At 56.0% G+C, this 57,671-nt stretch carries 46 protein-coding genes and 3 pseudogenes (2 of these 49 only partly in view); 26 read left to right on the top strand and 23 right to left on the bottom strand.

What is annotated here, in order from left to right; genetic code table 11:
• The 4 genes in view from RHM69_RS03790 to RHM69_RS03775 are tightly spaced (at most 45 nt apart) and all read left to right on the top strand, a layout consistent with a single transcriptional unit that may run on beyond the window.
• A protein-coding gene (locus tag RHM69_RS03790; RefSeq protein ID WP_212549536.1) for a glycosyltransferase crosses the window boundary here: on the top strand, positions 1–1,198 show its 3' portion. 1,022 nt of this gene lie to the left of the window's left edge; 1,198 of the gene's 2,220 nt are visible here — the last part of the coding sequence; the start codon falls outside the window, past its left edge; the stop codon is at positions 1,196–1,198.
• Between the two features lie 42 nt (positions 1,199–1,240).
• Positions 1,241–2,404, top strand: coding sequence for a nucleotide sugar dehydrogenase (locus tag RHM69_RS03785; RefSeq protein ID WP_212549537.1), 1,164 nt, complete (start codon positions 1,241–1,243; stop codon positions 2,402–2,404).
• 45 nt (positions 2,405–2,449) lie between these two features.
• A complete protein-coding gene (locus tag RHM69_RS03780; protein WP_212549538.1) occupies positions 2,450–3,397 on the top strand; it encodes a hypothetical protein in 948 nt (315 codons plus the stop codon).
• Positions 3,390–6,623: a glycosyltransferase gene (locus RHM69_RS03775; RefSeq protein ID WP_212549539.1), complete on the top strand. Its 3,234-nt coding sequence runs from the start codon at positions 3,390–3,392 to the stop codon at positions 6,621–6,623. The genes RHM69_RS03780 and RHM69_RS03775 overlap by 8 nt, the downstream gene beginning before the upstream one ends.
• Positions 6,624–6,690: 67 nt before the next feature.
• Here the strand turns inward: RHM69_RS03775 and RHM69_RS03770 are convergent, their stop codons facing one another.
• From RHM69_RS03770 to RHM69_RS03755, 4 genes are all read right to left on the bottom strand, one after another.
• The gene (locus RHM69_RS03770; RefSeq protein WP_212549540.1) at positions 6,691–7,512 is read right to left on the bottom strand and encodes a glycosyltransferase; all 822 of its coding nucleotides are present in this window, start codon (positions 7,510–7,512) and stop codon (positions 6,691–6,693) included.
• Between the two features lie 535 nt (positions 7,513–8,047).
• A complete protein-coding gene (gene tnpC, locus RHM69_RS03765; protein ID WP_282376567.1) occupies positions 8,048–9,571 on the bottom strand; it encodes an IS66 family transposase in 1,524 nt (507 codons plus the stop codon).
• 18 nt (positions 9,572–9,589) lie between these two features.
• On the bottom strand, positions 9,590–9,949 hold the full coding sequence (gene tnpB, locus RHM69_RS03760; protein WP_249342589.1) for an IS66 family insertion sequence element accessory protein TnpB: 360 nt from the start codon (positions 9,947–9,949) through the stop codon (positions 9,590–9,592).
• Between the two features lie 484 nt (positions 9,950–10,433).
• Positions 10,434–11,339: a WcbI family polysaccharide biosynthesis putative acetyltransferase gene (locus RHM69_RS03755; RefSeq protein ID WP_249342593.1), complete on the bottom strand. Its 906-nt coding sequence runs from the start codon at positions 11,337–11,339 to the stop codon at positions 10,434–10,436.
• 289 nt (positions 11,340–11,628) lie between these two features.
• On the opposite strand from RHM69_RS03755, the gene rfbA reads away from it, so the two are divergent.
• Positions 11,629–12,510, top strand: a complete 882-nt coding sequence (gene rfbA / locus RHM69_RS03750; RefSeq protein WP_212551069.1) for a glucose-1-phosphate thymidylyltransferase RfbA — start codon at positions 11,629–11,631, stop codon at positions 12,508–12,510.
• On the top strand, positions 12,510–13,058 hold the full coding sequence (rfbC, locus tag RHM69_RS03745) for a dTDP-4-dehydrorhamnose 3,5-epimerase (RefSeq protein ID WP_212551068.1): 549 nt from the start codon (positions 12,510–12,512) through the stop codon (positions 13,056–13,058). Before rfbA ends, rfbC begins: the two co-directional genes overlap by 1 nt.
• A 40-nt stretch (positions 13,059–13,098) precedes the next feature.
• Here the strand turns inward: rfbC and RHM69_RS03740 are convergent, their stop codons facing one another.
• Complete coding sequence (locus RHM69_RS03740) at positions 13,099–14,166, bottom strand: replication initiator protein A (protein ID WP_212551067.1); 1,068 nt, start codon at positions 14,164–14,166, stop codon at positions 13,099–13,101.
• 1,701 nt (positions 14,167–15,867) lie between these two features.
• Here RHM69_RS03740 and RHM69_RS03735 point away from each other — a divergent pair.
• From RHM69_RS03735 to RHM69_RS03725, 3 genes and pseudogenes are all read left to right on the top strand, one after another.
• The gene (locus RHM69_RS03735; RefSeq protein ID WP_212551066.1) at positions 15,868–16,050 is read left to right on the top strand and encodes a hypothetical protein; all 183 of its coding nucleotides are present in this window, start codon (positions 15,868–15,870) and stop codon (positions 16,048–16,050) included.
• A 95-nt stretch (positions 16,051–16,145) separates the two neighbouring features.
• Entirely contained in the window at positions 16,146–16,607 is a 462-nt protein-coding gene (locus RHM69_RS03730) for a hypothetical protein (protein ID WP_212551065.1), read from the top strand.
• Between the two features lie 42 nt (positions 16,608–16,649).
• Positions 16,650–17,010: pseudogene (locus tag RHM69_RS03725) on the top strand (RNA helicase); the annotation flags it as partial.
• 85 nt (positions 17,011–17,095) lie between these two features.
• Here the strand turns inward: RHM69_RS03725 and RHM69_RS03720 are convergent.
• The 8 genes from RHM69_RS03720 to RHM69_RS03685 all read right to left on the bottom strand — a co-directional run bounded on the left by RHM69_RS03720 (position 17,096) and on the right by RHM69_RS03685 (position 27,746).
• The gene (locus RHM69_RS03720; RefSeq protein ID WP_249342588.1) at positions 17,096–18,193 is read right to left on the bottom strand and encodes an acyltransferase family protein; all 1,098 of its coding nucleotides are present in this window, start codon (positions 18,191–18,193) and stop codon (positions 17,096–17,098) included.
• A gap of 96 nt (positions 18,194–18,289) precedes the next feature.
• Positions 18,290–20,356 carry an ArnT family glycosyltransferase gene (locus tag RHM69_RS03715; protein WP_212551063.1) on the bottom strand — a complete coding sequence of 689 codons (2,067 nt, stop codon included), beginning with the start codon at positions 20,354–20,356 and terminating at the stop codon, positions 18,290–18,292.
• A gap of 52 nt (positions 20,357–20,408) precedes the next feature.
• The gene (locus RHM69_RS03710; protein ID WP_212551062.1) at positions 20,409–20,747 is read right to left on the bottom strand and encodes a 4-amino-4-deoxy-L-arabinose-phospho-UDP flippase; all 339 of its coding nucleotides are present in this window, start codon (positions 20,745–20,747) and stop codon (positions 20,409–20,411) included.
• Positions 20,747–21,790: a glycosyltransferase family 2 protein gene (locus tag RHM69_RS03705; RefSeq protein ID WP_212551082.1), complete on the bottom strand. Its 1,044-nt coding sequence runs from the start codon at positions 21,788–21,790 to the stop codon at positions 20,747–20,749. Before RHM69_RS03705 ends, RHM69_RS03710 begins: the two co-directional genes overlap by 1 nt.
• A 43-nt stretch (positions 21,791–21,833) precedes the next feature.
• A complete protein-coding gene (locus tag RHM69_RS03700) occupies positions 21,834–24,320 on the bottom strand; it encodes a glycosyltransferase family 4 protein (RefSeq protein WP_212551061.1) in 2,487 nt (828 codons plus the stop codon).
• Positions 24,320–25,741, bottom strand: coding sequence for a class I SAM-dependent methyltransferase (locus RHM69_RS03695; RefSeq protein ID WP_212551060.1), 1,422 nt, complete (start codon positions 25,739–25,741; stop codon positions 24,320–24,322). Before RHM69_RS03695 ends, RHM69_RS03700 begins: the two co-directional genes overlap by 1 nt.
• A complete protein-coding gene (locus RHM69_RS03690) occupies positions 25,738–26,955 on the bottom strand; it encodes an ABC transporter ATP-binding protein (protein ID WP_212551059.1) in 1,218 nt (405 codons plus the stop codon). The genes RHM69_RS03695 and RHM69_RS03690 overlap by 4 nt, the downstream gene beginning before the upstream one ends.
• Positions 26,952–27,746 carry an ABC transporter permease gene (locus RHM69_RS03685; RefSeq protein WP_212551058.1) on the bottom strand — a complete coding sequence of 265 codons (795 nt, stop codon included), beginning with the start codon at positions 27,744–27,746 and terminating at the stop codon, positions 26,952–26,954. Before RHM69_RS03685 ends, RHM69_RS03690 begins: the two co-directional genes overlap by 4 nt.
• Before the next feature lie 489 nt (positions 27,747–28,235).
• Here RHM69_RS03685 and gmd point away from each other — a divergent pair, with 489 nt between their 5' ends.
• The 3 genes from gmd to RHM69_RS03670 all read left to right on the top strand — a co-directional run bounded on the left by gmd (position 28,236) and on the right by RHM69_RS03670 (position 31,406).
• Positions 28,236–29,267, top strand: a complete 1,032-nt coding sequence (gmd, locus tag RHM69_RS03680; RefSeq protein WP_212551057.1) for a GDP-mannose 4,6-dehydratase — start codon at positions 28,236–28,238, stop codon at positions 29,265–29,267.
• Positions 29,267–30,163, top strand: coding sequence for a GDP-mannose 4,6-dehydratase (locus RHM69_RS03675; protein ID WP_212551056.1), 897 nt, complete (start codon positions 29,267–29,269; stop codon positions 30,161–30,163). The genes gmd and RHM69_RS03675 overlap by 1 nt, the downstream gene beginning before the upstream one ends.
• A 136-nt stretch (positions 30,164–30,299) precedes the next feature.
• Positions 30,300–31,406, top strand: coding sequence for a glycosyltransferase family 4 protein (locus RHM69_RS03670; protein WP_212551055.1), 1,107 nt, complete (start codon positions 30,300–30,302; stop codon positions 31,404–31,406).
• Positions 31,407–31,448: 42 nt separating this feature from the next.
• On the opposite strand, the gene RHM69_RS03665 is transcribed toward RHM69_RS03670, so the two are convergent.
• Entirely contained in the window at positions 31,449–32,195 is a 747-nt protein-coding gene (locus RHM69_RS03665; protein ID WP_212551054.1) for a class I SAM-dependent methyltransferase, read from the bottom strand.
• Between the two features lie 488 nt (positions 32,196–32,683).
• Between RHM69_RS03665 and RHM69_RS03660 the strand changes: the two genes are divergently transcribed.
• The 5 genes and pseudogenes from RHM69_RS03660 (at position 32,684) to RHM69_RS03640 (ending at position 42,805) form a co-directional block, all read left to right on the top strand.
• Entirely contained in the window at positions 32,684–39,241 is a 6,558-nt protein-coding gene (locus tag RHM69_RS03660; protein ID WP_322255477.1) for a hypothetical protein, read from the top strand.
• Between the two features lie 81 nt (positions 39,242–39,322).
• The gene (locus RHM69_RS03655; RefSeq protein ID WP_212551052.1) at positions 39,323–41,149 is read left to right on the top strand and encodes a tetratricopeptide repeat protein; all 1,827 of its coding nucleotides are present in this window, start codon (positions 39,323–39,325) and stop codon (positions 41,147–41,149) included.
• A gap of 578 nt (positions 41,150–41,727) precedes the next feature.
• Positions 41,728–42,105: an IS110 family transposase gene (locus RHM69_RS03650; protein ID WP_282377477.1), complete on the top strand. Its 378-nt coding sequence runs from the start codon at positions 41,728–41,730 to the stop codon at positions 42,103–42,105.
• 172 nt (positions 42,106–42,277) lie between these two features.
• Positions 42,278–42,394: pseudogene (locus RHM69_RS03645) on the top strand (type II toxin-antitoxin system RelE/ParE family toxin); the annotation flags it as partial.
• Between the two features lie 195 nt (positions 42,395–42,589).
• Entirely contained in the window at positions 42,590–42,805 is a 216-nt protein-coding gene (locus RHM69_RS03640; RefSeq protein WP_017849619.1) for a co-regulatory protein PtrA N-terminal domain-containing protein, read from the top strand.
• Between the two features lie 162 nt (positions 42,806–42,967).
• Here RHM69_RS03640 and merR read toward each other — a convergent pair whose 3' ends face one another.
• Complete coding sequence (gene merR / locus RHM69_RS03635; RefSeq protein WP_003131870.1) at positions 42,968–43,408, bottom strand: Hg(II)-responsive transcriptional regulator; 441 nt, start codon at positions 43,406–43,408, stop codon at positions 42,968–42,970.
• A 71-nt stretch (positions 43,409–43,479) separates the two neighbouring features.
• Here merR and merT point away from each other — a divergent pair, with 71 nt between their 5' ends.
• From merT to RHM69_RS03595, 8 genes are all read left to right on the top strand, one after another.
• Positions 43,480–43,830, top strand: a complete 351-nt coding sequence (gene merT, locus RHM69_RS03630) for a mercuric ion transporter MerT (protein WP_017849617.1) — start codon at positions 43,480–43,482, stop codon at positions 43,828–43,830.
• Positions 43,831–43,843: 13 nt separating this feature from the next.
• Entirely contained in the window at positions 43,844–44,122 is a 279-nt protein-coding gene (gene merP, locus RHM69_RS03625; RefSeq protein ID WP_003131880.1) for a mercury resistance system periplasmic binding protein MerP, read from the top strand.
• Between the two features lie 12 nt (positions 44,123–44,134).
• The gene (gene merC / locus RHM69_RS03620) at positions 44,135–44,569 is read left to right on the top strand and encodes an organomercurial transporter MerC (protein WP_003131881.1); all 435 of its coding nucleotides are present in this window, start codon (positions 44,135–44,137) and stop codon (positions 44,567–44,569) included.
• 32 nt (positions 44,570–44,601) lie between these two features.
• Positions 44,602–46,281 (top strand): mercury(II) reductase, encoded by a 1,680-nt coding sequence (gene merA, locus RHM69_RS03615; protein ID WP_031633059.1) that lies wholly within the window; start codon positions 44,602–44,604, stop codon positions 46,279–46,281.
• Between the two features lie 20 nt (positions 46,282–46,301).
• Positions 46,302–46,721, top strand: a complete 420-nt coding sequence (locus tag RHM69_RS03610; RefSeq protein WP_017849615.1) for a hypothetical protein — start codon at positions 46,302–46,304, stop codon at positions 46,719–46,721.
• Positions 46,718–47,080, top strand: coding sequence for a mercuric resistance transcriptional repressor MerD (merD, locus tag RHM69_RS03605; RefSeq protein WP_017849614.1), 363 nt, complete (start codon positions 46,718–46,720; stop codon positions 47,078–47,080). Before RHM69_RS03610 ends, merD begins: the two co-directional genes overlap by 4 nt.
• A complete protein-coding gene (merE, locus tag RHM69_RS03600; RefSeq protein ID WP_017849613.1) occupies positions 47,073–47,309 on the top strand; it encodes a broad-spectrum mercury transporter MerE in 237 nt (78 codons plus the stop codon). Before merD ends, merE begins: the two co-directional genes overlap by 8 nt.
• Positions 47,310–47,470: 161 nt before the next feature.
• Positions 47,471–47,683 carry a DUF3330 domain-containing protein gene (locus tag RHM69_RS03595; RefSeq protein ID WP_032805095.1) on the top strand — a complete coding sequence of 71 codons (213 nt, stop codon included), beginning with the start codon at positions 47,471–47,473 and terminating at the stop codon, positions 47,681–47,683.
• 293 nt (positions 47,684–47,976) lie between these two features.
• On the opposite strand, the gene tnpC (RHM69_RS03590) is transcribed toward RHM69_RS03595, so the two are convergent.
• The 5 genes and pseudogenes from tnpC (RHM69_RS03590) to RHM69_RS03570 all read right to left on the bottom strand — a co-directional run bounded on the left by tnpC (RHM69_RS03590) (position 47,977) and on the right by RHM69_RS03570 (position 53,615).
• Positions 47,977–48,339 carry a Tn3 family transposase post-transcriptional regulator TnpC gene (gene tnpC, locus RHM69_RS03590; protein WP_017849612.1) on the bottom strand — a complete coding sequence of 121 codons (363 nt, stop codon included), beginning with the start codon at positions 48,337–48,339 and terminating at the stop codon, positions 47,977–47,979.
• On the bottom strand, positions 48,339–51,356 hold the full coding sequence (locus RHM69_RS03585) for a Tn3 family transposase (RefSeq protein ID WP_026140367.1): 3,018 nt from the start codon (positions 51,354–51,356) through the stop codon (positions 48,339–48,341). Before RHM69_RS03585 ends, tnpC (RHM69_RS03590) begins: the two co-directional genes overlap by 1 nt.
• 118 nt (positions 51,357–51,474) lie before the next feature.
• Positions 51,475–51,690 (bottom strand): annotated as a pseudogene (locus RHM69_RS03580) (GlxA family transcriptional regulator); the annotation flags it as partial.
• A gap of 755 nt (positions 51,691–52,445) precedes the next feature.
• Complete coding sequence (locus tag RHM69_RS03575; RefSeq protein WP_168223863.1) at positions 52,446–53,054, bottom strand: LysE family translocator; 609 nt, start codon at positions 53,052–53,054, stop codon at positions 52,446–52,448.
• A 111-nt stretch (positions 53,055–53,165) separates the two neighbouring features.
• Positions 53,166–53,615, bottom strand: coding sequence for a winged helix-turn-helix transcriptional regulator (locus RHM69_RS03570; protein ID WP_019817122.1), 450 nt, complete (start codon positions 53,613–53,615; stop codon positions 53,166–53,168).
• A gap of 96 nt (positions 53,616–53,711) precedes the next feature.
• Here RHM69_RS03570 and RHM69_RS03565 point away from each other — a divergent pair, with 96 nt between their 5' ends.
• A complete protein-coding gene (locus RHM69_RS03565; protein WP_014718585.1) occupies positions 53,712–54,653 on the top strand; it encodes an aromatic alcohol reductase in 942 nt (313 codons plus the stop codon).
• 50 nt (positions 54,654–54,703) lie between these two features.
• Here RHM69_RS03565 and RHM69_RS03560 read toward each other — a convergent pair whose 3' ends face one another.
• The 3 genes from RHM69_RS03560 to RHM69_RS03550 form a co-directional block, all read right to left on the bottom strand.
• A complete protein-coding gene (locus RHM69_RS03560; RefSeq protein ID WP_014718586.1) occupies positions 54,704–54,871 on the bottom strand; it encodes a hypothetical protein in 168 nt (55 codons plus the stop codon).
• A 244-nt stretch (positions 54,872–55,115) separates the two neighbouring features.
• A complete protein-coding gene (gene ltrA, locus RHM69_RS03555) occupies positions 55,116–56,537 on the bottom strand; it encodes a group II intron reverse transcriptase/maturase (protein ID WP_011805433.1) in 1,422 nt (473 codons plus the stop codon).
• Positions 56,538–57,009: 472 nt separating this feature from the next.
• Positions 57,010–57,671 carry the 3' portion of an META and DUF4377 domain-containing protein gene (locus RHM69_RS03550; RefSeq protein WP_234452053.1) on the bottom strand. 58 nt of this gene lie beyond the right edge of the window, so only the last 662 of its 720 coding nucleotides appear in the window; its start codon lies off the right edge, out of view; the stop codon is at positions 57,010–57,012.

Below are 57,671 nucleotides of genomic sequence, written 5' to 3'. Positions count from 1 at the left end.
GACAAATACGTTAAGTCAGAGCGTCCTAGACATTGCACATAAGCTAGAATATACCTCGCAAATCGAAAGTTTGCAAAATAGCATTAATGGACTTAATGTTATCTCAGGTGATTTATCGACCGATGAAAAATCAGGGAACATTCTTTTTGGGCCCGACTGGTCAAGTAGCAATCCCTATCAGAAACTTTTATATAAAAGCCTACGCAACACCTATAAGATATATGCGACAGGTTTTTCTCCGAGACAACTTACTAAAGAGTATCTCAACGTTAAGAGAGCCACCAGTAGTATTTTGCACTTACATTGGCTACATCCTTTTTATGATGCTTCCTCAATAGAGTCTGCAGAAAATCTTATCGGTATAATAAGACATGCAAAACGCCTGGGCTATACCATCGTATGGACAGCGCACAATATAATGCCTCATGAGATGGATACGACTACAGAATCAAACCATTTGCTAGTGCGCGAGGCCGTGATTGACGCGTGTGATGTAATCATTGTCCACGATCAACGTGCACAAGAAGCCTTAAGCAAAAAGTTTAGCAATGCAGCAGACAAAATTTCTATTGCACCTCATGGTTTATATGAAAAAACACAGTATAAAACCCCCAGTCTGAAAAAAAGTATAAAAAGCGAGTTAGGCATTGAGAATGAGCGATTCACCGTTCTTCTAGCCGGTAGAATTCGTGGCTACAAAGGGATTGAGAGAGCGATTGATATATTCACTAACGGCTCATTGAAACTTTCGGAAACCTGTACTCTTATAATTGCAGGCTATCCGGATGATGAGAATATCGACAATCAGATAAAAATAGCTGTTTCTGATTTTGAACATATAAAATATGTAAGAGGTTCTATATCCGATGCAGATTTAGAAACCTTATTCATTGCCTCAGATGTGTGTTTGCTTCCTTACGAGAAAAGTGCAACGAGTGGATTGGCATTTCTATCGATTAGTTACAACACGCCTATGATCACTTCCAAACTTCCTGCATTTGAGCAGTTTGTATCTAATGGAATGGCTCTGTGCGGTAGCAGCAACGAGGAAATAGAAAGTGCTATTTATTTTACATCCAAAGCATTTTACTCCCAACAGCTTGATCATATATTTCATGCTGTAAGCCACGGAGATATGAGCGAACTGGAGTGGGACTCGATCGTCAAGAGACCCGCCTTTAGCCAGTTATTTGTTTAATAACTATCCTCATTGATCCACAATCAAGCTTTTGGTGATTATATGAAAATTACAGTTGTTGGTACTGGTTACGTAGGTCTTTCTAACGCCGTATTGTTGGCACAGCGTCATACCGTCGTTGCATTGGACGTAATCCAAGCCAAGGTAGACCTGATCAATGATCGCCAGTCGCCCATCGTAGATCCGGAAATAGCCGAATATCTTAAAAATAAAAAGCTCGACCTGCTCGCAACTACGGATAAAGCGCTTGCCTACTCAGATACTGAATATGTCATCGTAGCGACACCCACAGACTATGATCCAAAGACGAATTACTTTAATACTCGCTCTGTTGAGTCTGTCATTGCAGACGTATGTTTATTCAACCCTCGCGCAATCGTTGTCATAAAATCGACCGTGCCTGTTGGTTTTACTGAGCGAATGAATCAAGAACATGCCTGCATTATTTTATTTTCCCCTGAGTTTCTCCGGGAAGGTAGGGCACTTTACGACAATCTTTATCCATCAAGAATTATTGTTGGCGGTAGTACAAAAGAGGCATCTCTGTTTGCTGATATTTTAACCGAAAACTCGCTGAAAAATAATGTAGACACTCTGATTACAGAGTCAACTGAGGCGGAGGCCATCAAGCTATTCTCAAATACCTTCCTGGCTATGCGCATCGCCTATTTTAATGAATTGGATACATATGCTGAAGTACACGGTCTGAACTCCAGGCAAATAATTGAGGGAGTTGGGCTTGATCCTCGTATTGGTAGCCATTATCACAACCCATCCTTTGGGTATGGTGGATACTGCCTACCAAAAGATACAAAGCAATTGCTTGCCAATTATGGAAATGTGCCAAACAATATGATTAAGGCAATTGTGGATGCCAATACCACACGCAAAGATTTTATTGCAGATTCCATTATTTCTAAAAATCCTAAAACAGTTGGCATTTATCGCTTAATCATGAAAGCCGGATCTGACAATTTCAGAACCTCTTCAATTCAAGGCATCATGAAGCGAATTAAAGCTAAGGGTATAACCGTGGTTGTCTACGAACCAGTGTTACAAGATGAAGTCTTTTATAATTCAGTTGTGATAAAAGATTTAGCTGAATTTAAAAAAATATCTGATGTGATCGTAGCCAATCGCTGGGAAGATGAAATCAGAGACGCTGCAGAGAAAGTGTATACTCGTGATCTTTTCGGAAAAGACTGATCTCATTATCTTATGCCACATTGTCATTAGTTTGGATGGTACCTCATGAAAATTTTGTTTTCCGGTCTTGAAGCATCGATTTTTGAAGGGTGGTGGTCTGCTACTGAAAACACGATAGATCATGTGTCTATTGTCCCCTCTAGCGTTTTTTTCGATTTATTACAAAATAACAGTCTTCCTAATAATGCGACTCGCTTGGTTTGGCTTTACCGTTCTCCTTGGGAAACCATTAACCAGACTGACGACATTCAAATTAGCGTGGCCCTGAAAAACTGGCAGTCTCTGCAGAAGATTTTCCTTGAACTGAGCAGGACAAACAATACCTCTGTTATAGCTGTTAATATTGATAGCACGTCTAGCTCTAATTTAAAGGGTATTTATGGCGCTCCCGTCAGTAATGCTATCCTTAGTGAAGCCCGCTTACCAAACCCATTAAATTTTTTACCCGAGTTGTTTGACGCGTTCGCTCCGCACTACTGGGACATTCTTGAATCTCTTGAGTCTGTTAGCTGGACTCCACGTGGTACATCTCTCTTTAGAAGCAATGTGGATTCGCTAAAAGAAGACGATTTTTTCAAGCTGCTTAATACTCTTGAATCTGTTAAAAAAGTCAGAAACCTAGAGCAGAAATTAAGCCAGTCTGAATTCAAAAATTCCGAGTTAGAAAAGAAAATTACGATTTATGAAGGCTTTTCTGAAAAGCTAGATAGTACGCAAATCCAAAATTCAAATTTAGAAAATGCCTTAGCTTATGAAAAGGCTAGAACGCTTAAAGCAGAATTAAATCTTTCTGAGTTGATGGGCGTTTCTACATCACGCATCCAGGAGCTAGAGCACCAGAATAAGCTGCTGAGTGCTCAGCTTAAAATGACGCAGGGTGAACTGCTAGAACACTATGATACGGTGGGTAAATATGACGCCATATTTGAAATGTCTAGTGAGACATTGCATCGGGCTAATTTAGCCCTCCAGGCAGGGCTGCACGATGCCTAAATCAATCAGAGGTCACGATAAGAGAGCGCTCGATCCAGAATGGTATTTGTCTAATTATCCTGATGTAGCGAACGCAGGGTTCACTGCCCTGGAACATTACACCGCGCATGGTAAAAAAGAAGGTCGTTATCCAAGACTACTCAAATCTAAATCTATTGAGACAAAGCTCTGGAGCGGCTTTTCTGATAATGCAATCACCGAGCTTGTCCATATTTTTAATGACTTAACTTCTGAAGCTGAAGAGAAGATGTTCTCTGCATTGGCGCTAGCTCGTTGGTATAGCAGCCGCCGCCAGTGGAATCATGCAGAACCGTATGTTGAATTCTTGTGCGCCATTCTCATCACAGATTCCAGTGCAGTGCCTGGCTATCTTTATCAAGAAGGTATGCATTTATTAATTACGGATGTTTTCGTAAGGCTCAATAGGCATCAGGAAGCCAAGAATCTCTTTCAGCATATTAATTACGATCGCTGTCCCAACGACATGCTGCTCTCTGCATCCAATCTACTCATGAGTTCGGAAGGCCAACACATATATGAAAGTGAACAGAAAAAATTAGATCTCATAAATAAAATATTTGTCGATTCAAATCTTACCACCTTGGCTAAAAAAGACGAGGGGGATATTTTATCCATAGATAATATACAAGGGGCCTATCGTGATCAAGTATCGAGCCCTCATAAGGTCAGTATCTTAATCCCTGTGTTCAACGCTGAGTCTTATATTGAAACAGCACTGAGAAGCTTGACCTTCCAAACTTGGACTAATCTTGAGATCATTGTGGTTGATGATGCTAGCTCTGATAGAACAAAAGAACTAGTAGCCGCTTATATCGCTAAAGATTCGCGCGTAATTCTTATTAGCCACAAGACCAATAAAGGTGCTTATGCAGCACGAAATACAGCTTTAAAACACGCGACAGGGGAATTTGTCACTACTCATGATAGTGATGACTGGTCTCACCCCGAAAAAATACAGTTGCTCAGTGAGCCTTTAATCCATAACAATAAACTTAAGGCAGCTCTTGGTCACTGGGTCCGCGTTGAGCCCAGTCTTCATTTTAAAAAACCACGACCGGATGGGCATCTGGTTCACGCTAGTGTTTCGACACTTATGTTTAAATCCGATGTTATCAAGACACAGGGAGGCTGGGACGAGGTAAAAGTAGCTGCTGATAGTGAAATGTACGAACGTGTAAAGAGTCTTTACGGTGATCAATCTATCGTAGAAGTTTTGCCAGGCGTTCCTCTTGTTTTTGCAAGAGATGTTCCTGGTTCTTTGACCACTACCGATACGACACATGCATTTTCAGAGTTTTTTGGTTTACGGCAAATTTATCGCGCTCAATATTCAATCTGGCATGATTCTTTGTCTTCTGCTCATACGGCTAATCTTTCAATTTTTCCTAGACATCGTTCATTCCCAGCACCTGCCACTAATCTTGTTATACCACCTCTTGATAAAATCTATGAAGTTGTCTTGTTTTCAGATTTTAGTTTTGAAGCCACGGATTACAATTATTTAAAATTAATCATTGACAAAATTGTCAATCAATCTGTATCTGTGGCTGTTTATCATTGGCCTGACTATAGAAATACTGAAATATATTTTATTTCGCCTTACCTACTCTCCCTCGCAGCCACTTATAGAATTGATATTCTAACGCCGACTCAACGGCTGGATACTAAATTGCTGGCTTTTTTAGGAGACTCTATTTTTTCTTTTCATCCAGACGCTGTACCAACCGTACAATTCAAACGGTGCAAAGCTTATCCAAATATACGTCAGATAGCTGATTTATTACCCGATGTGCTGGAACTCCGGGAAGAGTTTAATCATAATTTGATTGCTGCCTCCGGAATTTTCTCTTCCACCTGGTACGAATCCTTATATCCCGACATTCGTGAAGCTATGGTTAATCCCCTGTCTCATTATTTAAAATATGGGATTTACGAAGGCCGCAGTGCTTCTCCTAATTTCAATAATGAATTTTATTACCAAACATATTTATCTGATAAAAATATTGATCTGCCACCGCTGTTGCATTATCTAAAGTTTGGAAAACCCCAAGGCTATCAGACATTCCCTCCTCCTCTGAGTGGGGACATTGTGTTACGTAAAAAGAGACGCACAGTATTAGTGTGCGGTCATGCAGCTGGAAAACAAATTTTTGGTGCGGAACGAAGTTTAATTGAAATACTTGATGCATTTGTCGAGCTAAAATATAACGTCATAGTCACAATTCCTGACTATACTAATACAGAATACCTATTGGCATTACGTAAGCGCTCACATAAAGTTTTAGTAGTTTCATCACCATTATGGACACAATCACCAATTCCTTATAGTGATGCAATAAGTAAGTTTCGTGAAATTATTGACGAATATTCAATACAAGCAGTCCATACTAATACAATCATGCAGCGAGAACCATTAATCGCGGCGAAACAAGCGGGTATTCGGTCAATTGTCCATGTCCATGAAATATTGGACGATAACGACGAAGCTTGCATGCACATTAAAATGCCCGCTTCTCGCATTTACCAAACAGTATCTGAGATCGCTGATGTGGCGATTGCCAACTCTCAATTTACAGCATCCCATCTACACCATTTTAAATCTGTTCACGTTGTAAGCAATAACGTTAACTTTCAAGAGTTTGATATTGAAAATAAAATAAACAGCAGTTCAATAAGCATTGCGATTATTAGCAGCAACATCGAAAAGAAAGGAGTATCTGACTTTATCGAAGTAGCTAATCTCTTAGCACAATCCCTTGATAATGCTCGCTTTTTAATTATAGGCCCCTGTACTGCGCATGTTCAGTCATTAAAAACGAACATAATTGATAAAAATAATACAATTGAATTTATTGACTATGTTAGCAACCCCCTTCTTGCCATAAGTCAAGCCAACATTATTGTCAGTATGTCGACTTGCCAAGAGACCTTTGGGCGCACCATTTTGGAGGGTATGGCTGCTCGACGTGCAGTAATCGCTTATGATCGAGGTGCTTTTTCCGAACTTATTAAAGATGGAGAGACTGGATTTCTTATTTCCTTTAAAGATATTTCCCAAGTAGCCGGAAAAATCAAAGAGCTTTGTTTAAATCCTGGGAAAATTACGAGCCTTGGAGAAAAGGGTCGAATGTATGCAATTAAAAACTTCAACAAGAGTTGCATAAAAAATCAACTTCACTCAGCTTACAATTCTGTCTTTTCTTAAAACCCTATTTATTCATTATAAAAATCGGCTGCTGCATAATATTTCATTATGTCAGCAGCTATTTTTGTCACACAGACAAAACAGAGTTAATTCCGAACTCTTTCAGAAAGTTATTCGCTTCTTCTGGCTGGAAGATTTTCCCCACACATTTTTCAAAGCTATCTTTCGAATCATTTTCTGAATGGAACGCTCTTATAAATGCAGGTGATCGTCCATCGCTAACTGTTGGAATTTTGTCATCGGTCTTGATGTGATTTCCACACTGGTAGATTGAATACCTTCCAGTTCTGACTGATTTACCTTTTCTTGATATGTATGCCAATCCTGCTGAACCAAATCGCCATTTGTAGTCAGCCAGTTTCTTTATATTCCCACTTTCATCCAGTAAAGCACCATACCCTCGAGCAAAGGAAATTACGCATCCAGAAAATCCTGGTTGAAGATAGTGATCCATTTGCTTTGCAAAATTTGGAGAAAGGGCATCATCATCATCAAGTCTGACGCTAGCATAAATGTCTTGATCATCAAGACTATTAACATACTCATTTAACCCCGACCTCACATCAGCATTTGATTGGTCTAGTGCCAGCACTTCAAGAAATTTATTTTCTTTTGTAATTTCTATTAAAAAATCGCTGTTTTTCTTAGGTAATAAATTTGAAGTCAGTAGAAAAACTTTCAACGTTACATTTTCAGGTTTATTCTTGTTAAGCTCTATCAAAGATTTTAGAGTTATTTTTTCAAAAAATGACTGTCTTTTGCTCATTCTTTCAGAAGAAAACAATTCTCTCTTATAATCTTCTTCCGAGTCCCTTCCGATAACCCACGACTTCCTCATTTCAGGAGCATATAAGGAATACCGTATCGTTATCACAATGTGCTTATTCATTTTCTTTTTTCCTAAGAATTACTACGTCCCACAACATTAATTTTCAACAATTTCTCATCAATTATCGAGCTACAAAATTTTTACATTATACATCCAATCTACTTTTTTGGAATCTAATTTTTTTAAAATTACAAGGTTAATTTACTAAACTCTAGCTTTATGACAACTGTATTCTCTGTTTCTATCCACTTATCGATACCGTATAGCCCCATCGTCAAAGATCCTACGTCTCTGCATTCAGAGCGTTTACGCCGTGATCGGAATAGCTTCCATCCCATACGCACTTGGCCACTCATTTCATATGACGAGAGTCCAGCGCTTGCCGTTGCCATTCAAAAAACCCGTTCGCATCCATACCCACCTGGACAGGCGGGCGCATGCGAAGCAGAAAGTGAAAAGATTTCTTTTACCCTGTACGACTCGACCAAAGCTGATCAGCCGTAGGTGGATTTTCGGAAGTCAACGAACGTGGGGTAGAGGTCGATTTTTTGTATGCGATCCATAAACCCCACCTACCCAACAGTGGGTTAACGGTTTACCGTTGCATCTCTGGTAAGCAGTTCCACGGCAGCAGAGCTTCGTAGTCGGCTACTGACGAGGCGTGCGGCAGCCACGTATAGGGTTCTTGGCCGTTGACCTTTGCGGTCTCGACCAGGCTGTAGATCTTCGCGCTGGCGGTGGCACCGTTGACGGTATCGCTGAACAGCCAGGCCTTGCGCCCGATGACAAACGGCTTGATCGCTCTTTCGGCCGCATTGTTGTCGATGGGCAAGTAACCTGCTTCGACGTAGCGCTCCAGCCGGCTCCAGTTATTCGCCAGATAATGCACTGCCTTACCCAGCGCACTTTGCGCCGTCACCTGCGGCTGGGCTTTATCCAGCCAGCTTTTCAGTTGCGCCAAGATCGGCAGGCTCTTTTCCTGACGACCGATAAACCGCTGTTCATCGCTGACGTCCTTGAGCTCGCGTTCGATGCCGTACAGCTTGTTGATCATCATCAGCGCAATATCGGCCCGTCCGGTTTTACCCTTGGGCTGCACTTTTTGCGCGTCCACGAACTTGCGTCGTGCATGGGCCATGCACGCCAGGCGTTCGACGCCTGGCAGCAACGCCAACGCGTTATAGCCGGCGTAATCATCGGTCATGACATAGCCGCGATAACTTTCCAGCAGTCGTAACGGTACTTCCTGCGCACGGCTGGACGTGTAGTCAAACAACACGACTTTGCGATCCGGCGGGCCGCTGGCTTGTACCCACATCCAGGATTGACTGGTCGGGTCTCGATCCGGTTCTTTCAGCACCTGCACGCGCGTTTCATCGCAGTGGATCACCGGACTTTCCAGTAATCGATCACGCATCAGATTAAGCAGCGGCTGGAAGTATTCTCTGCATTGGACCACCCAGCGCGCCAAGGTCTGGCGCGGGATCTCGATACCGTGGCGGCTCAGCACACTTTCAAACCGGTGCAGCGGCAGACCGTCCACATACTTGGTGGTGAGCAGCATGGCCAATACGCTCGGGCTGGCCATGCTCTTTTCGATCAGTTGCGCAGGTTTGTCAGCAGTGACCGGGGCTGCTTCGCAGCCCCGGCAACCGTAGACCTTGCGAATATGTTTGATGACGCGGATCTGCATCGGCACGATGTCCAGTTGCTTACTGGTTTCTTCGCCGATGGCGTGTTTGCGGCAACCGCAGGCACAGGTCAGTTCGTGTTCTTGCAGTTGGTGGATGACTTCGATACGCGGCAGATCAGCCGACAGGGGCTTGCGTTTGCCACGGCGTGGCGTCGGTGCAACGACTTCTTCATCAGCTTCACCGACTGAAGGCATCGGCTCGCTTTCAGGCTCGTTGAACAAGGCCAGTTGCGGCGTATTGGGCTCCACGGTTTGCTCGGACTTGCGCCCAAACAGACGGTCGCGCAACAGCTTGATCTGTTCTTTCAGATCGACGATGTGGGTCTGATAAGCCTGAGCCGATTCCTCCTGGCGATTGAGCGCCTCAAGCAGCAGTTGCTTGAGCAGGACAGGATCATCAGGAAGGTCATCGGGCAGGGGAATCATGGCCCGGATTATACCGGGTCACGCCACGTAGCGCGGGGTCAAAACTTGATGAGGGCGGTTGCGCCAGAGATCAAAACCGTCGAGCAACCAGTTCAGTTCCTGGACGCTGAGGACAATCGCTTCGTCTGTGGCATCGGGCGATGTTTTGAAACGCTCCGACTCCAGGCGTTTGAGCCAAAGACAAAAGCCGTTGCGCTCCCAATACAAGATCTTTACTCGATTGCGAGGTTTGTTGAGGAAAACGAACAGTACGGGGTCGAACACCGCCACCTTGATATCCAGCTCGACCAGCGCTGCCAGGCCGTCGATAGCTTTTCGGAAGTCCACAGGTTTGGGGTAGAGATAGACTTTTTCGACTTTGGCGTCGGGTGGCATCATGAGGTGCTGGCTCCAGAGGGAATCGGGAGCACAGCATCCAAGATCATCTGGCCGCTTTGACTGTGGGGTTCATGGAGCGCTTACGATTTTTTCGACTCTGGCGTCGTAGCGTATCGTGAGCGACTAGCTTCTAAAGAGTCTTAGGAACTCAGCATCGGGGATCAGGTCATGGCTTAGAATCTAGGATTGGTACGAGATTTACGTTAAAACGGTAAAGGGGAATAAACGCGTACCTTATGTATAACTACGCCATGCGCTGGAATGCCCGTCGCCAGTGGCGTTTATGGAAATTTTAAGGCATTGCTTCTGTAAAACGGTTATCAGCAACACCACGATGTTGACCAAACCCCATCTTGTAAAGGTGGGGTTTATAGGAAATATAGACTTTAAAATTGATACAACTAATAAAAAGAAGTTTTCCACCACCTAACTAGGTTCGTTTTGCAACCTTGTCGAAAGCTCCATTGTTTATCATAAAAACCATCTATTTCTGTATGCCCATTACTGCATTATCAAATTTATTCAAAATATCCATACACTCCACTACCCTTCTGTTCTTTCTATTAACGTCTAAAACCTCTTGGGATTTTTCATAACCGCTCCAACAGAGAGAAACATATTTTCGATAACTGTCTATACCTTCCATGGAAAAATTTTCGGCATCGAAACTAATTCCCAAGTTTTTACTTATAAATGGGAAAATCGGAAGAATGGCTTCTTGAAGGTACTCATCAGTTGCTTTATTTTGAACTGGGCTAAGCCCTAATTTGTCAATAACTTGATCAACCATATAGATTAATAGCTCATTGGTCGGGTGATTAAAGGTCCAGAACAACTGTCTATTTTTATAGTTATCCTCTATGAAATCAGAAATTTTTATATCACAATCTTGTTCACGCTCTCTTAAGTTCAAAAGTGATTCATCTATATAGCCCTCTAGCCAATCAGCAGCACCTTTGTAATTTTCATAAAATTCGAATAACTTCTCTAGGCTGTAGCCTTTAATTTTAGCCGCAATACAAAAGGCATCATGATAATCGGATGGAAAATGTGAATACTCCGGAACACGCGGTGTCACACCTCTGCCTTTGGAGTCTTTGATATAGATAAAGCTAGGGAAGTACCCAATATAGTGAGCATTGGGAACAACAATGATCTTTGCGCCAGCTTTAATTGTATCTACCAACTGCCCCGTACCGATGGGAAAGTTGTTGTAATTATTTGATATTAAATGCGTCACTACAACATCGGAAGAAGACAGCGTAGCGATAACCCCTTTGATATCATGCTCTTTTAGCAGGTGCACTGGTTTTATCTGGATTATTTCGCAAGGAACGTTGAGTCTTTGTTGAAGCAAACTTTTAATCGGGGCCGACTGACAGTTCCCCATTACACATATTTTCATTTTCCCCCCAGGAAAACTTTTTATCTATCGAAAATTATTAAAATGTGATCCAGTATAATACCAAGAACCACACTCATTAACTATATAACTTTAAACCATGCCAATCACTCCGTACACCTGCAGCTCCTTAAAATTTTACCCTTCAATAAAGCTTATCTCTATCACTGACCGCGCATTTTCTCCAGTATTGAGTAAACTCTAAACGCTACAGGCAAGATATCTGGCCGTGCAAGCATACTGTACGCTGGATGAACCTAACGACTAAAGGACTCCCATGGCACGTAAAGGAATCATCCTAGCAGGCGGCTCCGGAACCCGCCTCCACCCAGCCACACTGGCAGTCTCCAAGCAATTGCTGCCCGTGTACGACAAACCGATGATCTATTACCCGCTCAGCACCCTGCTGCTGGCAGGTATCCGCGACATCCTGATCATCTCTACACCGCAGGACACGCCGCGTTTCTCCCAACTGCTGGGCGACGGCAGCCAATGGGGGCTTAACCTTTCCTACGCAGTACAGCCAAGTCCTGACGGACTGGCACAGGCCTTTACCATCGGTGCCGACTTCATCGGCAACGATCCGTCCGCATTGGTGCTGGGCGATAACATTTTCTACGGCCATGACTTCCAGTCGCTGCTGCTCAATGCAGACAAGCGTGAGTCTGGTGCTTCGGTATTTGCCTACCACGTGCACGACCCTGAGCGTTATGGCGTCGCCGAGTTCGACAACAGCGGCCGCGTGCTGTCGCTGGAAGAGAAGCCCAAGGCGCCGAAATCCAGCTATGCCGTGACCGGCCTGTATTTCTACGACAACCAGGTCGTTGATCTGGCCCGTGATCTGAAGCCATCGCCACGTGGCGAGCTGGAAATCACCGACCTGAACATTCTGTACCTCGAGAAACAGCAGCTGAACGTCGAGATCATGGGTCGCGGTTATGCCTGGCTCGACACTGGTACCCACGACAGCCTGCTCGATGCCGGTCAGTACATCGCCACGATGGAGCGTCGCCAGGGCCTGAAGATCGCCTGCCCTGAAGAGATTTGCTTCCGTGCCGGCTGGATCGATGCCGAGCAAGTGGAGCGCCTCGCTCAGCCGCTGCTCAAGAACGGCTATGGCCAGTACCTGAAGAACCTGCTCAAAGAAAAGGTGTTTTGATGCAAGCCACTCCATTAGCCATTCCTGAAGTCGTACTGTTTACCCCCAAGGTATTCGGTGACGAGCGTGGCTTTTTCTACGAAAGCTTCAATGCACGCGCCTTTAAAGAAGCCACCGGTCTTGAGCCTGAGTTTGTCCAGGACAACCACTCGCGTTCGGTAAAAGGCGTGCTGCGTGGTCTGCACTACCAGTTGAACCCTGATGCACAAGGCAAGCTGGTACGTGTGGTGCAAGGTGAAGTGTTCGACGTGGCGGTGGATATTCGTCGCTCGTCACCGACCTTTGGCCAATGGGTCGGTGCCGTGCTGTCGGCGCAGAACAACAACCAGTTGTGGATTCCGCCAGGCTTTGCCCATGGGTTCATTACCCTGAGCGACACGGCCGAGTTCCTGTACAAGACCACGGATTTCTATTCGACGCAGAGCGAGCGCTGCATTGCCTGGAACGATCCCGACATCGGGATCGAATGGCCGCTCGATTGCACGCCGCAGTTGTCCGGCAAGGACCAGTTGGGCGTGGCGTTGAAGGATGCTGATCTGTTCGACTGAATGGTCTGAAAGGCGGAGCGCGCTGCAAGGGGCGCTCCGCTTAAAGCGCGTTCCATTGCTCGCGCTGCGAATGATGAACGATGCGCAGCATCGGCCCCTCCTTGCCCTCTTCCTCGGCCACGCTGTATTCAGGCACGCATTGGGTCTGAATGACCTTACGCAGCAGGCGAGAAAACTCTTTGAGCGTTCCTGCACTACCACTGTGTTCATATAACGTATGAAAGCCCCATAAAGCCATCCTCTTCCCGGCGGTCCTGCACGCCAGTCGGTAAATGAACCGGCCCACGCCTTGGCTGATGCTGAAGTAATCTTTATGAACGGTAAGCACGTCAGGTTTATGCCCCTTGGTGATCTCGTCAAACATCCAGTCAGCAATTCTGATTCTGATCGACTCGACGGCTTTGGTTTTGCTGTGACTGACGACTGAGAAAGACGTGATGAGGTTCTCCCCCTCGGTCAGGGTCTTTAACAGCCCACCCACATTGCGAGTGCGTTCAATACGAATGTGGGTAGTGCTTAGCCTTTCCAGAGCCTCGATCAATTTGTCTTTCTGGCTACCACCGACATTTTTCTTGCAGAAGCTCAGTATCTCGTCGATACGAGAGCAGAATATCTGGCCGGGTTTCTCGCCCTTTCCGGCACGGTACCGGTTCATTGCCTCGTTCAGATGAGATATGGCCATCAGGACAATGTCGTAATCCCAGATGGATGCCATGCCGCATAGGCTGGATGAAACCTGCACATACCCGTTCGGCAAGTCATAACGAATAACCGAATTGGCGCGAATGTCTCTCTTGGACAAACGAAATAACGCGACGTCCATCACGCTGCGATTGTCACGTGCACCCACGTCATAGGGCATGGGGGCAAACATGTCGCTGCAAATCGTAAAGCTGCGCTTGTTTGCCTGACCGACTTTGAGCTTGCCGATAGCGGCAGAGGCTGGTGCACGTCCCGCAGGTGCTTCACCGGCTGCGACGCTGGTTTTATTGCGGGGCTTTTTGGAAGGAGCTTCTGCCGGGTTAACGACCAACACTTCCTGCACGTCAGGCTGCGCTTTTCTGGATTGAATCGAATCCAGACGGCGAACGTGCTTGTTGGGAGGCATAGAAAATTCCTGTGAGGGAGAAGCATCGGCGATGAATCCGAGTGGGGCGCAATGTTACGGGCCTTGTTGAAATGGATAAATCAGACGACAACGCCAGCGGTTATAGGAATGCGAGGGCGTTTGCTTCGGAAATTTCTTCATCCGCATGTAGGAAGTCAGTATTTTCGCGGCTTCCAAGGGGATATTTCATCGAAAAGCATTGTGCTTGGGGAGGGAAACGCTGCCAGACGCTGAAAAACGTGTTGAGGTGGATCGCGCGCTACACGCATGTTTTTAGTTTTTAACTAGTTTTAATATAGTTTTAGCCATTGTGTATAACTCACACAGCCCACGTCGTACGTGGCCTGTAGGGTAGGCATAACCCTGTGGACAGGTGTGCAATGTACAAATTTGGGTGTGCAAAGTACCGGTTTTGGTGGGCGATTTACGCAGGAAAATGCGCTTTTACGTGTCAAGCAGATTTTCTACTGTGCAAACAGGATTTATTCGCAGTCTGAAAATTGTGGATAAGACCTGCAGACCACGTTATTCAAGGCTTGGCGCTCAGTAAAACCCTGTGGACGGGTGTGTAAAGTACAAAACCAGATGGGTGAATTTCAGGTTCTTGTGCGTGAATTACGAGGCTCATGCAGCCTGGGTGTGCAAAGTACAAAGAAAAACGGTTTCAAGCCGTTTTTACGCAGCCTGCCCTCTTGAAAGACCCCGTATTTGCTGGGCATTCGCCAGTGTCACTGCGCATTTCTTGTACTTTGCACACCCGAATCAACTCTTCAGGTGAACGACAGAAAATGTGTGTGAATTACGGGGCATCTGGCCCATTTTCAATGTCTGGCATGTAGTCATCGTCGGGGTGGCGCCCAAAGCAGCGCCCGCTCCAACAGGTGATGTATCCAGCACTGGATGAATGGTTAACGCCTGTCTTGTGGGAGGCAGCAGCTGTCTTTGCCTATACCGGCCTCTTCGCCTGCAGAGCAGCCTCCTACAGGTCATGTGCCAGCTCTGGATTAGTTGCTCAGCGTCAGTCCGTAGAAGGCCGCTCTGCTGTGGACGGCATCCCGGCGCTGGCGCGGGGTGCTAGATGGCCCGGTAGACACAAACGCTTATCTTCAAAAACGAGTGTGTGTTCCCACCTGTTCCCACTTCTTTTTATCCGGTGGGAACGCTGCAAGCCGCGCGGTTGCTGGGCGTTCCCACCGTTCCCACTGTTCCCACTGTTCCCACCGATTTCAGGTCCGCTCTCAAGCAGAGAGCATTTTCTGAGTTTTTGGAGCACTTTCATAAAAATGTGCCTGTGATTCCAAAACGGTGGGAACAGTGGGAACGGCGTAAATAATCAATAATTACAAAGCGTTAAGTGTTCCCACTTTGTTCCCACCTCGATTTTGGTGGGAACAGATTTTCTGTGAGCCCGGCGTCAGCCACTCCTAAGGTTGCACGCCATCGTGATGCCCGGTATGGTTCGCCGATCCATGGTCAATCCCATGGTCGGGCGTGGAAACCCGTTTTCAAGAAGGCGCATAGGCGCCCCCATTGCGATTGCTGGCGCTTTTTTTGTGTCCGCATCTATATGGCGGCTATGTGTGGGCAGGCTTCGGCCTGGCCGGTAACCTTCTTGGCCGGTATTTCCACCCTGCACATAGCTGCCACCCAATCCCGTGGAAAGGATCGTGTCGGCTTCGTTCTCAAGAAGGAGCTTCAATCATGCATACACGCAATCCATCCAGAATCAGCGCGCTTGCGCATCGCCGCATGGCCCTTAGTGCCCTGCACGCTGACTCATCGCTTGCCAGCCGCATTGCCCGCTACAACCACCATATGGACCGCGCTCGTGCCTTTGAAAAGGCCGCTGTCGATCCATGCCCGGACCCCATCGCTTCGACCTGATCGACGCATCGTCTGAAAAAACGGGATCGCGGGCACCGCTGAGGTGCCCGCGAGGGTGATCTGTATTCCAGGGCCATAGGGCCGGCGGAAAAATAATGAAAAATCAAAACGGCGCACCGGCGCCAACGGGTTCGGCTTGCCGGAAAAAAGCCATCGAGTCCCTGCCAGAGCTGTCTCCACGCCCTGATTACGCCATCGACCACACCGGCAAGCGGCGCGGAAAAATGACCGCCATTGCCTGGTATCGCGCAAGCACTATGGGCAAAGGCGCGTTGTGGTTGTGCCGCTGCGAGTGCGGATTGTTCGAGTATCGACGGCCAGGTAATTGGCAAAGCCGACCGCATCCGAACGACATGTGCGACGCGTGCCTGCGCGCCAAGGGGCCTAATTCCAAAGTCACCGCTCAAGCCCGTTACCGGCAATGGATTGAGGGCTTGCGTGATCTGGGCCTTACGGACAATGAAATAACCCGGATAACTGCGTCAGGCAGCAAGGTGGAAACCCGAGACAAGACCGCTGCTGAAATCCGCGAGCAGATCGCCAGGGAAGGCTTATGAAAATCGCCACAGTGTATTTCGCAAAGCGCTGCAATCGGCTTTCGGGCCGCTTGTGTAGAGGACAACGCGCAGGCTGGGCGGGTGGCGGATCGCTTCGCGGTAATCGCGCTGGCCGGGGAAATGGCCATCGCCTACACACTGCTGCCCTGGACACCGGGCAGTGCCTTGGCCGACTGCCTGTTGCTGTATGGGAGTGGCTTACCTGTTCAACAAGCCGGCGCTGATCGAGGCGGCGAACGGGTATGGGCTGGCGCGGATCGTCAAGGCACTGGAGGGCGTTGGCGGTCTTGACCGGCGTGACAGTGATCGCAAGCGGCACACCAAGAAGTATCGGTTGCCGGGTGGCGGGTTCGCGGGGCTGTATGTGGTGAATCCTGAGGTGATTGATCCGGACAACGGTTGACCTGTGGGAGGCTGCTTTGCAGGCAAAGACAGTTGCAGCCTCTCACAGGCCAGGGTCACCCTTGGGTTCAGGCGTTGGCCTGTCATCAGCCAATCGCAGAGCGGCCTTTTCCAGAGCGAGTCTTGAACCGCGTGCGCAGCGCACTTTGCACGGGCGCTTCGAACCATCGGTGGCTGGCCAGGCTCAGTGGAATAAGCACGCCCATGAACAACAGCAGCATCCATGGGCTGTAGAAGATGTCGCGGGTATAGCCCAGCCGGTCGACGCTCAGCGCAAAGACAATCTGCAGGGGAAAGTGCAGCAGGTACGAGGAGTAGCTCAGGTCGCCGATCACCGCCCATGGCTTGAGCAGGTCTGGCCATAGCCAGGACAGTGAAGCGATGAACATGACGCTCACCGGAAAGGCGATGCCCATGATGAAGTAGGTGGGCCGCACCTCTGTGGCTACCACGAAGGTCCAGGCCAAAGCGCTCAGGATCAGGCTTATGGCGCAGAGGGTTCTGGCTGTGAGAAATCTGCCCAGAGCCTGCATGATCAGCAATGCCATGCCTCCGGCAAAGAAGCACAACAGGCCGCTGCCCAGTTTGTAGTTGTAGGGGTAAAGCGCGTAACCGGCGGCCAATAGACCCGCTGCCAACAGATAGCGAAACCGGCCGGTCAGGCAAATCAGGAAGAACAGCGCGTACAACAGGCACTCAACTGACACCGACCAGATCGGCGCGTTGAACGACCATCCCGATTCAAATCCCCAGGCCGGAATCAGCAGCACATTGAGCAAGGCGTGATAGCTGTCGTTGGTCTGGTAGACGAACCAGGCCGGGTGGCTCTGGATGAACGCCCACTGCAGTCCGGCCACCAGCAAAAACGTTGCGATATGCAGCGGGTAGAGGCGGCTGAAGCGGTCCATGAAAAAGCGCGAGGTCGATAACTTGCGTTGGGCAATCCGCTGGGAGAACAGCCAGAAGAATACGAAGCCGGAGATCACGAAAAACAGCTCAACGGCCAGCGAGCCATGCCGGTAGAACAGTTGCAGGGCGTCGAACAGTGGCTGGCGGGTCACATCGAAGTTTTCAGGCTGCCCGCCAACGTAGAAGAAATGTTGCCAGTGCCAGAAGACCACGGACAGTGCGGCGATGCCCCGCAGTACATCCAGTGGGTAGATACGATGAGGCGCTGAGGGCATTCGGAACATTCCTACTTGGTAAGAAGAAAATTCCGAAGCTTATCACCGCTCTAGAAGGAGCGCCGCCGGTTATCGGCGGCGCTGTCGTTCATGCACTCAACGGACCTGGCGAATGTCCAGTTGCTCCAGGCCGATGCCCAGTGGGCGATCATCCTGGCTCACGCCCAAGGCCTTGGGCGACACAGGAGACGGAATCCTGATGGTCAGGCTTTCGGTCTTGCCTGAGGTGGTAATGCGCAGGGTACGCGACGTCATATTTACCCCCAGGTCGAAGGGGTAAAGGCGCCCCTCTACTTCGACGTTGATGGCCTGGCCGGCATTGGGGCCAAAGGCCTTGGCGTTCAGGGTCAGGTCGAATTGAGCAGGCAGCGGTTTTTTGAGCTCAATCCTGACCGTCGGGCCGATCGACCAGGCGCCCCAGGCTTCGGGCGACTCAAGACCGGAGACCTTCGCCACCAGCGCGGGCCACTGCGCACCGTTGAAACCCAGCTGCAACGGGTAAAGCTTTATGGCTTTTTTAGCCAGCGAGAAGCCGTTCAGCTTGATGACGTCGAACTCGTCCTCGGCAAACTGAACGTCCCCTATCGCCAGAATCCATTTTTTGTCATAGGCGGTCTGGGCGGCGGAGTAAGGCTGCCCCGGCACATAAGACAGGTCACGCACCGCATGCCGGTTATCGACATAGACCAGAGCGCGCAAGGTATGCGCCGGGTTTTCACCGATTACAGCCAGTTGTGAGAGCTCGTTTTCAGGTACATAGCTTTTGGCGAACAGCCCGGCCTTATCGTAGGTGTCGATGACCATGCGCTGGCGTACTTCCGCATTGTTGTAGGCCGTGCTGATGGCAATGGACACCGGCAGGTACAGGCAGACGAAGACGATGCTGCCGGCGCTGGCGGACTTGTACCAGAGCAATACGGTAAAGGCACAGAATCCGGCCAGCAGCATGAATACGCGGCTATTGAGGGTAAAGCCACGCAGTTCAGGGCTATCGACATAACTGGGCGTGTACGGATGCAGGTAGGTCAGTGCGGCATAGCCAAGAATGGCCAGAACCAACAGCGCCACTGCCAGGCGCCAGTATTTGAGCGACTCGCCATGCATGCGGTCCAGTTGCGAACCAGCGGCGATGAACAGCAGCGGCAACATGAAGTTGTAGTAACGCATGTGCACGCGGAAGTCAGTTTCAATGGCATTGGTGCCCGCTACGGACGCCGAGAACAGAGTGACCATGGCAATCAGGTTCAGCCACAGGGCCAGGGTGCAAAAGGCAATACGGTCGTCGCTGGACAGGTTGGGATTGGCCAGTGCCTTGATTGAACCGAACAGAATAATGGCCACGGCCGTGCCGAACATGACGGTATTGGCCAGCAGGTGGCCTTCGACGATGGTCGGTGTGACCATGAGGATGTCCAGGTAGCGTTGTAATGTGCTGGCGCTGGATTCCAGGGTCGAGTTATAGAAACTGCCAAACAGGGTCAGACCTGCCTTGCCTGCGACCAGAAAACTGATGATGAATTTGGTCGCTAACAAGGAACCGACGAACAGTGCGGCATTTTTCAGGCCGACGGTCAGCCACTTTTCAGTGCCCTTGTACGAGAAAAACAGGATGCACAGGCAAAAGCCCGGAATGATCAGCAGTGCGTGGGGTTTGACCAGTGCAGAGCAGCCCATCATGAAGCCGAACAGCAGCCACTTTTTGGCCGGGGCTTTGACATCAAGGCCCAGGAAATACCAGATGCTGATCCAGAACGACAAAAAGAACAGCGGTTCCGGCATGTAGTACGCGGTGTAGCTGTTGACCGGGCCCAGCAAGCTGATCGCCACGATCAACAGCGATACAGCCAGGCCACAGAAACGCCGCGCCACCAGATAGATAAAAGGGGCTGCGGCGACAAAAAACAGGGTGTTGAAGAATTTCGAGCAGAAAAGAAATCCGCTGCCGCACACATTGGTCAGGTTGTAGATGGCCAGGTACAGGTAGCCGGGAATGAAGGCTTCCGACAGGGGCATTGACCTGGACATGGTGCTGTAGGTGTATTCATCTCCGAGGACGCCGGGGTACAAACCGGCAGATCTGAGCATAAGTAAAATCATTGCCAGCGCCATGATGCCCATGAGAATCATGGGCGCGCTGAGCCGTGTTCCGCTTGAAAAACGCATTACCGCTTCCTGTGTATGACTGCATGACCGATCGGCCATGCAGTGAAATTCGCTACGACTTTACCGCCAGCACGATGCCAAACATGATGAACAGCACGCCGACGAAGTACTGCGTCTGGAAGCGTTCACCCAGAATGAAGTGGCTGCCGATCGGGACCAGCACAAAGGCCATGGCCATCAGTGGGTAGGCCTTGCCCAGGTCGATTTTCTGCAACACCCAGACCCAGGCAATGGTAGTCAGGCCATACAGGGCGAATGCCGAGCCCAGCATGATCAGGGTCTTGATTTCAAAAAAGGTCCCGGCGCGCTGCAAGGCGCCGGCACTCAGCTTGAACATGATCTGCCCGGCCGCGATGCCCACCACGCACAGTACTGCAATGAGGTACACCATTACCGATCACCTGCCTTGCGCTTGGTTTTGGTCTTGGTGAGGTGGAAAGGTCTTCTAGGCACCGAGGCAATGTCCTGTCCGAGGAAGGCCAGGATGAACTGGATGCCCAAAATAATCGGCAGTGCCGAGAGCATCACGGTGCCGGCAGGTGTTGGCACGTCCGAGCCCAGTGAGCCGATCCAGTGCGAGGCGCCGAACAGGAGGCCTGACAGCAGCAGCACCAAGCCCACTGGCAGCTCGATGGAGGCCAGCGACATGTCCCGCAGGTAGTAGTTGTAGAAGATCCGCTTACCGAAATTGCGCACGTGTTTGACGAAGAACTCGCCTACGACTTGCGAGATTTTCAGGTTGCTGACTTCATCGCCATATTTGGCGTCCATCGGTACATCTACCGCGACAGCGCGCAGAGTGTTCAGGCGAAACAGCATGTCGGTTTCGAAGAAGTAACGGCGGCTGATCTTGTTCAACGGCAAGTGTTTGGCCACATCGCGATGAATGGCGGTATAGCCGTTGGTGGGGTCGAACAGGTCCCAGTAGCCGGAAGAGAACTTGGTCATGAACGACAGCGCAGCGTTGCCGAACAGGCGGACCTTGGGCATTGCGCCAATTTCTTCCAGGTCGTAGAAACGGTTGCCCTTGGTGTAGTCGGCTTCGCCGGCCAGGATCGGGCTGACAAAGTTCATGATCAGCCCAGGGTCCATCTGGCCATCGCCGTCGATCTTGACGATGACGTCCATGTTGTCGGCAATGGCGGCCTTGTAGCCGGTCATGACCGCACCGCCGACACCCTGGTTTTCCGGGTTACGCAAGACCACAACGCGTGGGTCGGTGCAATGCTGTTCGACGTAGGCACCGGAGTTTTCCGGGCAGCAGTCATCGACCACATAGATTCTGTCGACTTCAGGGCCGATGTCAGCAATCACGCCCAGGATGTGGGCAATGACCTTGTAAGAAGGGATCAAGACGGCAATTTTGCTTCGGTCGTCTGCTTCGACGGTGCTTTGCACGCCTGAGTGAGTCTGGTCCTGCGCCTCGGTGGGCATACCTGCATTCATCTGTTGCTCTCAATCTTTAAAGGGTGAGTCATTAGCGTGCTGTCAGCACGGCCTTGAGCTGCTCGGCACTCTGCTCCCACGTCAGCCAGGGCATGGTGGCCGAGGTCGGGTGCTTGCCGTCTTTATGCAGCTCAAGCCAGGCCTGAATCGCGCTGGCCAGCTCTTCGGCAGTCATGCCCTGGAAGTAGAACGCATGCTCACCGGCAATTTCGCGGAATACCGGCAGGTCGCGAATGATCATCGGCAAGTGATGCTGCGCAGCTTCGATCAGCGGCAGGCCGAAGCCCTCGCCTTCTGAGGCGGCAATCAGGCAGGTGGCGGTCGAATATACTTTTTCCAGGTATTCGTCGCTGATGCCCTCGAGCCAGAACAGGCGGCTGCCTTTTTCCGGATGGTTTTCCAGGCGCATGACCAACTCGTCGACCAGCCAGCCGCGCTTGCCGATGATGACCAGATTGATGTCGACACCTTGTGCCCAGAGCGCTTCGAACGCGGCCAGGGCCTGGGCATGGCCCTTGCGCGGCTCGATGGTGCTGACCATCAGGAAGCTGGGCTTTTGCGCCAGGCATTTGAGTAACTGCGGGGCATCGTCGGGCAGGCCGCGCGACGGCAGGCTGTTGTCAATGTCGGCCCCCAGGTGGAAGCTGGTCACGGCGGGTTTGTTGCCACCGCATTTTTCCGGGTGCTGGTTCAGCCAGGTCTGCATTTCGTTGGCCACCGCTGCCGAGATGCAGATCAGGTTGCTGGCCACCAGGCTGATCTTGTGCAGCCAGTCGGCAAACAGGTCGCCGTTGGGGGCCAGCCACCAGTCGGGGCGATGGTGCAGCAACAGGTCATAGACGATGTAGTTGACCTGCACGCCCATCAGGCTCATCTGGTGATGCAGCGGGTAAAGCTGGCTGGCCAGATGCATGTTCAGGTCCAGGGACAGATAGATATCGTCCTGGGCAAAGTCGATCGTTGCATCAACCGTCTCGGGAAACACCGGGTGGATCCGCGAGGTGAAGGCGTTGGCGTAGTAGTAGCGGCCGTCGGCATAGTAGACCGGGCGCACGGTCAGCCCTGTGGGCGGCACGCTCAGGAATTCGTGCAACAGGCTGCGCACCACACGCTGGATGCCGGATTTGGCATCGCTGTGGACGATGCTGGAAACGTCCAGCAGCAGCTGCCGCTGCCCGGCGCCGGAAAAGTTGAATGCCATGCTTTTGGCGATCCTGAACAGCTCGGCCTCGCTCGGTGTCTGGTCGGACAGTGCGACCAGCTGCTGCAGCACGGTGTCCAGTGCAAGGCCCGCAGGCTGCGCCTCGATGGGCTGGTGGCGTTGCTCAAGCGCGGCAATGGCTTTTTTCGCCGACTCGTCCCAGGAAAACTTTGCGCACTGCTCGACGGCGTTGCTGATCAGGCGGGTACGCAAGCCTTCATCTTCCAGGCCCTGGAGCATTTTGGCGGCGATCGATTTGACCGACAGCGGATCGAACAGCGCCTCGTTGCAACCAATGACTTCCGGCACGCTGCTGCAATTGGAGCCAATCACTGCGGCGCCACAGGCCATGGCCTCGAGCACGGGCAAGCCGAAGCCTTCGTGGGTGGACGGGAACACGAACAGTTCGGTCAGCGAGTAGAGGCTGATCAGATCCTGGTCGTTCACGTAGCCGGTGAGCACCAATTGATGGGGATGTACGCCGTATTTTTCCGCGAAGCCCAGCAGTTCGGCCCGTTGCTGGGGGTGCAGTTTGCTGGCGATCACCAGTTGATGCTGGTCCTTGAGGTGATCGGGCAGCGTGCTGTACGCCTCTAGCAAACGGGCAAAGTTTTTACGTGGATCGAAGCCGCCCGGCGCATACAGGATGAAATCTGCGTTGATGCCCAGGCGCTCCAGCAGCGCTGTGTTGCGCGCCGCATCAACGGCGTCGGGCACGAACTGCTCGCCGATGGCAGCCGAGATGTTGGCAATTTTGTCGGCAGCGATGTTCAGGTGGGTCACCGCTTCCTGCTTCGAGGAGTCGGAGATGGCCAGCAGGATATCGGCGCTTTTAAGCCAGTCGATCTTGCGGAAGTAATAGCCCTTGAGCTCCGCCGTGGGCAGGTAGACCGCCTCGTTCATCAACGGAATCAGGTCGTACAGGATCGTCGCGGTCTGGTACCTGACCGGCACGGCGCCGATCGAGGTCACGGCGTTGGCCCAGTAGCCTTCGAACAGGCTGCTGACCACGACGACATCGGGGTTGAGCGAACCCAGGAAGTTTTCCCGCAGCACTTCGGCAGCGCGCTCGCTCCACGGGCCGGGGCTTGAGGCGTCCGGCACATCGAAGATACGAATACGCTGTGGCGGGATCAGTCCGGTAAAGGCCTTGCGGATATCCGAGATGCTGTCAGGCATGCGGCTGTTGAGGGCCAGCCAGATTTCGTGGTCGCCGGCATTGCGAGCCATGGCCAGGGCAAGCGACAGCGAGTAACGGCCAATCCCCCGGAAGCGGCTTTCAGACTGTGCGCCTTGCAGGTCAATAACAATACGCATCAGCGGTTTTCCTTACGCTCAAAAGCCTGTTTCAGTTCGGAGTAGATGTGCGCGACTCGCGGGCTGGCCTTGTCGAAACCGTCTTCGGAGGCTTCTGTGGCTGCCGTGACCGGACTCATTTCCTCGGGGCTGAGGTGAATGAGGCCATGCGCAAGAGCAAATTGCCGTACACGCTGGAACACCACCGGGTGGTTCTTGATGGCATTGCTGACGCGCAGACGCAGGCCCGGGCGATTCAAGACAAAGCGCACCGAGCGGAACAGCACCGAGCGCACGGTACGTTTGGGCTGCTTGAGGGTCCATTTGGCCAGTGACTTGGACACGCGCAACGGATGGGTAACCCGCCAGGAAGCGCTGTTGAGCAAAGCCATCATCTGCTGCTGGTAGGCCAGGTTCTGTGCTCTGATGGCGTTCAGCTCGGCCTTGACTCGTTCAAACTCGCCATCGACTCGTCCAAACTCGCCATTGACCCGGACAAACTCGCCCTGAATGCGCTCGAACTCATTGTGACGCAGCTCGATTTCGCTGTTTGCCTGCTCCTGCATCTGCTGCATGCGGATGTCAGCGTCAGCCGCCCGCTGCCACAGCTGATGCCCTTGAGCGTTGGTCTGGGCGTGGTGATGGTGCAGTTCATGGGTCAGGCGCTCCAGCTCGTTGAGCTGCGCCTGCGTGCCTGTCACCTGGCTGTCGTAGCGGTTGGCGAGCGACTCCAGCGACAGGCCATAAGTACGGTTGAAGGCGCCATCGAAAGCACGCAGGTGTTCGACCTGGCCTTGTTTCTGCGCAACGATGGCGTAGTCGGGACTGACGCCATGAAAGACGCTCATCAGGTTGACGGCGCCACCTTCGGCCAGTCCCGCAGGCTCTTGCAGACGCAGCAGCTTGGAGCGATGGAAACCGCAATATTCCGCCAGGAAGCTCAGCAGCAGGTGCGGAATGGGCCGCTCGTGGCTGGGGTCCAGGTAGAAGGTTTCGGTCCCGACCATCAGGTTTTCAGGGTTGGGTGTTTCCAGGATCAACAAACCGGCGGGCTTGAGCACGCGCAGGGTCTGTCGGACCAGTTCGTTGAGGACATCGAAGGGAATGTGCTCGGCCAGGTGAAAGCCCGAAACGACGGTCAGGCTGTTATCGGGCAGGCGCTTGAGTATTTCCAGTGCATCGCCCTGCTCGACCGGCAGCCCCAGCGCGTGGCAGGCCTCCAGCATGCCGGCATCGAGGTCAACGCCCAGCGGGTCGAAACCGTTGCTGATCAGGATTTCCAGCCACTCGCCACGGCCGCAGCCGACATCCAGCGCCTTGCGCTCGGGATACAGGTGTTTCAGCGGCTCGAGAAACGGCACATAGATTTGCTGGCGCTCGTGAATCAGTTCACGCGAGCCGCGATAGCGATCTTCGAACGCACGATAGAAAGAGCTGCTCATCGATGGCACTCCACAGTCGGTGGAATCCAGGCCAGGCCGACGAACTCGCCCTGGGAAATATTGACGACGTTGAACACGAGCGTTAGATCCACCCATTCATAGTTGCGCGCCAGGTGGCTGTCTGTGGTGTGCAATGCCACCGCCACCGAATACGACCCGACGCCAAGGTTGGCGATGAAATTGAACGAATACCCTGGTGTTTCACCCGCCTGCAAATCGTGCAGCGTGCAGCCCAGATGGTGGGTATTGGTGCCGAATACCGGCTGGCCGAGACGGTCCTTGATCATGTAGCCGACCACCAGTTCAGGGATGGGGCTGTTGATCTGTGTCTGGACGCGCAGCGACACCGGCTCGCCGACCGAGGCAAATTCGATGCGCTCGCCGGCGGCGTTATGCAGAGTGACCGCACCGATGCTGGCCTCGCCGCTGCCGGAGCGGGTTTGCAAGGAGCCATCTTCGAGCTCACGCACCTCGACTTTGGAGTTTTCTTTTTCAGCGATCAGGGCGTTGTAGAAATCCATGACTTCTTCAGGGTTGCCGTCTTTGATGACGGTGCCTTTTTCCAGCAGGATTGCGCGGTCACACAGGGCCTGGATCGAGCCACGGTCGTGGGAGACGATCAGCAGCGTAGTGCCCTGGCGCTGAAATTCACGAATGCGCTCGAAGCTTTTGTGCTGGAAGTAGCTGTCGCCGACCGACAGTGCTTCATCGACGATCAGGATGTCGGGGCGAAACGCCGTGGCCACGGCGAACGCCACGCGCATCTGCATGCCGCTGGAGTAGGTGCGCACGGCGTCGTCGAAGTACGTGCCTATTTCGGCAAACGCGGCGATGTCGTCGATAACGGCGTCGATCTGCTCGGCATTGAAGCCCATCAGGCCAGCGGCGTGATAGACGTTCTGGCGCCCGGTCAGGTCCGGAGTGAAGCCCATGCCCAGTTCCAGAATGGCAGCGATGCGGCCATTGACCTGCACATGCCCTTCGGTGGGCTGCAAGGTGCCGGTGATCATTTTCAGCAGGGTCGATTTGCCCGCACCGTTCTGGCCAACGATGCCGATGGCCTCACCGGCCTCGATATTGAAGCTCAGGTGCTTGAGCACCCAGTGCTCTTCGCTCGGCTTGACCGGCATGCCGAACCAGCGCGCCACGCGCTGCAGTTCAGAGGTATAGGTGCGGTAGGCCTTGCCCAGGTTGTTGACGCTCAGCAGGCTCATAGGACGTCCACCATTTCCGGTGCGGCGCGGCGGAACATGAACAGGCCCAGGCCCAGCAGTACCACGGCAATGGCGGCGGTCAGTGCAATGCTTTGCATGTCCGGTGCCCGAGCGTAGACCAGCACATCGTGGTAGGCACTGACGATCGGAAACATGGGGTTCATGGCCATATAGCCCTTGTATTCGTCAGGAATGATGTTGAGCGGGTAGACCACCGGGGTGAACCAGAACCAGATCTGCAACAGAATCGGGATCACCTGGCCTACGTCTCGAATGAACACGTTAAGCACGCCGATGATCAGCCCCAGGCCGACGGCCAGCGCGGTCACCACCACGGTCAGGGGGATGAGCCAGAGCATTTGCCACTGTGGCCACTGCCCCAGCAGGGCGAACACCACCAGCAGGGCGACAAACAGCAGCAGGTAATTGAGCAGGCAGGACCCGACGACGATCACCGGCAGGGTAATGCGCGGAAAGCGCATTTTCTTCATCAGGTTGCCCTGGTCGATAAACAGGGTCAGGCAGCGGCCAATGATCTCGGCAAACAGGCTCCAGGCCAATATCCCGGCCATCAGGTAAAGCGCGTAGGCATACTTGTTTTCAATGCCAGGCAGTTTGGCGGCCAGGACGTTGGAGAGCACCAGCGCATAAATCGCAACTTGCGCCAACGGGTTGATGATCATCCATAGACCGCCCAGGCGACTACGGGAAAAGCGGGCGGAAAATTCATTGCGAATGGACGAAAACACGAAACCCCGGTAACCCCAGAGGCTCCTAAACAACTCCAACATTCATGACTCCTGATAAGGGTGCGGCGGCATGGCCGCACGCTTGAAAGTGTGTTTCGGAAGATCCCTTTCGGGGGCCTGCCCACGGGCGGCAAAGTCCTTTGAGCCTTGGACAGCGAAACGCAGAAACGCCAAAAAGGAATTTCTGGAGGCGCACTATATCGCCTTCATCGCAATAGTCATCGTTTAGTCGTTCGGGTGGCCGCCTGAAGAAGGGGTTGGAGGGGGCATCCGGCTATTGGTTCACCCCATGAACAGGGACCGGGAATTAAATACCCGATTGAGTGTCAGTTAGCCACTAACGCACTCGGGCACTGTTCGATTACAGCGTTTGTACTGTTTCGATACAGCCGCTACAGCCGCAGACACATGGCCTGGCGGGTCGTATATAAGCGGCCTAACCTGTATCATCGCGTCCTTTCGTTTACTGGCCGCTGCTTGTGCCAGTCGTCCTTGGCTACCCACTCTTTTTAATGGAGTAAAACCCCCAGCATGAAAGCAATCGTTACCGGCATCACAGGTCAAGACGGCGCCTACCTGGCCGAACTGCTCCTCGAGAAGGGCTATACCGTCTACGGCACCTATCGCCGTACCAGCTCTGTCAACTTCTGGCGTATCGAAGAGCTGGGCATCCAGAACAACCCGAATCTGCACCTGGTCGAATACGACCTGACCGACCTCTCTGCCAGTATTCGTTTGCTGCAAACCACCGAAGCCACCGAGGTTTATAACCTCGCGGCACAAAGCTTCGTGGGTGTGTCGTTCGACCAGCCGGTCACCACCGCCGAAATCACCGGCCTGGGTGCAGTAAACCTGCTCGAAGCGATCCGCATCGTCAATTCCAAGATTCGCTTCTACCAGGCGTCCACTTCGGAAATGTTCGGCAAGGTCCAGGCGATTCCGCAGATCGAGAGCACGCCGTTCTACCCGCGCAGCCCGTATGGTGTTGCCAAGCTGTACGCGCACTGGATGACCATCAACTACCGCGAGTCGTACGGCATCTTCGCCACCAGCGGCATCCTGTTCAACCACGAGTCGCCACTGCGCGGCCGTGAGTTCGTGACCCGCAAGATCACCGACTCGGTGGCCAAGATCAAACTGGGCCTGCTCGACAAGCTCGAACTGGGCAACATGGACGCCAAGCGCGACTGGGGCTTTGCCAAGGAATACGTCGAAGGCATGTGGCGCATGCTGCAAGCCGATGAGCCGGACACCTTCGTGCTGGCCACCAACCGCACCGAAACCGTACGCAATTTCGTCAGCATGGCGTTCAAGGCAGTCGGCATCACCCTGAAGTGGGAAGGCAAGGACGAAGCCGAGCAAGGCATCGACGCGGCCACCGGCAAGGTACTGGTCGGCATCAATCCGAAGTTCTACCGCCCTGCCGAAGTCGAGCTGCTGATCGGCAACCCGGCCAAGGCCAAGGAAGTCCTGGGCTGGGAGCCCAAGACCAACCTTGAAGAGCTGTGCCGCATGATGGTCGAGGCGGACCTGCGCCGTAACGAAAAAGGCTTCTCCTTCTGATGAATATCGCCGGTAAGCGTGCCCTGATTACAGGTATCAATGGCTTCACCGGGCAGTTCATGGCCGCCGAGCTTGCCGCTCGCGGCTGTGAGGTGCTCGGTACCGGAAGCCAGCCTTCGAACAGCGCCGGTTACTATCAGGCGGACCTCACGGACGCCGCTGGCCTGCGCACGCTGCTGGCCGATATTCAGCCGGACATCGTCGTGCACCTGGCGGCGCTGGCCTTTGTCGGGCATGGCGTGGCGGATGCGTTTTATCAGGTCAACCTGATTGGCACCCGTAACTTGCTGGAGGCCATCGCGGCCTGCGGCAAGACGCCTGATTCCGTGCTGCTGGCCAGCAGTGCCAACGTGTATGGCAATGCGTCCAGCGGCCTGCTCGACGAGTCGACTCAGCCGGCGCCGGCCAACGATTACGCGGTGAGCAAACTGGCGATGGAGTACATGGCGAGCCTCTGGCACGACCGTCTGCCGCTGATCATTGCCCGCCCGTTCAACTACACCGGCGTCGGCCAGGCCGATAACTTCCTGTTGCCCAAGATCGTTTCGCACTTTGTTCGCAAGGCCGACACCATCGAACTGGGCAACCTGGACGTCTGGCGCGATTTCAGCGATGTCCGTGCCGTGGTCAGCGCCTACCGCGGCTTGCTGGAAAGCCAGCCGATCGGCCAGACCATCAACGTCAGCTCCGGCGTGACCCACTCGCTGCGTGAAGTGCTGGACATGTGCCGCGACATCACCGGCCAGACCATCGATGTACAGGTCAACCCGGCGTTTGTGCGGGCCAACGAGGTCAAGACCCTGTGCGGTGACAATACCCGTCTGCGCACACTGGTTGCCGACTGGCAGACCCCGCCACTGCGCGAAACCCTGAGCTGGATGTTGTCTGCCCGTTGAGTGGCACAACACCGATTCTGCATTCGCGAGCGTAAAGCTCGCGAATGCCGGTGTGCAGGCCTTTTCGCGAGCGCTACGCTCGCTCCTACGGGTCTTGTGCCGGTCTTGAGTGATCGGTCCCCATTCGAGTTCCCCCATGAAGGTATTGCACTTCTTCAAGACCTATTACCCCGACACCACCGGCGGTATCGAACAGGTCATGTTTCAGCTTTGCCAGGGCAGCCGCGCGTTTGGCGTGGAGGGTCAGGTTCTGACCTTGAGCCCGACCCCTTCGCCTGAGCGTATTCAGGTGGCCGACCACTCGGTGGTGCGGGTCAAAGAGAACTTCAACCTGGCCTCTACCGGCTTTTCGTTGTCGGCGTTCTCTACCTTCAAGGCCATGGCCGCCGAAGCGGACCTTGTGCACTTTCATTTTCCGTGGCCGATGATGGACCTGGTGCATTTCGCTACCCGCCATGGTCGTCCAACGGTGTTGAGTTATCACTCCGACATCATCAAGCAGCGCACCCTGCTCAAGCTGTATGCGCCGCTGATGAACCGCATGCTGGGCAGCATGGACCGTATTCTGGTCGCCTCGCCCAATTACCAGCGCACCAGCGAAACCCTCAAGCCCTTTGCCGACAAGACCGTGGTGGTGCCATACGGGCTGGATGAAACGGCCTATCCGCAGGTGTCGGGCGAACGCCAGGCGCACTGGCAGGCTCAGGTGCCGGACACGTTCTTTCTGTTCGTCGGTGTGCTGCGCTATTACAAGGGCCTGAGCACCCTGCTCGATGCTCTGGAAGGCGTGGATTACCCGGTGCTGATTCTGGGCGGCGGGCCGCAAGAACAAGAGCTCAAGGCCCAGGCCGAGCGCCTGCAATTGCGCAACGTGCGTTTTCTCGGCCGCCTGGACGACGAAGACAAGGCCTGCCTGCTGCAATTGAGCCATGCGCTGGTGTTCCCCTCGCACTTGCGCTCCGAGGCATTCGGCATTTCGCTGCTGGAAGCGTCGATGTACAGCAAGCCGATGATCTCGTGCGAGATCGGCACCGGCACCACGTTCGTCAATATCGACGGTGAAACCGGGCTGGCCGTGCCACCGGAGAACCCGCAGGCACTGCGCGAGGCCTTGCGCCGCCTGTGGGACAACCCCGAAGAAGCCGCCCGCTTCGGCACCCAGGCCCGGGCGCGTTTCGAGGCGTTGTTTACCGCGCAGCGGATGTGCGAGCGCACCGTTGAGGTTTACAGACAGCTGGTCTAAAACCTGTCGGCCTGCCGGTTACATGACCGGCAGGCCGGGGCATTACGCGTAGGGCTTGATCACCAGGCCCTGGCCGGTTGGCAGTTCCAGGACGGTCAGGCCAAACGAGGCCAGCAGCGGGTCTTCGGCCGCTTTCTGCGAACCGTAACTCCACCAGCCGTAGTCATCGAGAACCAGCACGGCGCCGGGCACCATGTTCGGGACGATGCGCTTGAGCGCCTCGACTTCGGCCGGTGCCTGGTTGAGGTCGACGTGGGCAAAGGCGATTTTCTCGGGAAAGCCCTTTTCGAACGACTCCGGCACATAGCCCTGAATCACTTGCACGAACGGGTAGTTCGCAAAGCGTTCCTTGACCTGGTTGTACAGCTGCGGGCCGTGCTCGGGCATGGCATGGTGTTCGTCGGTCTCTTGATGCTCGAACGCATCGTACAAATAGTACTGCTTGCCACTGGAGGCCATGTCGATGCGATCGGCAATGACATTGGCGGTGTTGCCCTTGTAGGCACCCACCTCGACAAAATCACCCGGCAGGCTGCGGGCCAGCGTGGCGAAGTGGCAGAGGATGTAGGTCCGCCAGATGATCGTCATTTCGATGTTGGAGGTGGCGTTGCGACGCATGATCTCCATGAAGCCTTCATCGGTCATGAAGCTGAAGTTGCGGTTCCAGCAGATGACGTTGTCGGAGCTGTAGAAGCTGTCCGGGGTGGCGACGCTTTGGCGCAGGCCTTCGAGGCTGTGCTTGAACAGGGGCAGGTTGGTGATGTTGAAGTTGTCGCCATTCACGATCATTGCTGTTACCTCAGGTTTATTGCCCACATCGCAGGGCGCCTCGATTGGCAGCACATGCCTGCCAGCCGGAAAAATGCTGTTTGACCCGAATCCGATCAAGACCCTTGCTGGATAGCGCGAGGCTGGGGATGACGTACTGCGCGCCGTGCGCCGACAGACGGAGGTTCCAGCGCACACTAGGGGAAGAGCCACAGAGGGTCAAGGTGGTGACAAGCCTTGCGCGGCTCTGCACCGCTGATCGTCTGCCGCTGGAAATGGCATTCAAAAAACAGTAATAGCCATATGATATTACCTGTATTCTGGCCTTAGCCTCTAAGGCTATGCCTTTTAATAACCAAAAAACAAAAAAAGGCAAAAAGCCATATAAAAAGTTCTTAATGTTTCTCAAGCCTCGGTCGCTAACGGTGACACATGGGCAACCCATTCTTTCCATCAAGCTAAGGCGGCAACGCTGACAGCGCGGTTATGACCTTAAACAGGACGCGTATATGAGCTTTATTTCTTCGTTGACGACCGCGCAAGTTGCTGCCTTGAGCACCACAACCATTGCGGGTTTGGCTACTGCCGACATTGCCGCCTTCAGCACAGCGCAGATTGCAGCGCTGACCACCGCTCAGGTTGCGGTCATTACCACCGCTAACGTGGGAGCATTCACCGCCGCGCAACTGCCTGGCCTGACCACTGCTCAAGTCGTGGCGCTGACCACCGCTCAAGTCGGTGCACTGAAAACCGCGCAGGTTGCAGCGTTTGAAACCGCCGATGTTGCCGCGCTGACAGTTGCCAGCGTCACTGCACTGACTACCGCGCAAGCCGCGGCGCTGACCACCGCCCAGGTTGTGGCCCTGACCACCGCTCAAGTGGCTGGCCTGACCACTGCACAAGTGGCCAACCTGACCACCACCCAGGTTGCTGCGCTGCAGACCGCCGATGTGGCCGCTCTGACCACCGGCAGCATCGTCGCACTGACCACCGCTCAGGTCGCTGCGCTGACCACCGCACAGGTCGCCGCCCTCAAGGCAACTCAGATCGCAGCCCTGCAGACCGTAGACCTGGCAGCCCTGACCACCGCGCAGATCGTTGCTCTGACCACCGGCCAGGTCGCTGCGCTGAAAACCAACCAAATCAGTGCGCTGACCACCGCTCAGTTGGTGGCCATTGAAACCGCTGACATCGCAGCCCTGCCTGTAGCCAGCGTCGCGGCATTGACCACTGCACAGACTGCTGCACTGACCACCGCTCAAATCGTCGCATTGACCACCGCTCAGGTCGCAGGCCTGACCACGGCTCAAGTGGCCAACCTGACCACCGGGCAGGTCGCTGCGCTGGAAACCGCTGATATCGGTGCTTTGACCACAGCCGGTATTGTCGCGCTGACCACCGCTCAGGTGGCTGCACTGACCACCGCCCAGGTCGCAGCACTCAAGCCTACTCAGATCGCCGCTCTGCAAACCGCAGATGCCGCGGCCCTGACCACCGCTCAGATCGTCGCGCTGACCACCGCTCAAGTCGCTGCGCTGACCACCGCACAAGTGGCCAATCTGACCACGGCGCAAACCGCAGCCCTTGAAACCGCCGATATCGCTGCACTGACCACCGCCGGCATCGCCGCGCTGACCACCGCTCAAGTGGCCAACCTGACCACCACTCAGATCGCCGCCCTCAAGCCGCTGCAAGTCGCCGCCCTGGAAACCGCTGACGTTGCAGCGCTGACCACGGCTCAAGTCGTGGCGCTGACTACCGCTCAGGTTGCCGCACTGAAAACCAACCAGATCGCCGCCTTGACTACCGCTCAGGTCGCTGCACTGGAAACTGTTGACATTGCCGCCTTGCCGGCTGCCAGCATTGCCGCGTTCACCACCGCCCAGGCGGCTGCGTTGACCACCGCTCAGGTTGTCGCGCTGACCACCGCACAAGTGGCCAACCTGACCACGGCGCAAACCGCAGCCCTTGAAACCGCCGATATCGGTGCACTGACCACCGCCGGCATCGCCGCGCTGACCACGGCTCAAGTGGCCAACCTGACCACCGCCCAGGTCGCTGCACTCAAGCCGCTGCAAGTCGCCGCCCTGGAAACCGCTGACGTTGCAGCGCTGACCACCGCTCAAGTGGTCGCGCTGACCACCGCACAAGTGGGTGCACTGAAAACCAACCAGATCGCTGCCCTGACCACCGCTCAGGTCGCCGCGCTGGAAACAGTCGACATCGCCGCCTTGCCCGTCACCAGCATTGCCGCGCTGACCACTGCACAAACCGCCGCACTGACGACTGCTCAGGTCGTCGCGCTGACCACCGCACAAGCCGCCGCCTTGAAAGCCACCCAGGTCGCTGCACTGACGACCGCTCAAGTCGCTGCGCTGCAAACGGCTGATCTGGCAGCACTGACCACCACGGCCGTCGCTGCATTGACCACCGCTCAGACTGCTGCATTGACCACCGCTCAGGTCGCCGCCCTGACCGTGGCCCAGGTTGCAGCCCTGCCGACCGCCGATGTCGCTGCCCTGACCACCGATCAGGTTGTGGCATTGACCACCGCTCAGGTTGCAGGCCTGACGACTGCTCAAGTCACTAACCTGACCACCGCTCAAGTTGCTGCGCTGCAAACTGCAGATGTCGCCTCGCTGACCACGGCCGGTATTGTTGCCCTGACCACCGGCCAGGTCGCCGCACTGACCACCACTCAGGTCGCCGCCCTCACCGCGACTCAGGTCGCCGCGCTGGAAACTGCAGATGTTGCAGCCCTGACCACCGCTCAGGTCGTGGCACTGACCACCACTCAAGTGGGTGCACTGAAAACCAACCAGATCGCGGCTCTGACCACCGCTCAGGTCGCGGCTCTGGAAACGGCCGATATCGCGGCCTTGCCGGCCACCAGCATTGCTGCACTGACCACCGCCCAGGCGGCTGCGTTGACCACCGCTCAGGTTGTGGCGCTGACCACCGCTCAGGCCGCCGCCTTGAAAGCCACCCAGGTGGCTGCACTGACCACCGCTCAAGTCGCGGCACTGCAAACGGTTGATCTGGCAGCACTGACCACCACGGCCGTTGCTGCATTGACCACCGCTCAGGCCGCTGCGTTGACCACTGCTCAGGTCGCTGCACTGACCGTGGCTCAGGTTGCAGCCCTGCCGACCGCCGATGTCGCTGCACTGACCACCGATCAGGTCGTCGCGCTGACCACTGCCCAGGCGGCGGCCTTGACCACCGCTCAAGTGGCCAACCTGACCACCGCTCAAGTGGCCGCGTTGCAGACGGCGGATCTTGCGTCGTTGACGACTGCTCAAGTGGTGGCGTTGACCACCGCCCAGGTCGCCAACCTGACCACCACTCAAGTGGCCGCCCTCAAGCCAACCCAGATCGCGGCCTTGCAGACCGTTGACCTGGCCGCCCTGACCACGGCGCAGATCGTCGCCCTGACCACCGGTCAAGTCGCCGCCCTGACCACCGCACAAATCGCCGCGCTGACCACGGCCCAGTTGGTTGCCCTGGAAACCGCTGATCTTGCAGCCCTGCCGGTTTCCAGTGTGGCCGCGCTGACCACCGCTCAAGCGGCTGCGCTGACCACGGCGCAGATCGTCGCCCTGACCACCGCGCAGGTCGCTGGCCTGACCACGGCTCAAGTGGCTGCACTGACCACCGCTCAGGTCGTTGCACTGCAAACGGCCGATCTCGCCTCGCTGACCACCGCCGGCATTGTCGCGCTGACCACGGCTCAAGTGGCTGCACTGACTACAGCTCAGGTCGCTGCACTGACCGTGGGCCAGATCGCTGCCTTGCAAACCGTGGATGCGGCTGCGCTGACCACCGATCAGGTCGTCGCCCTGACCACTGCTCAGGCGGCTGCCTTGACCACCGCTCAAGTGGCCAACCTGACTACGGCACAAGTCGCTGCGCTGCAAACTGCAGATCTCGCGTCCTTGACTACCGCCGGTATCGTCGCGCTGACCACTGCACAAGTGGCCAACCTGACCACCGCTCAAGTGGCCGCACTCAAGCCTGCTCAGATCGCTGCCCTGCAAACCGTTGATGTGGCGGCATTGACCACCGCACAGATCGTCGCCCTGACCACTGGTCAAGTCGCCGCGCTGACCACGGCACAGGTGGCTGCCCTGACGACCGCTCAACTGGTCGCCCTGGAAACCGCTGATATTGCTGCCTTGCCGGTGACCAGTGTTGCAGCGTTGACCACCGCTCAAGCGGCCGCGTTGACCACTGACCAGATTGTCGCCCTGACCACCGCGCAGGTAGCTGGCCTGACCACTGCACAAGTGGCCAACCTGACCACCGCCCAGGTCGCTGCCCTGCAAACGGCTGACATCGCTTCGCTGACCACTGCTGGCATCGTCGCGTTGACCACCGCCCAGGTCGCGGCACTGACCACCGCTCAGATCGCGGCGCTCAAGCCAACTCAGATTGCCGCTCTGCAAACCGTGGACGCCGCTGCGCTGACCACCGATCAGATCGTCGCCCTGACCACCGCTCAAGCGGCTGCGCTGACCACTGCCCAAGTGGCCAACCTGACGACTGCCCAGGTCACTGCACTGCAAACAGCGGATCTCGCCTCGCTGACCACTGCTGGTATCGTCGCGCTGACCACTGCTCAAGTGGCCAACCTGACCACCACTCAGGTCGCAGCGCTCAAGCCGACACAAATTGCCGCGCTGGAAACGGCAGATGTCGTCGCATTGACCACCGCTCAGGTCGTCGCACTGACCACCGGCCAAGTGGCGGCACTGAAAACCAACCAGATCGCGGCCCTGACCACCGCTCAAGTCGTTGCCCTTGAAACGGCCGACATTGCAGCCTTGCCAGTGGCGAGCGTTGCCGCGCTGACCACCACTCAGGTCGTCGCCTTGACCACCGGCCAGATCGCCGCCCTGACCACCGCTCAGGTGGCCGGTTTGACCACTGCCCAAGTGGCCAATCTGACCACCGCGCAAGTGGCTGCGCTGGAAACGGCGGATGTCGCTTCGCTGACCACCGCCGGCATCGTTGCGCTGACCACCGCTCAAGTGGCTGCACTGACGACTGCTCAGGTCGCAGCGCTCAAGCCAACTCAGATTGCCGCCCTGCAAACCGTGGACCTGGCTGCGTTGACCACCGCTCAGGTTGTCGCGCTGACCACCGCCCAGGTTGCTGCACTGACGACCGCTCAGGTCGCCGCCTTGACCACCGCGCAGATTGCCGCGATTGAAACGGTCGACATTGCTGCCTTGCCAGTCACCAGCATTGCTGCGCTGACGACCGCACAGGCTGCCGCGTTGACCACCGACCAGATCGTGGCCTTGACCACTGCACAGGCTGGCGCGCTGAAATCTGCACAGGTTGCCGCGCTGACCACGACTCAGGTTGCCGCTCTGCAAACGGCCGATCTGGCGTCCATGACCACAGCAGCCATCGCTGGCCTGACCACGGCGCAAACCGTGGCCCTGACCACCGCTCAAGTGGCCAACCTGACGGCAGCCCAGATCGCCGCACTGCCAACGGCCGATGTCGCGGCATTGACCACTGCTCAAGTGGTAGCGCTGACCACCACTCAGGTTGCAGGCCTGACCACCGCTCAAGTGGCCAACCTGACCACCGGGCAGATCGTGGCTCTGGAAACCGCTGATGTGGCCGCTCTGACCACTGCTGGCATCGTTGCGCTGACCACCGGCCAGGTCGCAGCCTTGACCACCACTCAGATCGCCGCACTCAAGCCGACTCAGATCGCTGCACTGCAAACCGTGGACGCCGCCGCCCTGACCACCGCTCAGATCGTTGCACTGACCACCGAGCAGGTGTCTTCACTGACCACTGCGCAAGTGGCCAATCTGACCACCGCACAGATCGTCGCTCTGGAAAACGCCGACATCGCCGCCTTGACCAGTGCCCAGTTGGTGGCTCTGACCACAGGCCAGGTCGCTGCGCTGACTACCACGCAGATTGCCGCCCTGACCACTGATCAGATCAGCGCTCTGGAAACGGCGGATATTGCTGCCCTGACCACCGCGCAGATCGTGGCGATCGAAACGGCCGATCTGGCATCGCTGACCACGACTCAAGTGGTGGCCCTGACCACTGCCCAGGCAGCAGCCCTGACCACCGCCCAACTGTCCAACCTGAAAATGACCCAGGTCGACGCCTTCACCACGCCGCAGCTGCAAGCCATGACCGCAGCCCAGATCGACGCGCTGGCCTTGTCCACGCCGCTGGTTCTGGACCTCAACGGTGACGGCGTGCAGACCACGCACCTGGTGGCTGGCACACGCTTCGACCTCAACGCCGACGGCCATAAAGAAGCCACCGGCTGGACGGCCGGCGGCGACGGCCTGCTGGTGCTGGACGTCAATGGCGACGGCGCGATCAACAATGGTTCCGAGCTGTTCGGTTCCTCGTTCCGCCTGGCGGACGGTTCGCTGGCCAAAGACGGCTTCGAAGCCCTGCAAAGCATGGACAGCAACAACGACGGCGTGGTGAACGCCGGCGACCAGCTGTTTGCTGCCTTGCAGGTCTGGGTCGACAGCAACAACGACGGCATCAGCGACGCGGGCGAGCTGCACAGCCTGAAAGACCTGGGTATCACCCAGTTCAATCTGGAAGCGGCGACCACCACCGAGCTGAACCACGGCAACCTGATCGGGCTGCACAGCAGCTTCGAAACCAGCGATGGCCAGTCGCACACCATTGCTGACGTGTGGTTCCGCACCGATGCCAATGGCGGCGAGTCCATCGACCTGACCCAGCTGGATGTCTCGGTCGTGGGTGCCCATACCCTGGGCAGCATCGACCTGGCGGCCGACAACGGTGCCACTACGTCGCTGACCCTCGATGCCAACGCGGTCAGCCAGCTTGGCCAGGCCGGTCAGGTGGATCTGGGCAACGGTGCCGCAGCGCCGGTGCAGATGATCATCAACGGTGATCAGAACGACAGCGTGCAGATCCAGGGCGCGGCAGGCGAATGGCAAGCCGCTGGCACCGCAACAGTCGATGGCACGAACTACAACGTGTTCAACGACGGTGACGTGCAAGTGCTGGTCGCCACCGATGTTCACACTTGGATTAGCTGATATTCAGTGTTAAACCTTTGATAGACCTTGATACCGGGCTCGCAAGAGTCCGGTATTTTTTTATGTGTGGAGCCTTCACTCATGCTGACCGGGAATCTTGATAGTCCAGACCTCAATGAGGTGCTGACCTGCGCCCTGCAACAGGCCGAGCGTGTCGCGCTGGAGCCGATGCAACTGCTGCAGGTCGCTGATCGGCTGCTGACCGCGCAGCGCCCGGCCGATGTCGCGACGCTGTATCAGCGCTGGCTTGCGCACTGCCACTCGGCGGTCAATTACATCATTCAGTTCAACCTGGGCGTCACGCTGTCCAACCTTGGACGGGTGGCAGAAGCCGAACAGGCGTATCGCGCGGCGATTGCGCAAAACGCTGAGTTCGCGCAGGCCTGGTTCAATCTGGGCACGCTGCTGGAGCGTCAGCTCAAGCCGCAGGAAGCGCTGGCCACCTGGCAATCGATGCTCGACAACAAGCTGGTCGATGCGCAGCAAAGCCAGGACCTGTACTTGTTGACCTGCAACAACCTGGGCCGGCTGCTGGAAGAAACCCGCCAGTTGCAGCCCGCCGAGGCGATTCTGCACACCAGCTTGCTGGCCGCCCCGGCCCAGCCCAAGGTCATTCAGCACTGGGTGCATTTGCGCCAGAAGCAGTGCGTGTGGCCGGTGTATGACGCCCCGGTTGGCCTGACGCGCGGCGATCTGCTCAAGGCGTCTTCGCCTTTGGCGTTGCTCGCCGGCAGCGATGACCCCGGCCTGCAACTGGCCGCTGCGATGCATTTTGTCAAAGAGCGGGTCAATGTGCGGGTGCCGTCTCTGACCACAGCGCAGGGTTATGGCCACCAGAAACTGCGCATCGGTTTTTTGTCGTCGGACTTCTGCCTGCATGCCGTGTCGCTGCTGACGGTCGAGCTGTTCGAGCTGATCGATCGTGAACGCTTTGAGGTCTATGGCTTCTGCTGGAGCCGCGAAGACGGTTCGGCCCTGCGCGCCCGGGTGAAACAGGCCATGGACCACTTTGTGTTGATCGGCGGCATGAATGACGCCACCGCCGCGCAGTGCATCCGTAATCACGAGATCGACATCCTGATCGACCTGCACGGCCTGACCTCCGGCGCACGCGCGGACATCGTGGCGTACAAACCTGCGCCGGTGCAGATGACGTACCTGGGCTTTCCGGGCACCACCGGGCTGCCGGGCATCGATTACGTGATTGCCGACCGCTACCTGATCCCTGACAGCGAAAAACCCTATTACAGCGAGACGCCGCTGTACCTGGACAAGATCTACCAGTGCAGCGACCGGCAGCGCCCGGTGGCCGATCTGCCGACCCGTGCGCAGTGCGGTTTGCCGGACGATCGCTTCGTGTTTTGCTCGTTCAACAACAACTACAAATTCAACGAAGAAGTGTTCGACTGCTGGATGCGCATTCTCAAGCGCGCCCCCGACAGCCTGCTGTGGCTGCTGGCCGACAACACCTGGGCGCAAAACAACCTGTGCGCCAGAGCCGAGCAACAGGGCATCGACCCGGCCCGCTTGCTGTTTGCACCGCGTGTGGCACCGCCGGAGTACCTGGCCCGCTATACCGCAGCGGACCTGTTCCTGGATGCGTACCCGTTCAATGCCGGCACCACGGCCAACGACGCGCTGTGGATGGGCCTGCCGGTGCTGACCCGCTCGGGCCGCACCTTCGCCTCGCGCATGGCCGGCAGCCTGTTGACCGCGCTGGACCTGCCGGAGCTGATCACCACCACGCTGGCCGAATACGAAGAGCGTGCCGTGCAACTGGCGACCCAGGCCGATCTGCTGCCGGGGCTGCGTCAGCGTCTGGTTCAGGCACGTGATACGTCACCGCTGTTCGACTCGCCGGGGTTTGTGCGCGATTTCGAAGCGGCAATCAGTCGTGTGGCGTTGTAGCAAGCACGTTGTTGAGCGGTGCGCGCAGCGCAGGACGGGTCATAGTTGAGCGCTATGAAGCTTGATTATTTCCCGGACCGACTCAGGACGACTCCTGTAGCTCCCGGTCAGCCATAAAGTCGTTATCGCGCAGCAAACCCGCGCCCCGTAGGAGCGAGCGCCAGCTCGCGAAGGCTAAGGTGCAGTCACCGCAAATGTGCTGATTTCACTGGCCCTTTCGCGAGCTACGCTCACTCCTACGAAACTTGTGTCGTACTCAGTATCAAGGCCAGCCCAAAATCCGTAGGAGCGAGCGCTAGCTCGCGAAGGCTAAGGTACATTCACCGCAAATGTGCTGATTTCACTGGCTCTTTCGCGAGCTGCGCTCACTCCTTATCTATTCGCGATCTGTCAGATTAGGTGCCGAGAGTCGACGTGGACGATCGCTCGCTCCTCGATTTAGCCGATCGTTACGTAGCAAGGTCTCCACGCCGATATCTCCCCACACACGCCCGTACAGTTGCCCGAGGTTGCACTCGAAGATAAGGCTGGGCCGGTGAGGAGAGACTCTCGACTTACTCAGATTATCGGAGATTGTGATGACCTGCATCGGCATTGGCATAGATGTGAGCAAAGCCACCCTCGACATCAGCGTACATCGACACAAAAAGCCTCTTCGAACAACTAACGATCCGGCAGGATGGAAACAGGCAATTGCCTGGATGCAGCCGTTTGAGCCTACCCAGGTCGTGCTCGAAGCCACGGGAGGCTATGAGCAAGACGCTCTGGATGCGTTCTATAGCGCAGGCTTACCGATCATTCGCGTGAACCCAAGGCAAGCGAGGGACTTTGCCAAGGCGATGGGTCAACTGGCCAAGACTGACCATGGGGGTTGGGGAGCAATGGAACTGAAAACCAACGTAAGCCGAATTAGAGTTCGTTTTACTCGTCAGCGACTGCGAATTAACGAACTTTGATTCGTGAGAAAGGTTTATTGCACTGATTTTCGGGTGTTGGTGACCTTTCCTCGCGATAGCGGAAACGGTTTCATAAAACGGTCGTTTTTCGAAACTATCCAGACGTTGCAAGGGTTTGCGGGGCAGCGACTGAGCTTAAGTGCACTTTCTGTTCCGTTGCTCCCCCAACCCCTATTTCCAGCAGCGAGGTGATGAATTCGTTTTGCTGTTGTGCGGCGGCGACAAAAGCAGCCAAAGCCGTGATATTGAAGCGGCTAAAAAACTCGCCAGCGAGTGGAGGTCAGAATGAGCGAAAAAATTTACGACTACGACCCAGCAGCAGCCCTAGACGGCCCTGAAGCAATCGCCGTCTTCATGGCGGAGCCCTGCCATTTCCTCTCAGCGCCATAATCCAGGACCTTCATCTCCTCTCTCCTTGATTCCGTACTTAACTACGGAGGTAGAGTTGAATCGTGGATCGAAAACCCGAGAGGAGATCGCCGTTATGAAACACCTAAGACTGCTGCTGGTAGTGGGTGCGACTCTGCTGTCATCCACCGTATGGGCCGAGGGCGGGAGCGACCGAGCGATTGAGCGAATTGCTGCACGCGAGAGGGCTGAAGCGACCCTGGTGGCGGAAACCGTCAAGGAGATTAAGCAACTGGGCCCCACGGCGGCAGGCCGTAGCGAAGCGCAGCCCGCCTGTCCGCCTGCAAAGTAGAGCCTGTGCTACTCGACCAGATGCAACGTGAGCCCACTCTGCTGAGGCGCGAGGGCAAATAGCAATACCAAACTGTGCCCTTTGCAAGTGCTCCTTTGGCCATTCAGCGGCGCTCATTGAGCGCCGCTTTTTTCTAAGCGCAAGCCGACCAACAGGGGCGCCTTACGCAACGGGAAATCCTCGGTTAACGCCCGAGTTGTCCCCATGCAGCGAAACGATCAGCGGACAGGAAACAGTCCCGTGGCTCGCACAACAGTCGTGAACCAGTTGCTCCAAAACTGACTCGATCCGTCGCAGATCCGCGAGCTTGCCACGCACATCCCCAAGCTTCTGCTCGGCGAGCACACGCGCTTCATCGCAGTGAGCACCGTCATCCAGCCTCAACAGCCCGGCCACTTCATCGAGGCTAAAGCCCAGCCGTTGCGCGGATTTAACGAATTTCACCCGGGCGACATCCGCCTCACCGTAACGGCGAATGCTGCCGTAGGGCTTGTCCGGTTCGGGTAACAGCGCCTTGCGTTGATAGAACCGGATGGTTTCCACGTTGACCCCGGCCGCCTTGGCGAAAGCGCCAATGGTCAGGCTTTCCAAATTGTTTTTCATACCGCTTGATTCCGTACATGACTACGGGACTAACCTTAAACCATCGATCAAATGCTCGAAAGGAGAAATGCATGTCTGAACCATCAAACGGGCGCGCCCCTCTTGTCGCCGGGGGGCTTGCGGCGATTCTCGCCTCGGCTTGCTGTCTCGGGCCGCTGATTCTGATCGCACTGGGATTCAGCGGGGCCTGGATCGGTAACCTGACCGTGCTGGAACCGTACCGCCCGCTCTTCATCGGCGCGGCACTGGTGGCGCTGTTCTTCGCCTACCGGCGCATTTTCCGCCCCGCTCAAGCCTGCGCACCGGGCGAGGTCTGCGCCATCCCTCAGGTACGTACCTCCTACAAGCTGCTGTACTGGCTGGTGGCGGCCTTGGTGCTGGTCGCGCTCGGCTTCCCCTACATCCTTCCCTTGTTCTACTGATCAGGAGTTCACCATGAGAAAACTGCTCGCATCCTTAGCCCTCGCCAGCCTGGTCGCCACACCCGTCTGGGCGGCCACGCAGACCGTCACCCTGGCGGTGCCGGGCATGACCTGCGCCGCCTGCCCGATTACGGTGAAGACGGCGTTGACCAAGGTCGATGGCGTGACCAAGGCTGAGGTGAGTTTCGAGAACCGCGAGGCCATCGTCACCTTCGACGATACCAAGACCAATGCCCTGGCGCTGACTAAGGCGACCGAGGACGCTGGCTATCCGTCCAGCGTCAAGCAATAGGAGGGACTTCCGATGGCAAATCCTCTCAATCTGTTCACGCGGATCGGTGACAAAGCCGGCTCCGTCGGCGTGCTGATTTCTGCCATAGGCTGCGCCATGTGCTTTCCCGCCCTTGCTAGTCTGGGGGCCGCGTTCGGTCTGGGCTTTTTGAGCCAGTGGGAAGGCCTGTTCATCACCACGCTGCTGCCTCTGTTTGCTGGACTGGCTCTGCTCGTCAATGCCCTCGGCTGGCTCAATCATCGGCAGTGGCGACGGACTGCGCTCGGCCTGATCGGTCCTACCCTGGTACTGGCAGCGGTATTTTTTATGCGGGCTTATGGCTGGCGGAGCGGTTGGCTGCTCTATATCGGCCTGGCCCTCATGTTTGGGGTGTCGATATGGGATCTCGTGTCGCCCGCTCATCGCCGTTGTGGGCCGGATGCCTGTCCGACGCCGCCAAACCAGTGAACCTGACAAGAGACGATCTAATGAGTAACGAAATGACCGAACTGAAAATCATTGGTATGACCTGCGCCTCCTGTGTCGTGCATGTGAAAGAGGCCTTGGAGAAGATTCCGGGCGTGCATCGGGCGGATGTTTCCTACGCCAGCGGGAAGGCCGAACTGAAGGTCGACGAGGGCGCAAGCCGTGAGCAGATGCAGGCCGCTGTCGAGGCCCTGGGGTATCGAGCGGCGTTCGAAGACGCCATGGTACAAGCCCGTCCTGGCCTGCTCGATAAGGCACGGGGTTGGTTGAGCAGCACTGACGCCGGGAAAGAGGGCGACAAGCTCCACGTCGCGGTCATCGGCAGTGGTGGCGCCGCCATGGCGGCCGCGCTCAAGGCGGTGGAAGGCGGTGCCCGCGTCACCCTGATCGAGCGCGGCATCATCGGCGGCACCTGCGTCAACGTGGGCTGCGTGCCCTCCAAGATCATGATTCGTGCCGCGCATGTGGCCCATCTGCGCCGCGAGAGCCCGTTCGACGCCGGGCTTTCCGCCATGACGCCGACCGTCCTACGCGAACGTCTGCTCGCGCAGCAACAAGACCGTGTCGCCGAACTGCGCCACGCCAAGTACGAAAGCATCCTGGAGAGCACGCCGGCGATCAGCGTGCTGCGCGGCACCGCCCGTTTCCAGGACGGCCACACGCTCAGCGTGAAACTGGCCGAGGGTGGCGAGCACATCGTAGCCTTCGACCGCTGCCTGGTCGCCACCGGCGCAAGCGCGGCCGTTCCACCGATTCCAGGACTGAAAGACACGCCGTACTGGACCTCAGACCAGGCACTGGCGAGCGATACAATCCCTAAGCGGCTCGCCGTGATCGGCGCCTCCGTAGTGGCAGTGGAACTGGCGCAGGCCTTCGCCCGGCTGGGTAGCGAGGTCACGATCCTGGCACGCAGTGCGATGTTCTTCCACGAAGACCCGGCCATCGGCGCGGCGGTGACGGAGGCCTTCCGTATGGAGGGCATCGAAGTGCTGGAGCAAACGCAAGCCAGCCAGGTGTCCCACGCCAACGGCGAGTTCGTACTGGCCACCAACCATGGTGAGTTACGTGCCGACCAACTGCTCGTCGCCACCGGCCGCACGCCCAATACCCAGGGCCTGAACCTGGAAGCGGCCGACGTGCAGCTGGACGAGCGCGGCGGCATCCAGATCGACGAGCGCATGCGCACCAGCGCAGCGGATATCTATGCGGCCGGCGACTGCACCGACCAACCGCAGTTCGTCTACGTCGCGGCAGCGGCTGGCACCCGCGCGGCAATCAACATGACCGGCGGCGAGGCCAAGCTCAATCTCGACGTCATGCCGGCCGTGGTGTTCACCGATCCGCAAGTGGCCACCGTCGGCTACAGCGAAGCCGAAGCGCAGCACGCCGGGATCGAAACCGACAGCCGCACCTTGACCCTGGACAACGTGCCGCGCGCGTTGGCCAACTTCGACACGCGGGGTTTCATCAAGTTGGTTGCCGAAGCGGGCTCCGGCCGACTGCTGGGAGTGCAGGCTGTGGCCCCGGAAGCAGGAGAACTGATCCAGACGGCGGTACTCGCCATCCGCAACCGTATGACCGTGCAGGAATTGGCTGACCAGTTGTTCCCCTACCTGACGATGGTCGAGGGACTGAAACTCGCCGCACAGACCTTTAACAAAGACGTCAAACAATTGTCCTGCTGCGCAGGGTAATGAGAGAGGGAGGTTGAAACATGAGCAACACGGCAGACGATCTCGGTAGGTGCGACAGCCTACGCAAGACATGGCAGTTGGTCAGCTTCTGGGGCCTGCCTGCCGTCGTGGCGACGATAGCGATTGTTCTGTCTAATCGACGCCCCGCGTTGTTCCTGGCAGCAGGCGCCGCGCTGGCCGTGATGGGCGGCGCCTGCCTGGTCAACGCCACGCGTTGTCGCCGCCTTCACTGCTACATAACGGGGCCTCACTTCCTGTTGCTCGCAGTTGGTGCGCTATTGGCTTATGTGTTTGACCAAAACGGCGAGCATCTCTCCAGGTTGTGGCTGCTACTGGCTCTGGGAGCTGCACCGTTGCTCATCTGGCTACCTGAGCGCCTAGCCGGAAGGAAATATCTGAGCGCCCCAGTTTGCGGTGAAGGTCGGGAGTGTCGGCGATGAATGCCTACTCCATATCCAGATTGGCCGAGGACGCGGGCGTCAGTGTCCATATAGTCCGAGATTATATGCTGCGCGGCTTGCTGCACCCCGCGCGGCGCACGGAAAGCGGTTACGGCATTTTCGATGAGCGGTCCCTGGCGCGGCTGTGCTTCGTACGTGCCGCCTTTGAGTCCGGTATCGGGCTCGACGAATTGGCGCGGCTCTGTCGAGCGCTCGATGCAGACGATAGTACCGATGTGATCGGGTGTATCGACCGCTTGCTTGGGCAAATCGCGACCCGGCTGGCAGCTTTAGACGCAGTGAAAACGGAGTTGGCCGGGCTGACTCATCGTGCCATCGAAGGTCACACCCATGCGTAATACCAACCAATCCGAATCAATCAAGATGCCCCGCTGGCACGCCTACACGTGGGGTGTGCTCGCCGCGCTCACTTGCCCCTGCCATCTGCCGGTGCTGGCATTACTGCTCTCGGGGACTGCGGCCGGGGCCTTCGTCAGCGAGCATTGGAGCCTCGCGACGCTCGTGCTGACGGTTCTCTTCGTCCTCTTCCTGAGAGCGGCTCTACGGGCCTTTCGGAAGCGGGCGTGACCCGCTCGGAGCACGGCGCGGTCTCCGCTGCCGAGTTGCGGCAGGCTTGGGAGCGTTGGGAATTGTTGCTGCACTGCCAGCCGCAGGTCGATCTGCGCGCAGGTTCGATCGCAGGTGTGGAAGAGTTACTAGGTTTTCTTGGACGATGGAGAAACCCCATCATGAACGCAAACGACACCCCCACTATCAGTTGCTGCGAATGTTGCAAGGAAATTTCCCTTGACGCCGCACTGACGCCGGAAGGTACCGAGTACGTCGTGCACTTCTGTGGCCTTGAATGCTATCAGCGCTTCATATCGCGCGCGGATAAGAGAGCGGCATCCGAGCCTGATCACCCCTGCACACCAGAGGTCAGTACCCGTCACGACGACTAATCTTTGCCTCTGGAAAGTGGCTCTGGTTTTTTTTAGAAAGCGTGAGTCCATTGAGATTTAATGCAAGTCCGCTCGTGGCTAATGTAAGCCCGAAGGCTTCGTCAGTAGTTTTATCTAGGCCGATGCCCGGGAGGATGGCAGCGTGCCTACAGGGCGTCAAAACCGGCTACCCAGAGTCAAATTCACCCCACAGTACAGCGATGCTATAGAGTTACTCGTCAGTCCTGCAGCATCAGTTTTACTCTGCACCTCCATTGTATTCAGTCTGCCGGCAGCCCATTTGCACGAATAGTCTAGTCCTGATAGTCAGGAGCAAGCGCTGCCAAAGGAGCAACGTGTTTAGAACCCGCCTGCAAGCATGAACATAAAGCAGAAATATCCTCTTGAAGGGCCATCGCCTGCGCCCAAATACTGTCGACATCACTGGTAGCCACAGTGAGGGGGAAACCTTCCAGTACCGTCATGGCCATGCCATGCAGGCGTAGGAAGTCTTCTCGAATGCTGCCGACCCCTCCGATTTCAGCAAGGCAGGCATCCAGCCGGTCGACCAAGTTGAGCAACTGAGCGGTGTCGTAGCTTGCACGCAGAGAGTCGAGTACCTTGGTATCGACGTCCCCATAAGGTGTCACGCGGAACGAAGCTGGCGGGATATGCATCAGTTCGTCACCTCAACGTTGCTGTCAGACATCTGTTTCGCACGCATTGATCCCGCAGCCTGCTGGAAAATGGAATCCTTGATCCAGGGTTCCGGTGGGCGTTTGAGTTTCAGGTTGAACTCCCCAAAACGTTTGACATTGCTGGTTAGGTAGGGGCTGAGAAACGATACGTCGTCGTCAGTGAACTGCCAGCCATCACGGGCGAGCTTCTGCAGGATGCGCATCATGTCCACGGTGTTCTGCAGGATCACCGACGAGGCCACCATGTCGTTGTAGCGCAGGCGTTTCTGTTGCTCGTCCGGATCGTTTTCGGCGATCACGTCACCGCCAAAGGACAGCCACTTAGAGAAGCCGTTGTAGGACTCGATCTTATTGGTGTTGGCGGTGACTTCCTGGCGCAACTCGCGGCTGCCGATCCAGTTGAGTAGGAAGATCGTCCGGATCACACTGCCCAGCGCTTGCGCGGCATGATAGAGCTTGTTGCGCCGACTGTAGGAGCCAAGTTTGCGCAGCAGCATAGGTGAGGAAATCTTGCCGGCCTGGATTGACAACGCGACCTGCATCAGATCCTGCCAGTGGGTTTCGATCAGGTGCCAGTCGGCGGTGTCGGTGAACAGACGGTTGATGTGTTTATACGAAACGCCGCGATCTGGCCGGCACATCACCAGGTCGCGCCAGTTGCGGATACGCGGCATCAGATTGATGCCCAGCAGATGAGTGAAGGCGAACACCGTGGCCGACTGGCCCTGGGTGTCAGAGTACACCGTATCGGGTTCGACGCTGAGGTCGACCTTGAGCAACCCCTCAATCACATAGATTGCCTCCCAGATACCAGGCGGGATGAAGTGCTGGAACACCGCGATGTAGTTATTGGCCACGTGTCGGTACGCCACGGCCCCCATCTTGCGATAGCGGAAGTGGTAGCCGGCCAGCAGATTGTCGTCATAGAAGTCGAACTGCGTACCGTCCGCGGCCACCGCCTTGCCATCGCCCCAGAGCTTGGGCAGGTCAAGTTGCAGATAGAGTTCCACCAGCTCGCGGTTAGCCTTGTCTAACTTCTCAAGCGAGAGATGGCGGCGATTCGTATAGGACAGCATGTGCGGCGTGACATTACCGGCCAGATGCCGTGCGGCCTGGTTGGGGCCAAGGTTGCAGCCCATGGCGAAGATCGTCATCAGGTAGCGCTCGGCCGGTTCTTTGAGCTTTGGCTCGTTGCCGGACATCGGCCCGAAATGCCGAGTGAACTGAATCCAATGCTCAATGTTGGCCATGATGTCGAGCACGTGCCTGGCCGGCATGCGCTGCATAAGCGCCGTCTGTAGCGAGATGGCCGAAGGCGGGATGTCCCGCGCTATCACTCGGCGTAGCACCGGTTCGCCGGCTTCATTGATCGATACGTCACCTCGGCAAGAAGGGAATTTTTCATCCAGATGCTGCGCGGTTTCCTCCAGCTGAATCTTGAGGGAGGCGACAAACTCCTTCGCCGTGCCAGGCAGCCCCACCTTTTCGCAGTAGGCCGGTAGACGATGGAAACATTCTTCCCAGGGCAGCAACTGCTTACGGTAGTCGGCGAAAGATTCCGACCCCAGCACGCACATATCACCCGAGCGCAGCTCACTGGCCAGGTAAGAGAACACGCAGACTTCCAGATAGCGCCGGTTGGTAGGTGGCCCTTCACTGGCAGGACGACGCACGACCTTAACCCAGCGCTCCGACGCAAACGACAAGTCGACATGCTCGTCGATCCACTCGCGGTGTAGATTTTCGCTGTCCTGGATGAGCTGAAGCGCCTGGATAAGTGAGCGATCCTGAGTCGTGGGTTCCAGTTGAAGAAGGTGGCTCAGACGGAACAACAGCGAGCGATGGGACTTGAAGTGCTTCCAGATCAGCGGCAGGTAGTTGTTACCGCCCGTAGCCTGGACTTCGGCGCAAGTCTCGCGCAACCGATCCAGGTTGCCATCGGGAGAGAGGAATTCCCGGATCAGACTGCCAGCCTCCTGGTCATCCGGTTCCTGAACAAGAATCTGCACCACGCCATCCAGGGTGGCCGCCAGTTGCTCCAGCTTCTGGCGTTGCCGCGCCTGGATTTGCTCCAACTCCTCCTTGGCGCGTTTGTGGATCGTCGAAATCCGTCGGATGAACATCTCGGCCAGGTGATCCCGAGTTCGCACCCGCATCCGATAGATCAAGGCCAGCATCAGTGTGTAGCGTTTCGGCAGCGAGCAGTCCTTCAGCTCGGCGACGTCCGACGCGGCGGCTTGGGTGGCGAAGTGGCGGATCTTAGCATCGACGACCCCCTCAAGAATGGCATCCAGATCTCCGAAGCTCTCTAACCACGCCAGGTGGTCGATCAACACCTCCAGGTGCTTGCGGGAAGGCTTCTTGGGTGCCTGCTTGAGTGCGTTGAAGTCACTCTGCCGACGCCCGAAATCCGTGTCGAGCAGCTCCTTTAGCTTGTAGATCACCTCGATTGGCGCTCGGAGCACGATCAGGTTGAAGGTAACTTCCTGAGCACTCGCCAAAGCGGTTTCTGCGATGTTGTTGAGCGTCGAATAAGCCGGAAGCTCATAGCCACGCTGAATCAGCTCATCAAGCATGGCATTAATGAGATCGACTCGCTGCTCAAGCACTACAGCGCAGTCACGTGCGATTTCCTCAGTGATCGCTAGCCCGTCGCTGCTATAGAAGGGTGTAACCTGCAGGTACTGCCGAACCGCCGCTTGGTGTCGGTAAAGGGTGCGGGGGTTGCTGTAGCGCGGAGCTATTCGTGCGCCGTAGCGAAGGCATTGTCGGACATGACTGATGAGCTCCTGAGGAAGCTCCTCGAACGGAACAAAATAGTGTAGCTGCTGAAACACCTTTAGTTGGATTGCCAGCCCAATCGATAGCGCTGGACTCTTAGCGGTGTTATTGACCCATTCGATCTCTGAATCAGACAGGGAATAGCATCGATGCAGCTCCTTAGCTGGCAACTGACTGGGCAAGAGCGGGTAGGCTGTCCTTTCCACCGAAGCCATTGAGTTCATCCCCCAAGTAAGGCAAAACATCAGCATAGACGGCTAGTCAGGCGGGGGATGACCAGCAATCAAGAACTCAATAAATTTCCTTTTAGTTCAATATCTTGCAGAACGAATGTCCTAATTTTTGCCTTATCTCGGCATAACCCCCACCCCAGCCGAAGGTGCGCGTAGCGAACAGATCAGGGCGCAACAGATTGGCAGTCACCAGCGTATCGAGGGTCTGGGTAAAGGCCGGCAAGGAGAAGTGTTCGAGCAGCAAAAAACCGACACGGGTGACCGAGGTTGATTGCTGGGGGTTATCACTGAGGTAGCGCAGGTTCTTGCCTTGCATGCCACCGCTGAACTGGCGTCTTTCCATCGAGGGTCGGCCCACGCTTATTGTTGTGCAGTGGGCGCTATCTTAGGGGCAAATGCAGTGGCTGTCTCAGGTGACGCTCAAGGCGGGTAGCGGCCATTGCACTGATCTTGATAAAAACTGTTCGCTTCAAAAGCCACGGCCCAGGCGCTGCGCGCTGATCTGATACGGTTTTTTCTTTTCAATCTGCGCCTGTATTGAAAACCGCTTGAGGCGGACAATAGCCCCATCCCGACATTCCTGTCGTCCCCTTCCCCTCGGAGGCCTTATGACCAAGATGGCAATTTTCCTGTTTGGCTTTTTGGTGTTGACCATTGGCATCGGCATGTTGGCGACCATCTCACCGGTCTAAGCCCGCATCAACGTGGCGAGGGAGCTTGCTCCCGTGACGGCCTCATACCCGACGCCCCACGATCCAACTGTGGGAGCTGGCTTGCCTGCGATGACGGCCTGACAGCCGACGCCTATCTACCTGACACCCCGCGATCAAACTGTGGGAGCGGGCTTGCTCGCGAAGGCGGCCTGACAGCCGACACAATTGGATTGTGTGCATATCCATTGCTGCGGTAACGGCCACTTAGGGTTCCGCCTGACGGCGGGTCACTTTGGAAAAGAGCCGGAATGCCGGCCCAGCCCAAAGTAACCAAAGGGCTCTTGCCCCACCCTCGGCACCTCGCCTTGGCTCGGTGTGCCCGAACGCAGGCTTCGCATCGTGGTTACCTACGCCCGCCTCAACCCACAAACAGCATCGGATACAGCGACAGCACCAACAGCCCGGCCATGGACCAGTTGAACATCCGTAACCAGCGCGGCTCGCGCAGCAAGTTGCGCAAGCCACTGCCACACCCCACCCATACGCACACACTCGGCAGGTTGACCACCGCAAAAACCAGGGCGATCACCAGCACATTGGTGACATAACCCTCGGCCGGCGTGTAGGTGGTAATCGCCCCCAACGCCATGATCCAGGCTTTGGGATTGACCCACTGGAAGGCCGCCGCACCGAGGAAGGTCATCGGCTTGCCATGTTCATTTGGGTTATCAGACATACCGCCCGCATTGGCAATCTTCCACGCCAGATACAACAAATACGCGGCGCCGACATAACGCAACAGCGTGTAGGCCCACGGAAACAGCTTGAACACCTCGCCCAAGCCAAGCCCCACACAAATCACCAACAGCATGAAACCGATACTGATCCCCAGCGCATGGGGCATCGAACGGCGAAAGCCGAAATTCACGCCTGAGGCCAGCAACATGGTGTTGTTGGGCCCAGGGGTGATCGAAGAGACAAAAGCGAACAGCACGAAGGCTGATAACAGGCTGGTAGACATGAACATGGCGCGGCATCCAAGCGGTGGTGATGTGCCTGCGACAGTAGTGGGTTATGGCGCGCTGCGCCCCGTACAGCTAGGGGTGGATCGAGGCATACACTTGCACAGCCTAAGCGCTTACCGAGACGCGTCGGGAACCGGTGTGGGAACCTGCCATGCCGGTTTTTTGCCCTCCTGACTGTCGAACATACGCCGCGCCTTGCGAAAGTCCTCCACGTTTTCGACCACCCAGGTCCAGACAGGCGACATGCGAATCAAAAGCTCCCTGCCCAGGGGCGTCAGCTCGTACTCGACGCGTGGCGGAATCTCACCGAACTCGCGTCGAACCAAAAAACCATCGCGCTCCATGGCGCGTAGGGTCTTGGTCAACATGCGCTGAGTCACACCCGTCATCTGCCGTTTTATCTCGGCATGACGCATCGCACCGTACACACCCAAGGCATGCAGGATGCCCAATGACCAGCGGCTACCGGCGTGAGCCAGGACTTCACGCCTGACGCCATCGTCTTCTTCCCTGAGCGACTGGCAGATAATTTCTGCCTGGCTGAGCGTTTCATGATCGGTCATTTCTACCCCTGGTATCACACGTGTGCCTTCTTATGAGCGCTGCCGAATCGTGCCAGCATGGGCTCATCTTATCGCCAACAGGTCTGCGGAGAAATCATGCCTGAAATGCCCCCACTTCCCTCTCAATCGATCCTCGTTCTAGGCGCCGGCGAACTCGGCCTGCCGGTTTTGCGCAACCTGGCGCGTGAGGCCAAACGCGCGCCCGGTTCCACTATTAGCGTGCTGCTCAGGGAATCGACCATCAACACGCAAATGCCCGAAAAAAAGGCAGAGGTCGACGAGCTGCGCAGCCTGGGCATCCAGATGGTCGCCGCAGACTTGGTGAACGACTCAATCGATCAACTTGCCAAGGTCTTCGCACGCTTCGATACCGTGATCGGCTGCGCAGGCATGGTCGCGGGCCGAGAAACCCCGATGAAGCTGGCGACCGCCGCGCTCAAGTCCGGCGTGAATCGCTACTTCCCCTGGCAGTTCGGCGTGGATTTCGAAGTAATTGGTCGGGGCAGCCCCCAGGATCTGTTCGATGCCCAGCTCGATGTGCGCGAGTTGCTGCGCGCCCAGCACAACACTGAATGGGTCATCATCTCGACAGGCATGTTCACCAGCTTCCTGTTCGAGCCGGTGTTCGAGGTCGTCGACTTCGACAACAACACAGTCAACGCCCTGGGCAGTCTGGAGAACAGCGTGACGCTCACCACACCGGACGACATCGGTACGCTGACAGCACACATCGTGTTCTTCGAACCCCGCCTGCGCAATCAGATTGTCTACCTGGCCGGCGACACCGTGACGTATGGGCAGGTTGCGAGCATGCTGGAGCGTGTTCTGGATCGCCCGTTCAAACGCAACGTGTGGACGGTTGACTATCTCATGCAGGCACTGGAGCAAGACCCCACACACCACATCAAGAAGTACCGTGCCGTATTCGCACAAGGCAAGGGTGTGGCCTGGCCTAAGGCGGCCACCTTCAACGAGCAACAGTCGATTCCGGTCACCACTGCCGAGCAGTGGGCTCGGGAAAACCTTGCAGGCCATTGAAAGTCGGATTCTGAAGCCAGCCGTAAAGGCTGGCACAGGTGAAGGGACGGTTAGCGGCTTTGAGCTTCACGCTGCTGGTCAGAGGCATGTTGTTTTTTTACATGCTTGCGCGACCTGAGCTCGTATTGATGGTGAATAAACCAGGCGACCAACAACACCCCAGTGACGCCAAAAACCAAGACCAACAGCTCTAGTGCGGTACCTTCATGTGAAAACATTTTTCGTTCCTCGTCCTGAAGCCGTATGACCTAAAAAACAGCCACACCGAAATTGTTTGTAATAATTCAAACATTTTAAGGGTAGTCGGCAAATCCGCACGTGACAACCCCTGATCGGCCCAGAACCCTTGATCTAGACATGTCACTCGTCGAAAACACGTATAAATCACAGGATCGAGTAGGAGGCGGATTCACATCCGCCGTCCTCTCACACCACCGTACGTACGGTTCCGTATACGGCGGTTCAGGTTATACGGTTAAGTCGGTTTATCGTATCCAGTATCGAGACCAGCCCGAGGCGGTCCCACAGCTTCTTCGGCAACGCCTGATTCATATGGGGCGCTCCCGAGTTCCACCATGGGCCTCGGCCATTGACTGCCGATTTCCACGCCCGCGCCGCATTAAGTCCCAAGCGTATCAAGTTGCGCGCCCTCGTAGAGGGCCGCTTCCATTGACGCCAGACGATACAGCGAAGCTTGTGACGCACCCAGCCGTCCAATTCCTCAAGTGGCCGTCTGCTCTGGCTCAGCTTGAAGTAGCCCGCCCATCCGCGCAGCACGGGGTTTATCCGCTCGATGACAGTCGCCACCTTGTGGCCCCGCGCTTTACGTAGCAGCTCTCTGAGCCGGTCGCGCAAGCGACCCAGGCTCATCGTCGCCACTCTCAGTCTCGGTTGCTGATGCCAGCTCATCCCGTAACCCAAGTAATCACACATCCAAGACCCGGCTACTCGGCTCTTATCCCGATTCAGCGTTAGTTTCAGGCGCTGATTCAGGAAGCGCTCAACACTGGCCATCACTCGTTCGCCAGCACGAGGGCTGCGCACATAGATGTTCGCATCGTCGGCATAACGCACGAAGCGATGACCCCGCCGTTCCAGCTCGCGGTCGAGTTCGTTGAGCAGGATGTTCGACAGCAACGGCGAGAGCGGGCCGCCTTGCGGCGTCCCTTCCTGCCGTCGGCTGGCGATCCCACCCGACATCTCACCGGCTTGGAGGTACCGCCGGATCAGTCTGAGCACGCGTTTATCTACGATTTGGCGCGCCACGTACGCCATCAGGAGATCGTGGTTGACCCGGTCAAAGAATTTCTCAAGATCGAGTTCCACGCACCAGCGATGCCCTGCCGCCACATGGGCGCGGGCTGTCTCGATGGCTTGGTGGGCGCTTCTGCCCGGACGGAAGCCGTAGCTGTAATCCGAAAACAGCGGGTCGAAGATCGGCGTGAGCTGTTGCAGCAGTGCCTGTTGGATCAGGCGATCCACGACGCAGGGAATGCCCAGTTGTCGGGTGCCGCCTTTGGGTTTGGGGATGTCGACGGCGCGTACACCTTGCGGGTGGTATTCGCCGGCCAGCAACCTCCTCTGGAGGATCGGCCAATACTGATTCACGTAGTCCGCCAAGTCGTCGACCGTCATGCCATCGGCACCCGGCGCGCCCTTGTTGCTGACCACGCGCTGATACGCACGTCTGAGGTTGGCCGGTGCAAGCACCCGCGCCATCAGCGTGTCCGGCTCCGCGTTCGTCCACGTCACAGATGCCGTCGATACCTTTGCGCTGTCAGCCGTCATCCTCGGATTCTGTCCGGGACTCGGAGTCACAGTCTTCTCTTGGAGAAATTTCTGCATTTCGGTATTCAACGAGACTCTGACGCCTACTGGCGGCATAACCTGTTCGGCCCTTGGTGGCGCGGTTATTCGCCACTTACTACGGCTTCGGCTGACTTCTGCACGCTCATCCCATCGCCTCTCGACGCTCGGTAGCACACTGGCAAACGTGCAGATCTCCCAGGGTAATTCGCGCGACCTTCCTGCTTATGCCTGTCGGATCTACGTCACAGCGTTCCGTGCAAGTATTGGGCTTTGAAGATTTTGGCCTTCTTACCCCGCTGCGCCGCCTCTATCCGCTTCCTGTTCGTCAGGCCAGCATTTTGCCTCGGGCTTCCTTCAGATTCGCAGTCACCCGCGACACCCTTGCCTCTGGCTAACACTTCCCCTTGCCGGGTGTGTAGAGGACTTTCACCTCCCAGTCACCAGCGTGGCCACCACAGCCAAGCTGGTTGCGCTTGCGCGCAACGCGCCATGCCTGGCGCACCAATAAAAAACCCCGTAGACGCTGATCTACGGGGTTTGTGTTCGCTTACTTGCTGCCAGAAGCGTCCTGCTCGACCACCATATCCAACACGTAGACCGTCGAAGGCGCATCCGCTGGCGGATTCTTCCATTCGTACTGCTTGACCCGCAGCACAGTGCGCACGCCGTCATGATGCACAAAGCCTTCGATAGGCTGGTACAGCGGGTGCCAGGTGTCTTGGGTCGCCAGTTGCAGGCCCGCGTCGTCATAGCGGCGCTCGCGCACTTGCAGGCATTGATAGTTCGGGATCAAAGGATGGCTGCACTTGACCGTCTTGGCCGCCACTTCCAGAAACTTGACTTCACCCTCGCTACCGTAGCGGGTCTGCGGGGTGGCCTCGCCTTGCAACTTGAGCACCGAGCCGTCCGCTGTCGTCAGTTGCAGCATCGGCGCCCTGTTATCGCCGGTGATCACAGCGCGAAGATCGCCCTTGAACAGCCGCCCTACCTGGGCGTCAAGGTCCATCAAGCTCTTGTCACACGCCATCAGCGTAGAGGCCAGTGGCTGAACCTTCAGAACCCCGTCCTGATACTGATAGCCGCCGAACTGACGATTGCAGCCACCGCTGATGCTCAGGTTCTTGTCACCGAAGGCAACGCGCAACTTGCGCTCGATGCCTTTGTTCATCGCCACGAGAGGCATGCCCGACGCATCCGTTGTCGAGACCA

This window comes from Pseudomonas sp. CCI1.1 (assembly GCF_034348165.1).
In the GTDB taxonomy this organism is placed as follows: Bacteria; Pseudomonadota; Gammaproteobacteria; order Pseudomonadales; family Pseudomonadaceae; genus Aquipseudomonas; species Aquipseudomonas paracarnis.
The sequence above is the reverse complement of the archived record's forward strand: the minus strand, read 5'-3'. Positions and strand labels throughout refer to the sequence as shown.

Bases quoted from the DNA above. Each gene is read 5' to 3' on its own strand.
- RHM69_RS03660 (WP_322255477.1), top strand. From the start codon at position 32,684: ATGAGCTTTATTTCTTCGTTGACGACCGCGCAAGTTGCTGCCTTGAGC.
- RHM69_RS03575 (WP_168223863.1), bottom strand. From the start codon at position 53,054: ATGTTCATGTCTACCAGCCTGTTATCAGCCTTCGTGCTGTTCGCTTTT.
- RHM69_RS03740 (WP_212551067.1), bottom strand. From the start codon at position 14,166: ATGCCTCCCAACAAGCACGTTCGCCGTCTGGATTCGATTCAATCCAGA.
- gmd (WP_212551057.1), top strand. From the start codon at position 28,236: ATGAAAGCAATCGTTACCGGCATCACAGGTCAAGACGGCGCCTACCTG.
- RHM69_RS03670 (WP_212551055.1), top strand. From the start codon at position 30,300: ATGAAGGTATTGCACTTCTTCAAGACCTATTACCCCGACACCACCGGC.
- merT (WP_017849617.1), top strand. From the start codon at position 43,480: ATGTCTGAACCATCAAACGGGCGCGCCCCTCTTGTCGCCGGGGGGCTT.
- RHM69_RS03730 (WP_212551065.1), top strand. From the start codon at position 16,146: ATGAAAAATCAAAACGGCGCACCGGCGCCAACGGGTTCGGCTTGCCGG.
- RHM69_RS03570 (WP_019817122.1), bottom strand. From the start codon at position 53,615: ATGACCGATCATGAAACGCTCAGCCAGGCAGAAATTATCTGCCAGTCG.
- RHM69_RS03690 (WP_212551059.1), bottom strand. From the start codon at position 26,955: ATGAGCCTGCTGAGCGTCAACAACCTGGGCAAGGCCTACCGCACCTAT.
- RHM69_RS03565 (WP_014718585.1), top strand. From the start codon at position 53,712: ATGCCTGAAATGCCCCCACTTCCCTCTCAATCGATCCTCGTTCTAGGC.
- RHM69_RS03640 (WP_017849619.1), top strand. From the start codon at position 42,590: ATGAAACACCTAAGACTGCTGCTGGTAGTGGGTGCGACTCTGCTGTCA.
- RHM69_RS03705 (WP_212551082.1), bottom strand. From the start codon at position 21,790: ATGCCCACCGAGGCGCAGGACCAGACTCACTCAGGCGTGCAAAGCACC.
- RHM69_RS03695 (WP_212551060.1), bottom strand. From the start codon at position 25,741: ATGAGCAGCTCTTTCTATCGTGCGTTCGAAGATCGCTATCGCGGCTCG.
- rfbA (WP_212551069.1), top strand. From the start codon at position 11,629: ATGGCACGTAAAGGAATCATCCTAGCAGGCGGCTCCGGAACCCGCCTC.
- merP (WP_003131880.1), top strand. From the start codon at position 43,844: ATGAGAAAACTGCTCGCATCCTTAGCCCTCGCCAGCCTGGTCGCCACA.
- tnpB (WP_249342589.1), bottom strand. From the start codon at position 9,949: ATGATGCCACCCGACGCCAAAGTCGAAAAAGTCTATCTCTACCCCAAA.
- RHM69_RS03710 (WP_212551062.1), bottom strand. From the start codon at position 20,747: ATGGTGTACCTCATTGCAGTACTGTGCGTGGTGGGCATCGCGGCCGGG.
- tnpC (WP_017849612.1), bottom strand. From the start codon at position 48,339: ATGCATATCCCGCCAGCTTCGTTCCGCGTGACACCTTATGGGGACGTC.
- tnpC (WP_282376567.1), bottom strand. From the start codon at position 9,571: ATGATTCCCCTGCCCGATGACCTTCCTGATGATCCTGTCCTGCTCAAG.
- RHM69_RS03665 (WP_212551054.1), bottom strand. From the start codon at position 32,195: ATGATCGTGAATGGCGACAACTTCAACATCACCAACCTGCCCCTGTTC.
- RHM69_RS03780 (WP_212549538.1), top strand. From the start codon at position 2,450: ATGAAAATTTTGTTTTCCGGTCTTGAAGCATCGATTTTTGAAGGGTGG.
- RHM69_RS03785 (WP_212549537.1), top strand. From the start codon at position 1,241: ATGAAAATTACAGTTGTTGGTACTGGTTACGTAGGTCTTTCTAACGCC.
- merR (WP_003131870.1), bottom strand. From the start codon at position 43,408: ATGAAAAACAATTTGGAAAGCCTGACCATTGGCGCTTTCGCCAAGGCG.
- RHM69_RS03655 (WP_212551052.1), top strand. From the start codon at position 39,323: ATGCTGACCGGGAATCTTGATAGTCCAGACCTCAATGAGGTGCTGACC.
- RHM69_RS03700 (WP_212551061.1), bottom strand. From the start codon at position 24,320: ATGCGTATTGTTATTGACCTGCAAGGCGCACAGTCTGAAAGCCGCTTC.
- RHM69_RS03610 (WP_017849615.1), top strand. From the start codon at position 46,302: ATGAGCAACACGGCAGACGATCTCGGTAGGTGCGACAGCCTACGCAAG.
- ltrA (WP_011805433.1), bottom strand. From the start codon at position 56,537: ATGCCGCCAGTAGGCGTCAGAGTCTCGTTGAATACCGAAATGCAGAAA.
- RHM69_RS03560 (WP_014718586.1), bottom strand. From the start codon at position 54,871: ATGTTTTCACATGAAGGTACCGCACTAGAGCTGTTGGTCTTGGTTTTT.
- rfbC (WP_212551068.1), top strand. From the start codon at position 12,510: ATGCAAGCCACTCCATTAGCCATTCCTGAAGTCGTACTGTTTACCCCC.
- RHM69_RS03675 (WP_212551056.1), top strand. From the start codon at position 29,267: ATGAATATCGCCGGTAAGCGTGCCCTGATTACAGGTATCAATGGCTTC.
- RHM69_RS03715 (WP_212551063.1), bottom strand. From the start codon at position 20,356: ATGCGTTTTTCAAGCGGAACACGGCTCAGCGCGCCCATGATTCTCATG.
- RHM69_RS03735 (WP_212551066.1), top strand. From the start codon at position 15,868: ATGCATACACGCAATCCATCCAGAATCAGCGCGCTTGCGCATCGCCGC.
- RHM69_RS03755 (WP_249342593.1), bottom strand. From the start codon at position 11,339: ATGGGGAACTGTCAGTCGGCCCCGATTAAAAGTTTGCTTCAACAAAGA.
- RHM69_RS03595 (WP_032805095.1), top strand. From the start codon at position 47,471: ATGAACGCAAACGACACCCCCACTATCAGTTGCTGCGAATGTTGCAAG.
- RHM69_RS03650 (WP_282377477.1), top strand. From the start codon at position 41,728: ATGACCTGCATCGGCATTGGCATAGATGTGAGCAAAGCCACCCTCGAC.
- RHM69_RS03770 (WP_212549540.1), bottom strand. From the start codon at position 7,512: ATGAATAAGCACATTGTGATAACGATACGGTATTCCTTATATGCTCCT.
- RHM69_RS03585 (WP_026140367.1), bottom strand. From the start codon at position 51,356: ATGGCTTCGGTGGAAAGGACAGCCTACCCGCTCTTGCCCAGTCAGTTG.
- RHM69_RS03775 (WP_212549539.1), top strand. From the start codon at position 3,390: ATGCCTAAATCAATCAGAGGTCACGATAAGAGAGCGCTCGATCCAGAA.
- merD (WP_017849614.1), top strand. From the start codon at position 46,718: ATGAATGCCTACTCCATATCCAGATTGGCCGAGGACGCGGGCGTCAGT.
- merE (WP_017849613.1), top strand. From the start codon at position 47,073: ATGCGTAATACCAACCAATCCGAATCAATCAAGATGCCCCGCTGGCAC.
- RHM69_RS03685 (WP_212551058.1), bottom strand. From the start codon at position 27,746: ATGTTGGAGTTGTTTAGGAGCCTCTGGGGTTACCGGGGTTTCGTGTTT.
- merC (WP_003131881.1), top strand. From the start codon at position 44,135: ATGGCAAATCCTCTCAATCTGTTCACGCGGATCGGTGACAAAGCCGGC.
- merA (WP_031633059.1), top strand. From the start codon at position 44,602: ATGACCGAACTGAAAATCATTGGTATGACCTGCGCCTCCTGTGTCGTG.
- RHM69_RS03720 (WP_249342588.1), bottom strand. From the start codon at position 18,193: ATGCCCTCAGCGCCTCATCGTATCTACCCACTGGATGTACTGCGGGGC.